Source organism: Streptomyces sp. NPDC025618, from assembly GCF_055558795.1.
This window is the reverse complement of sequence record NZ_JBVHLW010000046.1, coordinates 1-48254: the sequence shown is the minus strand read 5'-3', so window position 1 is coordinate 48254 and position 48254 is coordinate 1. Positions and strand designations below refer to the sequence as shown.

The 48254-nt window shown below is 73.5% G+C and carries 40 protein-coding genes; 28 read left to right on the top strand and 12 right to left on the bottom strand.

The window, feature by feature from the left end; translation table 11 throughout:
* Window positions 1-517 precede the first annotated feature (517 nt).
* The 9 genes from ACZ4A5_RS27390 (at window position 518) to ACZ4A5_RS27350 (ending at window position 8711) form a co-directional block, all read left to right on the top strand.
* Window positions 518-691: a hypothetical protein gene (locus ACZ4A5_RS27390; protein WP_467589764.1), complete on the top strand. Its 174-nt coding sequence runs from the start codon at window positions 518-520 to the stop codon at window positions 689-691.
* A gap of 52 nt (window positions 692-743) precedes the next feature.
* Window positions 744-944: a hypothetical protein gene (locus ACZ4A5_RS27385; protein ID WP_467589761.1), complete on the top strand. Its 201-nt coding sequence runs from the start codon at window positions 744-746 to the stop codon at window positions 942-944.
* Window positions 945-1257: 313 nt separating this feature from the next.
* On the top strand, window positions 1258-2994 hold the full coding sequence (locus ACZ4A5_RS27380; protein WP_467589758.1) for an alpha/beta fold hydrolase: 1737 nt from the start codon (window positions 1258-1260) through the stop codon (window positions 2992-2994).
* Window positions 2991-3575: a hypothetical protein gene (locus ACZ4A5_RS27375; RefSeq protein ID WP_467589755.1), complete on the top strand. Its 585-nt coding sequence runs from the start codon at window positions 2991-2993 to the stop codon at window positions 3573-3575. Before ACZ4A5_RS27380 ends, ACZ4A5_RS27375 begins: the two co-directional genes overlap by 4 nt.
* A 114-nt stretch (window positions 3576-3689) precedes the next feature.
* Window positions 3690-4451, top strand: a complete 762-nt coding sequence (locus ACZ4A5_RS27370; RefSeq protein ID WP_467589752.1) for a class I SAM-dependent DNA methyltransferase — start codon at window positions 3690-3692, stop codon at window positions 4449-4451.
* A 41-nt stretch (window positions 4452-4492) separates the two neighbouring features.
* Entirely contained in the window at window positions 4493-4672 is a 180-nt protein-coding gene (locus tag ACZ4A5_RS27365) for a hypothetical protein (RefSeq protein ID WP_467589749.1), read from the top strand.
* Window positions 4669-6390, top strand: a complete 1722-nt coding sequence (locus tag ACZ4A5_RS27360) for an ABC transporter ATP-binding protein (RefSeq protein WP_467589746.1) — start codon at window positions 4669-4671, stop codon at window positions 6388-6390. Before ACZ4A5_RS27365 ends, ACZ4A5_RS27360 begins: the two co-directional genes overlap by 4 nt.
* Entirely contained in the window at window positions 6387-7844 is a 1458-nt protein-coding gene (locus ACZ4A5_RS27355; protein ID WP_467589743.1) for a phytoene desaturase family protein, read from the top strand. The genes ACZ4A5_RS27360 and ACZ4A5_RS27355 overlap by 4 nt, the downstream gene beginning before the upstream one ends.
* 24 nt (window positions 7845-7868) lie before the next feature.
* Window positions 7869-8711 carry a M23 family metallopeptidase gene (locus ACZ4A5_RS27350; protein WP_467589740.1) on the top strand — a complete coding sequence of 281 codons (843 nt, stop codon included), beginning with the start codon at window positions 7869-7871 and terminating at the stop codon, window positions 8709-8711.
* Here the strand turns inward: ACZ4A5_RS27350 and ACZ4A5_RS27345 are convergent.
* Window positions 8618-9634, bottom strand: a complete 1017-nt coding sequence (locus tag ACZ4A5_RS27345; protein WP_467589737.1) for an ATP-grasp domain-containing protein — start codon at window positions 9632-9634, stop codon at window positions 8618-8620. The two genes, ACZ4A5_RS27350 and ACZ4A5_RS27345, sit on opposite strands and share 94 nt — an antisense overlap.
* A gap of 233 nt (window positions 9635-9867) precedes the next feature.
* Here ACZ4A5_RS27345 and ACZ4A5_RS27340 point away from each other — a divergent pair, with 233 nt between their 5' ends.
* The gene (locus tag ACZ4A5_RS27340; protein WP_467589734.1) at window positions 9868-10659 is read left to right on the top strand and encodes a class I SAM-dependent methyltransferase; all 792 of its coding nucleotides are present in this window, start codon (window positions 9868-9870) and stop codon (window positions 10657-10659) included.
* On the opposite strand, the gene ACZ4A5_RS27335 is transcribed toward ACZ4A5_RS27340, so the two are convergent.
* The 6 genes from ACZ4A5_RS27335 to ACZ4A5_RS27310 all read right to left on the bottom strand — a co-directional run bounded on the left by ACZ4A5_RS27335 (window position 10616) and on the right by ACZ4A5_RS27310 (window position 19991).
* Window positions 10616-12019 (bottom strand): M1 family metallopeptidase, encoded by a 1404-nt coding sequence (locus ACZ4A5_RS27335; protein ID WP_467589732.1) that lies wholly within the window; start codon window positions 12017-12019, stop codon window positions 10616-10618. The two genes, ACZ4A5_RS27340 and ACZ4A5_RS27335, sit on opposite strands and share 44 nt — an antisense overlap.
* A gap of 53 nt (window positions 12020-12072) precedes the next feature.
* Window positions 12073-12858, bottom strand: a complete 786-nt coding sequence (locus ACZ4A5_RS27330; RefSeq protein ID WP_467589729.1) for a maleylpyruvate isomerase family mycothiol-dependent enzyme — start codon at window positions 12856-12858, stop codon at window positions 12073-12075.
* Window positions 12859-12994: 136 nt separating this feature from the next.
* Window positions 12995-13738, bottom strand: coding sequence for a BPL-N domain-containing protein (locus ACZ4A5_RS27325; protein ID WP_467589726.1), 744 nt, complete (start codon window positions 13736-13738; stop codon window positions 12995-12997).
* Between the two features lie 34 nt (window positions 13739-13772).
* Window positions 13773-17756, bottom strand: coding sequence for a Pls/PosA family non-ribosomal peptide synthetase (locus ACZ4A5_RS27320; RefSeq protein WP_467589723.1), 3984 nt, complete (start codon window positions 17754-17756; stop codon window positions 13773-13775).
* A 66-nt stretch (window positions 17757-17822) separates the two neighbouring features.
* Window positions 17823-18758 (bottom strand): alpha/beta hydrolase, encoded by a 936-nt coding sequence (locus ACZ4A5_RS27315; protein WP_467589720.1) that lies wholly within the window; start codon window positions 18756-18758, stop codon window positions 17823-17825.
* A 66-nt stretch (window positions 18759-18824) separates the two neighbouring features.
* The gene (locus tag ACZ4A5_RS27310) at window positions 18825-19991 is read right to left on the bottom strand and encodes an alpha-hydroxy-acid oxidizing protein (protein WP_467589717.1); all 1167 of its coding nucleotides are present in this window, start codon (window positions 19989-19991) and stop codon (window positions 18825-18827) included.
* Window positions 19992-20258: 267 nt separating this feature from the next.
* Between ACZ4A5_RS27310 and ACZ4A5_RS27305 the strand changes: the two genes are divergently transcribed.
* A complete protein-coding gene (locus ACZ4A5_RS27305) occupies window positions 20259-20699 on the top strand; it encodes a VOC family protein (protein ID WP_467589714.1) in 441 nt (146 codons plus the stop codon).
* Window positions 20700-20990: 291 nt separating this feature from the next.
* Entirely contained in the window at window positions 20991-21710 is a 720-nt protein-coding gene (locus ACZ4A5_RS27300; protein WP_467589711.1) for an oxygen-binding di-iron domain-containing protein, read from the top strand.
* Window positions 21711-21727: 17 nt separating this feature from the next.
* Here the strand turns inward: ACZ4A5_RS27300 and ACZ4A5_RS27295 are convergent, their stop codons facing one another.
* Window positions 21728-22987 (bottom strand): wax ester/triacylglycerol synthase domain-containing protein, encoded by a 1260-nt coding sequence (locus tag ACZ4A5_RS27295; protein WP_467589708.1) that lies wholly within the window; start codon window positions 22985-22987, stop codon window positions 21728-21730.
* 161 nt (window positions 22988-23148) lie between these two features.
* Between ACZ4A5_RS27295 and ACZ4A5_RS27290 the strand changes: the two genes are divergently transcribed.
* From ACZ4A5_RS27290 to ACZ4A5_RS27250, 9 genes are all read left to right on the top strand, one after another.
* Entirely contained in the window at window positions 23149-23652 is a 504-nt protein-coding gene (locus ACZ4A5_RS27290) for a (2Fe-2S)-binding protein (RefSeq protein ID WP_467589705.1), read from the top strand.
* On the top strand, window positions 23649-24647 hold the full coding sequence (locus tag ACZ4A5_RS27285) for an FAD binding domain-containing protein (RefSeq protein ID WP_467589702.1): 999 nt from the start codon (window positions 23649-23651) through the stop codon (window positions 24645-24647). The genes ACZ4A5_RS27290 and ACZ4A5_RS27285 overlap by 4 nt, the downstream gene beginning before the upstream one ends.
* The gene (locus tag ACZ4A5_RS27280) at window positions 24644-26812 is read left to right on the top strand and encodes a xanthine dehydrogenase family protein molybdopterin-binding subunit (RefSeq protein ID WP_467589699.1); all 2169 of its coding nucleotides are present in this window, start codon (window positions 24644-24646) and stop codon (window positions 26810-26812) included. Before ACZ4A5_RS27285 ends, ACZ4A5_RS27280 begins: the two co-directional genes overlap by 4 nt.
* Before the next feature lie 324 nt (window positions 26813-27136).
* Entirely contained in the window at window positions 27137-27502 is a 366-nt protein-coding gene (locus ACZ4A5_RS27275; RefSeq protein WP_467589696.1) for a DUF6233 domain-containing protein, read from the top strand.
* 575 nt (window positions 27503-28077) lie between these two features.
* Entirely contained in the window at window positions 28078-29346 is a 1269-nt protein-coding gene (locus tag ACZ4A5_RS27270; RefSeq protein ID WP_467589694.1) for a phenylacetate--CoA ligase family protein, read from the top strand.
* Window positions 29343-30623, top strand: a complete 1281-nt coding sequence (locus tag ACZ4A5_RS27265) for an MFS transporter (protein WP_467589691.1) — start codon at window positions 29343-29345, stop codon at window positions 30621-30623. The genes ACZ4A5_RS27270 and ACZ4A5_RS27265 overlap by 4 nt, the downstream gene beginning before the upstream one ends.
* On the top strand, window positions 30620-31765 hold the full coding sequence (locus ACZ4A5_RS27260) for a GNAT family N-acetyltransferase (protein ID WP_467589688.1): 1146 nt from the start codon (window positions 30620-30622) through the stop codon (window positions 31763-31765). The genes ACZ4A5_RS27265 and ACZ4A5_RS27260 overlap by 4 nt, the downstream gene beginning before the upstream one ends.
* Window positions 31762-32919, top strand: a complete 1158-nt coding sequence (locus tag ACZ4A5_RS27255) for a LuxE/PaaK family acyltransferase (protein ID WP_467589686.1) — start codon at window positions 31762-31764, stop codon at window positions 32917-32919. The genes ACZ4A5_RS27260 and ACZ4A5_RS27255 overlap by 4 nt, the downstream gene beginning before the upstream one ends.
* Window positions 32916-35417 carry an acyl-CoA reductase gene (locus tag ACZ4A5_RS27250; protein ID WP_467589683.1) on the top strand — a complete coding sequence of 834 codons (2502 nt, stop codon included), beginning with the start codon at window positions 32916-32918 and terminating at the stop codon, window positions 35415-35417. Before ACZ4A5_RS27255 ends, ACZ4A5_RS27250 begins: the two co-directional genes overlap by 4 nt.
* A gap of 57 nt (window positions 35418-35474) precedes the next feature.
* On the opposite strand, the gene ACZ4A5_RS27245 is transcribed toward ACZ4A5_RS27250, so the two are convergent.
* A complete protein-coding gene (locus ACZ4A5_RS27245) occupies window positions 35475-36368 on the bottom strand; it encodes a phosphotriesterase family protein (protein WP_467589680.1) in 894 nt (297 codons plus the stop codon).
* A 128-nt stretch (window positions 36369-36496) separates the two neighbouring features.
* Here ACZ4A5_RS27245 and ACZ4A5_RS27240 point away from each other — a divergent pair, with 128 nt between their 5' ends.
* Window positions 36497-37078 carry a CGNR zinc finger domain-containing protein gene (locus ACZ4A5_RS27240; protein WP_467589675.1) on the top strand — a complete coding sequence of 194 codons (582 nt, stop codon included), beginning with the start codon at window positions 36497-36499 and terminating at the stop codon, window positions 37076-37078.
* A 4-nt stretch (window positions 37079-37082) separates the two neighbouring features.
* Here ACZ4A5_RS27240 and ACZ4A5_RS27235 read toward each other — a convergent pair whose 3' ends face one another.
* The gene (locus tag ACZ4A5_RS27235) at window positions 37083-39338 is read right to left on the bottom strand and encodes a family 2 encapsulin nanocompartment cargo protein terpene cyclase (protein WP_467589672.1); all 2256 of its coding nucleotides are present in this window, start codon (window positions 39336-39338) and stop codon (window positions 37083-37085) included.
* A 191-nt stretch (window positions 39339-39529) separates the two neighbouring features.
* Between ACZ4A5_RS27235 and ACZ4A5_RS27230 the strand changes: the two genes are divergently transcribed.
* From ACZ4A5_RS27230 to ACZ4A5_RS27220, 3 genes are all read left to right on the top strand, one after another.
* The gene (locus ACZ4A5_RS27230) at window positions 39530-39874 is read left to right on the top strand and encodes a DUF937 domain-containing protein (RefSeq protein WP_467589669.1); all 345 of its coding nucleotides are present in this window, start codon (window positions 39530-39532) and stop codon (window positions 39872-39874) included.
* Window positions 39875-40047: 173 nt separating this feature from the next.
* On the top strand, window positions 40048-40707 hold the full coding sequence (locus ACZ4A5_RS27225) for a hypothetical protein (RefSeq protein ID WP_467589666.1): 660 nt from the start codon (window positions 40048-40050) through the stop codon (window positions 40705-40707).
* Complete coding sequence (locus tag ACZ4A5_RS27220) at window positions 40704-42002, top strand: ATP-binding protein (protein ID WP_467589663.1); 1299 nt, start codon at window positions 40704-40706, stop codon at window positions 42000-42002. Before ACZ4A5_RS27225 ends, ACZ4A5_RS27220 begins: the two co-directional genes overlap by 4 nt.
* A 15-nt stretch (window positions 42003-42017) precedes the next feature.
* Here ACZ4A5_RS27220 and ACZ4A5_RS27215 read toward each other — a convergent pair whose 3' ends face one another.
* Window positions 42018-43589, bottom strand: coding sequence for an FAD-dependent oxidoreductase (locus tag ACZ4A5_RS27215; protein WP_467589660.1), 1572 nt, complete (start codon window positions 43587-43589; stop codon window positions 42018-42020).
* 49 nt (window positions 43590-43638) lie between these two features.
* Between ACZ4A5_RS27215 and ACZ4A5_RS27210 the strand changes: the two genes are divergently transcribed.
* The 3 genes from ACZ4A5_RS27210 to ACZ4A5_RS27200 all read left to right on the top strand — a co-directional run bounded on the left by ACZ4A5_RS27210 (window position 43639) and on the right by ACZ4A5_RS27200 (window position 46666).
* Window positions 43639-44295, top strand: coding sequence for a TetR/AcrR family transcriptional regulator (locus tag ACZ4A5_RS27210; protein ID WP_467589657.1), 657 nt, complete (start codon window positions 43639-43641; stop codon window positions 44293-44295).
* A gap of 83 nt (window positions 44296-44378) precedes the next feature.
* Window positions 44379-45983, top strand: a complete 1605-nt coding sequence (locus ACZ4A5_RS27205) for an alpha/beta hydrolase (RefSeq protein WP_467589655.1) — start codon at window positions 44379-44381, stop codon at window positions 45981-45983.
* 167 nt (window positions 45984-46150) lie between these two features.
* Window positions 46151-46666 carry a DUF4142 domain-containing protein gene (locus ACZ4A5_RS27200; protein ID WP_467589651.1) on the top strand — a complete coding sequence of 172 codons (516 nt, stop codon included), beginning with the start codon at window positions 46151-46153 and terminating at the stop codon, window positions 46664-46666.
* Between the two features lie 58 nt (window positions 46667-46724).
* Here ACZ4A5_RS27200 and ACZ4A5_RS27195 read toward each other — a convergent pair.
* Window positions 46725-48254: ATP-binding SpoIIE family protein phosphatase (locus ACZ4A5_RS27195; RefSeq protein ID WP_467589646.1), on the bottom strand; the 1530-nt coding region annotated here is incomplete at its 5' end.

The window sequence follows — 48254 nt, the reverse complement described above, 5'->3', positions numbered from 1 at the left end:
TCTGTATAGTCCACACCCCCCCCCCCGCCCCCCCCCCCCCCCCCACCCCCCCCACCCCCCCCCCCCCCCCCCCCCCCCCCCCCCCCCCCCCCCCCCCCCCCCCCCCCCCCCCCCCCCCCCCCCCCCCCCCCCCCCCCGCGATTTCGTGTGCGTGGGCGCATCGGGCGGGCGAGGAAGTGGAGCAGGTCATTCCAGGGGTTGTCGTCCAAGTCGGCCGAAGGTAATGTCCAAGCCAAGAACAGGCAAAGGGGGCTTGATCTGGGCGGAGTCGCGGTCGTTCCGTGAGGTGGGGGTCAATTGAGTCCCGCATTGCTGATCCGTTGGCGGCGTATGCCGTCCGGGTGTCGATGAGCCGCCCGAAGCCGTCTGTTCCGTTCATGCTCGTGCAGCTCCGGCGTATCGAAGTCGGGCAGCGGGGTGAGGTAAAGGTGATTCATCGTTTCGGGCGCCCGCCTGCCGATTTTCGCGTCGGGACGTCGAAAGGAAAGGGAGAACTGTGGCCAGAATCGCGGCCTTCATGAATGAGCAGAAAATGGGCCCCATCACCGAGGGGCTGGTCCTCCGTGACGGCACCCCCGTCATGGCGACGCCGGCGGCCGTGGCCGTGCCGGCCTCCGTCAAGGTCACGGCGGCGGTCGTCGCCTTCACCATCCCGGTCGGCGCCTATGTCGCCGGCCGCGTCGTCAACTGATCCGTCGACAGGGCTCCTGGGCAACGGAGCCCTGGGCAAGGGAGAGCGAAAGATGAGCAGAATCATCGAGAGTGTCCGTACGGCCACCGCGCCGGCCCTCTCCGAGGGTGAGGGTGACAAGGTCACGCGGGTGATGCCGGTGGCCTTCACGCCCGCCGTCCTCGTGGTCACCCCCTATGCCGGCGGCGGTCTCGCGGCCGGTGCCGCCGCGGTCGGCGCCTACGAGGCGGGCCGGGCCGCCGCCAAGGGCTGAGCGGCCGGGTCCGGATATCGGTGCCGGATCCGCGCCGACGCTCGCGGAGTGACCTCCGGGAGCGAGTGAGGCAGGCTGTCGGGCCGCGCCGCAATCGCGGCCCGACAGCCTGCCCATATTAGACCAGCCATTGACGAGTCGAGAGGAAGGCGCTTTTTTGAGGTACTTGAGAAAACTCGCCTCGGCTGTGTTCTCTCCCGTGCCGATATCCCGGAACAGGGCATTGGGGATATCGGAGAGACTGTCGGCCCTCACCACCCTGTCTTCTTCGCTGGAATATCTGCACCAGCACAAACAGCTGGATCCCGGTGGCTTGAACGACTGGGACATCATGAAGAAGTCACCCGAGGCAAAGAACATCGCCGTACGGCGGCTGAGCAATGCCGTGAGCGGCAAGAACGTGACCATCGCCCTGCACACGGCGCGGGCGGCTGTGAGCGTCGGCCTGCTGATGCCCGGCCACGGAAGGTGGCGCGGGGCGGGCAGCCTCTTCCTCGGCGGGACGACGTGCCTCCTGCAGGCCCGGCACCGTTACGGAACGGACGGCTCGGACCAGGTCGCGACACTGGTGCAGGTCGCCACCGGGCTGGCCCGGCTCTCGAGGAGTTCCCGGACCCAGGACGCGCTGCTCTGGTACGTCGCCATGCAGGCGAACCTCTCCTACGCGGCCTCCGGCTGGGTCAAGCTCATGGGCGAGAGGTGGCGGGACGCCTCCGCCCTCCCGGGCGTGATGCGGACCCGCACCTATGGCTCCGAGGGCGTCTACCACCTGACCCAGCGCCACCCCAGGACGTCGAAGTACGTACAGCACGGCGTGCTGGCGATGGAGTGCCTCTTCCCGCTCGTGTACGTCGCCGGGGGCCGGCTGACCCGCCCGTTCCTGGCCGCCGCCGGGAGCTTCCACGTGGCCAACGGCTTCATCATGGGGCTCGGGCGCTTCATGACCGCCTTTCCCTCGCTGCACCCGATGGTCGCCTACACCACCGCTCCGGCCACGCACCCGGCGGTCGCCGGGCGGGACGACCGCGCGGTCAGGGCGGCGGCCGTCCTGCTGGCCGCCGGGGTCGCGGCGGCCGCCGCCGTCGCCGTCCAGCGCCGCGGCGTGGTGCTCGAAGGCTGGCCGGGCTCGCGGAAGGTCGTCACCCGGCACGGCAACGAGCTCATGTACGACGCGGGCGGCCGGGAGGAGTCGGACGCGCCGGTGCTGGTCTTCTGCGCGGGTCTGACCTCGACCTCCGAGCACTTCTCGTGGATCACTGAGCGGTTCGCGCACGACTCGGAGCACGCCGTGGTGTCCTACGCCCGCGCCGGCTACGCCGGCAGCGTCCGCCGCAGCACGGCCCCCTACGCACTGGAGGAGTCGGTCGACGACCTGGAGGACCTGGTGCGGGCCGCCGTGCCCCGGGACCGCAAGGTGGTGCTGGTCGGACACTCCCTGGGTGGCGAGCTGATCCGCCGGGCGGCAGCCCGGCTGGGGGACAAGGTGGCCGGTCTCGTCTATCTCGACCCGGCGCACCCCGCGGAGCTGCAGCGCTCGCAGCGGCAGGACGCGGGTGCCAAGGACCTCCGGGAGACGATCGCGCACGCCTCTCTCCATCTGCGCTTGGGCACCGGCATCCTGATGAGCCGCCCCGACTGGCTGGACCGCCTCCCGAAGGCGTACCGCGACAAGGTGTTCGCGCAGTACACCGACGCCCGGCTCTGGACGGCGGGCAAGCGCGAATGGGAAGCGGTGGAGCGGGAGTTCAGGGCCTTCGAGGGCGACATCGACCCGATCGCGGCCCCCGGGCTGATCATCGCCGCGCAGCAGACCGTGGACCAGGACCCCGAGCAGCTCCTCCTCTACAACGAGCTCTCCAGGGCCCACCGGAACCGCGGCGGGCAAGGCGGGATCAAGGTGGTCGAGGGCTCCGACCACGACTCCCTGCTGACCGACGCCACGCACGCCCACAAGGCGGCGGAGCTGATGGCCCGGTTCCTGGACACTGTGCTCACGGAGGCCGAGGACGAGAAGGCGGGGAAGGCGCGGAAGGAAGGGGCGGGGCAATGACCACGGCCGGATTCCTGAAGTCCACGTTCACCGGAGAGGGCGCGGTGGCCCGCGTCCTGGGAGCGGGCATGCTGGTGGCCACGGTGGCCGCGCAGCACCCGCACCCGGCGTTCGACCGGGTCCGCGCCAAGGACGTCTTCTCGCTCATCCCGAACTGGAAGTTCTTCGCCCCCAATCCGGCGGTGCACGACTTCCACTACGTCTACCGGACCCTCGACCCCAACGGCGTCACCAGCGACTGGCATGAGATCGAGATGATCGAACCCCGTCGTCCGCACCACGCGTTCTGGTTCGCCACCCGCCGCCCGGAGAAGGCGGTGTTCGACATCTGCACCGCGATCCTGCAACAGGCGGTGAAGACCGGCGCCGTGGCGGTGCAGGGCAATTCCTCCTACGAGGTGCTGGTCGCCTTCATCCGGCAGCGGATCCGCCAGGACCGGGGCGAATCCGCGGTCCAGGGCTTCCAGTTCGCCGTCGTGCGCGCGGCGGGGCACGACAGCACCGAGGAGCCGGAAACGCTCTTCAGCTCGCCCTACACCCCGATCGAGGCATCGAACGGGAGCCGCGGGGCGGCCACCTGAGGCCCGGGCACGGGCCGCGCGTCACCACGCGGCGAGCGCGCGGCCCGGCCCCGCACCCCATCGGAGACGGAGCTCCGGCTCCCGCCGCACCCCGGCAAGGAAGTGACCACGCACATGAACACCACGGTTGAAGGCATCGGCTACGGCACCCAGTTCGCCTCCTGGTACGACCGGATCTTCCCCAAGGACGCCGGTGCCCGAGCCGTCGCCGACGCGCTCGCCGCCCTCCACCCCGACCCGGCGGCGGGCACCCTCGAATTCGGCGTCGGCACCGGCCGCATCGCCATCCCGCTCTCCGCCTGCACCGGGCCGGTCACCGGGGTCGACTCCTCGCCCGAGATGCTCGCCCTGCTGGCGAAGGACCCCGGCGCCGAGCACGTCACCGGCGTCCACGGCGACATCCGCGCCTACTCCGACGACCGCCGGTACGGGCTGGTGTACGCCGTGTGCGGAGTGCTCTCCATGCTCCTCACCCGCGAGGAGCAGCAGGAAATGGTCCACCGCGCGGCCGAACTGCTCGCCCCCGGCGGGCGGCTGGTGATCGAGACCGGCAACCGCCCCGCCATCGAGGCACTGCACGAGGGCCGGACGCGGACCACGGTCTTCACCCCCTACCCGGAGCCGGGCACGGGGCTGCAGACCCACTCCACCCTGCCGCCCGGCTCCGACCTGTGGCAGTGCTCCCACGTCTGGTACGAGTCCGACGGCACCACCCGCGTGGGCAACGAACTCTCACGTCCGGCCGTCCCCGACGAGACGGACGCCTACGCCCTCGCCGCCGGGCTCACACCGGAGGGCCGCCACTCCGGCTGGGACCTCTCCCCGTACACGGAGCGGTACCCGATGTTCCTCGCCACCTACGTCAAAGACACGTGAGCGATGCCCGGAAACCGTACAACGCACAAGAAAGGGATCCCGTGGTGAATACATCGCGCGTCGTCTGGTTCTTCGTGGCCTTCGCCTTCGCCGTGCCGGTCATGCTGATGATGTTCCGCGAGGACGGCCACATCACCTCCGGGTCGTGGTCCAAGAGCATCATCTTCGGCGTGTCCATCGCCGTGATCGCGGCGATCGCCGCCGGCAAGGCCAAGCAGTGAACGTATCCGCCCTCGTCCGCCGCCACCGGCTGCTGCTCGGCGCCGGCATCCTGCTCGGCCTCGGCGGAACCGCCGCCACCCTCGTGCAGCCCCTGCTCATCGGCGACCTGATCGAGGCCGTCGCGACGGACAGCTCGATGGCGGGACCGATCGCGTTCATCGCCGCCCTGTTCGTCGCCGACGCGCTGCTGGCCGCCGCCCACTTCTACCTGATCGGCCGGGCCGGGGAGAACATCGTCCTCGACATGCGCACGACCCTCACCGGGCGGCTCCTGCACTCCAGGATGAGGGAGTTCGACCGCCTCGAACACGGTGACGTGTTCACCCGCACGGTCGCGGACACCTCCCTGGCGCGCGTGGCCCTCTCCTCCTCCGTCTCCCAGCTGATCACCTCGGCGTTCACCACCGTCGGCTGCGTCGCCGTGATGGCGTGGATCGACTGGCGGCTGCTGCTCGTCACCGCCGGCTGTCTGGGGGCGGCCTCGGCCGTCGCCCTGGGACTGGCGCGCGCCGTCCGCGCGGCGGCGGTGACCAACCGGGAGGACACCAGCGCCTTCGGGTCCGGCCTGCTGCGCGTCCTCGGCGCGCTGACCACCGTGAAGGCGTCCCGCGCCGAACAGCGCGAGGCCCAGCGCATGGAGGAGCTCGCCGACGCGGCGCGCGTCAGCGGGATCCGGGTGACGCGGCTGTCGGCGATGCTGATGCCCGCCATGAACGTCGGCACCCAGGTGTCGCTCGCCGTGGTGATCGCCTGGGGCATGTCCCGCACCGCGACCGGGGCCCTGCCCATCGAGGACCTCACCGCGTTCATCATGTACCTGTTCTACCTGGTGTCCCCGCTGGTGATGCTGTTCATGTCCCTCGGGGAGCTCCAGCAGGGCCGCGCAGCCATCGACCGGGTCAAGGAGCTCGCCGCCGTCGAGGTGGAGACCTCCGAAGGCTCCCGCCCCGCCCAGGGCGTCGAGGGCGCCCCCGCGATCGAGTTCAAGGACGTCACCTTCGCCTACCCCGGATCCGGCGCCCCCGCCGTGCGCGGAGTGTCCTTCGCGCTGCCGCCCGCGGGAGTCACCGCGATCGTCGGCCCCTCCGGCGCGGGCAAGACCACGCTCTTCCAACTCGTCGAACGCTTCCACACCCCGGACGAGGGCAGCATCCACCTCGCGGGACGCGACACCGCCGCCGTGCCGCTGGACGAACTCCGCTCCCGCATCGGCCTGGTCGAACAGGAGGCCCCGCTGATGCGCGGCACCGTCCGCGAGAACCTCACGTACGCCCGGCCCGACGCCACCGCCGCCGATATCGCGGAAGCCGTCGCGGCCGCGCACCTCACGGACGTCGTCGAGGCCCTGCCGGACGGCCTGGACACCACGCTCGGCGAAGGCGGCACCGGCCTCTCCGGCGGCCAGCGCCAACGCCTCGCCATCGCCCGCGCCCTGCTGACCCGTCCGGACGTCCTGCTGCTGGACGAGGCCACCTCCCACCTCGACTCCGACTCCGAGACGGCGCTGCGCGAGGCCCTCGCCACCATCGGCACCCGGTGCCAGGTCCTCACCATCGCCCACCGCCTCTCCACCACCATCGACGCCGACCGCATCCTCCTCATCGAGGACGGCAGGCTGCGCGCCAGCGGCACCCACGCCGAGCTGATGGACACGGACACCACCTACCGGCGGCTCGCCGGACGCCAGTTGGCACCGGCCGCGGGAGCCGCGTCATGACCGACGCCGCGATCGTGGGCACCGGTCCCAACGGACTGGCCGCCGCGGTGACCCTGGCCAGGGCCGGGCTCGACGTCGTCCTGTACGAGAAGGCCGACACCCCCGGGGGCGGACTGCGCACCGTCGCCCTCTTCGACAGCGAGGTGCGGCACGACATCTGCTCGGCCGTCCACCCGATGGCCGTCGCCTCACCGTTCTTCCGGGCCTTCGACCTGGCCTCGCGCGGCGTGAACCTGCTCCAGCCCGACATCCCCTACGCCCATCCGCTGGCCGCCGGCCACGCGGTGGCGGCCTGGCGCAGCGTCACCCGCACCGGCGCGCACCTGGGCGTGGACGGGCCACGCTGGGAGCGCCTCATGGATCCCCTCGTCGCCCGCTCCCGCTCCGTCGTCGACCTGCTCCTGTCCGACCTGAGGAGCGTGCCGCGCGACCCGGTCGCGGCGGCGCGGCTCGCCTCCCGGGTCCTGACCCACGCCATGCCCCGCAGCCCGTTCGTCACGCCGGAGGCCAGAGCACTGCTGACCGGAGTGGCGGCGCACGCCATCGGCAGGCTCCCCTCGCCGGCGTCGGCCGCGGTCGCCATGCTCCTCGCGCACACGGCCCACAGCACCGGCTGGCCGCTGCCCGAGGGCGGCAGCGACCGGATTGCCGCGGCCCTGACCGACGACATCACCGCGCACGGCGGCGTCCTCCGCACCGGCCACCACGTCCGCGACCTCGCCGAACTCGGCGACGTACCGCTCGTGCTGCTGGACGTCGGGCCCAAGGAGTTCCTCGCCCTGGCCGGGCACCGGCTGCCCGTCCGCTACCGGCGTGCCCTGCGCCGCTACCGCCACGGCCCCGGAGCCGCGAAGGCCGACTTCCTCGTCAGCGGCCCCGTCCCCTGGGCCAACTCGCTCGTGGGCCGGGCCGGTACGGTGCACGTCGGCGGCAGCCACGCCGACATCGCCCGGCAGGAGAGCGCCGTGGCCCGGGGGAGGCCGGGCTCCGCTCCCTTCCTGCTGGTCGTCGACCCGGCCGTCACCGACCCGTCCCGCGCCGTGGGCGGCAGAAGGCCGGTGTGGGCCTACGCGCACGTACCCCATGGCGACACCCGCGACCCCGTCGAACTGATCCGCCGACGCGTCGAGGAGTACGCGCCCGGGTTCACCGACACGATCCTCGCCTCGCACGGCCGCTCGGCGGCCGAGTTCGAGGCGTACAACCCCAACTACGTCGGCGGGGACATCGCCGCCGGTGCGTTGACCGTGCGTCAGTCACTGCTGCGCCCCACGGCGCGCTGGGACCCGTACTCCACGCCCCTGCCCGGTGTGTACCTCTGCTCGGCGGCGACCCCGCCCGGGCCGTCCGTGCACGGCATGTGCGGTCACCTCGCGGCCCTGTCCGCGCTCCGCCACCACGGCGTTCGCGAGGCCCCCGACCTGTCCCCGCGGCCTGTCCGCACCTTCCCCTGACCCGAGTCGACGAGGTACGTACGCATGCTGCTGACCCTGTGGAAGCGCCATGGACTGCTCTTCGGAGCCGGGGCTCTGTGTGTGCTGGTGAACGGGCGGGGCGTGGGGCCGCTGTGGGTCACCGGTGTGGCGCTGCTCGTCGTCGGCGGGGCCATGCGGTGGTCGCTGACGCGCAGGCAGCGCCCCGACCGGGAGCGGCCGCCCGTCCCCGTGCGGGTGCCCGTCGGCGGGCGGTGGGTCGCGCTCAACGGGCCCGGCACCAAGGTGCCCAGCCACAACACCCACAGCCACGCGCAGACCTACGCCGTCGACCTGAAGTACGCGCCCGCCGAGGATGTGGCGGCCGACCCTCCCTTCAGCATGTTCCGGCCGTTCGGCCTGCCGCCCGGTCGCTACCGCACCTTCGGGCGGCCCGTGCTGGCCCCCGCCGACGGGGTGGTCGTCGCCACCGCCGACGGTCGGCGTGACCACCTCTGCCGGATGTCGCTGCCCGGCTTCGGCTATCTCTGCCTGGAGGGTTTCGTACGGGGGCTGGGCCGGACGCGCCACATCTGGGGCAACTATGTGCTGCTGGACCTCGGTGACGGCGTCGTGGCCGGTCTCGCCCATCTGCGGCGCGGCTCGCTGCGGGTGGCGGTGGGCGACCGGGTGGCGGCCGGGCAGGAGCTGGCCGAGTGCGGTAACTCCGGCAACTCCTCCGAACCCCACCTCCACTTCCAGCTCATGGACGGCTCCGACGTGCAGACCGCACACGGCCTGCCGTTCGCGTGGGACTACCGCGACGACGCGGGGTCGGAGCACACCGGGGTGCCCGAGGACGCGACGTTCTTCGAAGCGGCCGGGACCGGGGCGGACACCCGGGGCTGACCCCCTCGCCCCTCCAGGTGCCGGGCGACGCACGCCGTGATCGCGGGGACCACCCCCGTCATCGCCGGGCGCCAGGCCGGGACGGAGTTGACCTCGCAGATCGTGTAGGAGCCGGTGCCGGTGAAGAGGAGGTCCACCCCCGCGACGGCCAGGCCGACGGTCCTGGCGGCCTGGACCGCCAGCGCCTCGGCCTCGGGGTAGCGGCCGTGGCAGAGCGCGGCGGAACCGCCCCGCGCCAGGTTCGAGGCGAGCCCGCCGTCGTGGGACGTGCGGATCTCCGCGGCGACCGCCTCGCCGTCCACGACGACCACGCGCAGGTCACGGCCGTGGGAGGAGGCCACGTACTCCTGGAAGAGGTAGGGCGTCTCCTGCGCGAGGTTCCCCGCCACATCGCGCAGCAGCCGGGCGTCCGGGGCGAGGAACACCCCGTTCCCGCCCATTCCGCTGACGGACTTCACCACGCACGGTGTGCCGGGGCCGCCGTCGCGGACGACCGCGGAGAGCGGAGCGGTGGCGTACGAGAGGGAATCGGGCACCGGCAGGCCGGCCAGGGCCAGCTCCTGGAGCTGCCAGAACTTGTTGTGGCAGACGAGCTGGGAGTCCAGCGGATTGAGGAGCGTCGCCCCCATCCGCTCCAGGTGCCGCATCAGGGTCATCTCGCGGTCGTGGCGCTGGGACCCGGGCACCTGCCGCACGCAGACCACCTTCGGCGCGGGCACCTCCAGACCGCCCAGGGTGCGCAGGAAGAGCCGCCCCTCGCGCACGCCGAAGAGCAGCTCGTCGGTGTGCCAGACGGCGAACCGGGAACCGTGGATCCGCCCGAGCGCCGTGGCCAGTTCCTGGGTCGAGCGTCTCAGGGGCGCCGGGTGCTCCCGCACCAGCATCCAGACATCCGCGGGTGTCCGGATCACCGACTGCGCCATCTGCCCGCCCTCGTTCCGTTGTCGCCAAACCCTGCAAGAACCCATCCCCGGTGCCCTCACCCGGAACACCGGGCCCAGGCCGGCCGGGCGAGCCGTCCCACGGTGCCGGACGAGCGGCCGAAAGCGGGCCGTCGGGCGGCGGTGGGGCTTCTCGGCCGCCGCGCCCCCGACTACGGTTCCCCGCGCCCGGCCGCCGAAGGGCGGTGACCCCGGACCCAGGGATGGAGGCGCGCATGACCGACGGCACGCTCTACGAGAATATCGGCCCGGGATACGCCCGGACCCGCCGCCCCGACCCGCGCGTCGCCGCACGTGTCCGACGCGCCCTGCGCGGCGTCCGTACGCTGCTCAACGTGGGGGCGGGAACGGGTAATTACGAGCCCGACGACCGCGCCGTCGTCGCGGTCGAGCCCGCCGCCGCGATGCTGGCCCAGCGGCCGCCCACCGCCGCACCGGCCGTCCGGGCCGTGGTGGAGGCGCTGCCCTTCGGCGACACCGCCTTCGACGCGGCGCTCGCCACCTTCACCGTGCACCTGTGGCACGACCTGGCCGCGGGCCTCGCCGAACTGCGCAGAGTGGCCCGGCGCCAGGTCATCCTCATGACCGAACCGGAGATCGGCCGCGGGTTCTGGCTGACCCGCTACTTCCCCGAGTCGCTCACGCTGCCCAGCGAGGCCCACGCGCCCGCGGTCGCGGACATCGCCGAGCACCTGGACGTCCAGGCCGTCGAAGCCGTACCGGTGCCCGCCGACTGCACCGACGGATTCGTCGGGGCCTTCTGGAACCGGCCGGAGGCGTTCCTCGACCCCGCCGTCCGTGCCGGGATGTCCATCCTCGCCCAGCTCTCGCCCGAGGCCGCCGCGCGCGGGGCGCGGCGGCTGCGGAGCGACCTGGCGAGCGGCGAGTGGGACGCCCGCTACGGACACCTGCGCACGCTGGGGACGTACGACTACGGCTACCGCCTCGTCGTGGCCGGCGAGCTCACGGACGGGCGGGCTTCCCCGGCCCGTACAGCCAGTTGGTGAGGGCGGGCCCCGGGTCCCTGGGGGAGAGCGCGCGAGCGAGGGCGACGAACTGCTCCGTCGTGCCGTGCCCGTCGCGGTGCCGCGCCGCCCACGCGCGCAGCAGGCGGAAGAACGCGCGGTCGCCGACGGCGGTGCGCACCGCGTGCAGCGCCATCGCCCCGCGGTCGTAGACCGGTGCGTCGAAGAGGTGCGTGAAGTCACCCGGGGCGGCGGGCGGGAAGGCCCATAGGGGATCGCTCACCGGCTTGGCGTAGTCGGTGTCGAACGCCTGCTGGGCACTGGGGCCGCCGTGCTGCTCGGCCCACAGCCACTCCGCGTACGTGGCGAAGCCCTCGTTCAGCCAGATGTCCGGCCACCGGGCCAGACTGACGGAGTCACCGAACCACTGGTGCGCCGTCTCGTGCACCAGCGTGACGATCGCGGGCGCGTGCGCGTACAGCGGTCTGGTCTGCGTCTCCAGGGCGGTGTACGGGATCTGCGGCGCGTGGTCGACGATCGCCCCGGCGGCGCCGAAGGGGTAGGGGCCGAAGAGCCCGCTCTCCCAGTCGATGATCTCCGGCAGCCGCTTCAGCGCGGGGGCCGAGGCGGCTGCCTCGCGGGGGTCCACCGCGGTGAAGACGGGAAGCCCGGAGGCGGTGCGGTAGCTCTCGGTGCGGAACTTCCCGACCGTGGCCGTCGCGAGGTAACCCGCCATCGGCTCGGGGCTGTGCCAGCGGAAGGTGGTGCGGCCCTGGTGGGTGCGGCGGCCGGTGAGCGTGCCGTTGGCGACGGCCGTGTAGCCCTCGGGCACGGTGATGGCGAAGTCGAAGGCGGCCTTGTCCAGCGGGTGGTTGTTCAGCGGGAACCAGGTGCGGCTGCCCTGCGGTTCCCCGGCCACGAACGCGCCGTCGTCGGTGACGTTCCAGCCGTCGTACGGATCCCCGGGAATGTTGACGGCCTCCGGTTTTCCGTCGTACGTCACCGTGACCTGGAAGAGCCGGCCGCGGCGCAGCGGGGTGCGCGGCGTGATGACCAGCTCCTGGCCGTCGCGTCGGAACGCTGCGGGGGCCGAGCCGACCCGCACGGACCGCACGGTGAGGCCGGAGAGGTCGAGGTCGAAGCGGGAGAGGTGCTGGGTGGCGCGCGCGGTGACGACCGCCCGCCCGTCGAGGTGGGTGTCGGCCGGGGTGTAGGCGAGGGTGAGGCCGTAGTGCAGGACGTGGTAACCGCCGTTGCCGTCCAGCGGGAAGAAGGGGTCGCCGAGGCCGGGGGCCCCGGCCGTCGGCGGACCCGGCGGTGGTGCGGCCGGGGCGGCCGCGGTCGTGCCGGTCAGGGCGACCACGGTGCAGAGGGATACGAGAGTGCCACGGAAAGCGTTCAAGGAGCTTCCTTCCGGTCGTCGGCGCCGACGTGACACTTCCCGTACTCGTGCCTTCAGAAAGCGGAGTTGGCGGACCAGCGTGCCAAGAGGGCCTCGTCGCCGACCACTTCGAAGGCGTCGGAGGTCCGGCCGAGCCGGCCGTACATGAGGAGCAGCAGGTCCGCGGCGGTGCCCCGTACGGTGACGTCGGCGCGCGTGCCGGCCGTGGCGTCCGGTTCGAGCCCGAAGCCGTCGGGGCGCAGGCGGATCAGCCAGTCGCCGTCGGTGTCCGTGCACGAGAAGCGCAGGGTCTCGCCGTCGCCCCGCAGCTCGGCCACCCTGGGGGCGAAGAAGGCCGCGTAGGGGAGGTTGACGAGGAACTCGTCGACGCCGTCGGCCGCGAGGCCGGGGTCGATCACGGACGGGAGACCGGCGGCCGCCTCCGCGTCCGTGCGGTGCACCAGCGTCTCGCACAGCATCCGCCGGATCCAGAACCGCGCGTGGGGATCGGCTCCCCACACCCACATGGGCGCGTCCGGGTCGACGGTCGCGAACGCGCTCGCGGCCTCGGCGGCGCTCGCCGTGAGCCAGTCGGCGTAGCCGCTCTCCTCGGCCGGGAGGCGCAGCTCCAGGTCCCGGCTCGCGGGGCGCTCCTGGACGCGCCCGCGCAGGAGGGCGGCGAACCAGCGCTGCACGCTGCCGGTGTGCTTGACGAGGTCGGCGAGCGTCCAGCCGGGGCAGCCGGGTACGGGTGCGCTCAGGTCCGCGCCCTTGACGACGGCCACCATCCGGGCGGTCTCCGCCGCGACGGCCTCGCGGTGGGCGGCGGGGGACGGTGCCCGGCCCGACTGATTCGACATGTCCATTTTTGCCGCGCTTTCGTGAGCCTTCCGGCCCGGCGGTCCGACGGGCCGGGCTCTGCGCGCAGACTGCCACACGGCCCCGGTGCCCGCGCGCCCGGGACCTGATGTCGTCGCGCGGCGGCCGCCCGCGCCGTCAGCTCCCCAGCACCGCGCCCGCGAGGTCGAGGCCGAGGTCGTGGCCGTGGTGGACCGGGAGGCCGACGTCGGTGAACCAGTCGGCGGTGGCCTCCGGGTGCGGCCCCACGACCCCGACGCGGCCCGCGCCGAAGGGCGTGACGAGGGCCGCGACCGTGCCGTTCGTATAGGTGGCCAGGACGGTGGCGGGCGCGCCCGCGTCGAGGAGGAACCGCGGGCCGTCCTGGAAGAACAGGGTGCGCCGCAGGCCGCGCCAGTCCACGTCGACCAGGGTGTTGCTCTCGTCGTGGACGGTGGCACCCGGTGAGCCGATGTACTGGTCGGTGTCGCCGGGCAGCAGGCCGAACCCCGGCGTCGCCCCGGCCAGATAGCCGCCGAGGCAGAAGCCCAGATAGCGGCCGCCGCCGTGGACATAGCCGCGGATCGCCTCACGCTGCCGTCTGAGGTGCCGGTACGCGTGCGACAGCGTGCCGCCGCCCGGCTGGGCGTACACCCGGGCCTGGGCCAGTGCTTCGGCCGTCAGCGGTACGGCCTCGCGCGGGCCGGTGTAGCGGATGTCGAGGTCCCACGGCCCGGCGGCCAGCAGCCCGGCCACCGCTTCCGGGCAGCCGGGCAGGGTGGCCGGGCCGCGGTAGACGAGCGCCAGCGGGCGCTGCCCGGCGGCCCGGACGGGGAGGTCGGCGGGGGCGCTCCCGCTGCCGAACGCCCGGCGGAGGGAATCGAGGATGCCGTTGGGTGCCATGAGTACTGCCTCACCGCCCGTGCCGGAAGGGCGCTCACCGGTGGCGGGGCGCGAGCGCGCGCTCGCGACCGGCGTCCCGGCGGGTCATGCCCTGGGCCGGGATACCGCGCCAGCTGGTGCCCGGTGTGAGGTGCTCGCCCTTCATGAGCAGCGACAGCGCGTCGAGCCAGACGCCCTCGCCGACCACGCCGTCGTAGAGCACGATCGCCCGGGTGCCGATGCTGGTGCCCGCCTGGAGGGTGACCGTCGACATCTTCATGACACGGTCTTCGAACAGGTGTGTCTGCAACGATACGCCCGTGCCCACCGCGGCGTCGTCGCCGATGTCCACCAGGTCGAACTCGGTGAGATAGGTGGTGCTGATCCAGGTGCGCCGCCCGATGCGGGCGCCGAACCAGCGCAGCACCGGCGGCAGGAACGGGGTCCCGGTCAGGGCCGCCACCCCGGCCGGTACGGCGGCCGCCTCGAAGAGGCCGGTGACGAACTCCGTACGCCGTACGAACCAGCTCCACAGCGGCTCGACGCGCGGCCGGTAGACCCCGGCGACCAGGCGCTTGACCACCGCGCAGTACGCGATCACGCCGAGGCCCGCGCTCATCAGCAGGACGGGCGCCACCAGCAAGGGGAGCACGAGGCCCGGCAGGCGGACCACATCGGCGAGTGCCAGCACATACAGATACAGGCTCGTGCCCAGCACCGACGCGGGCATGGTGGCGCGGAAGAACTCGATGCCCAGCCGCTGGAGCACCGCCTTGCGCGTCGGCGCGAACGTCAGCTCCTCGGGGAAGGAACCGCTGCTCTGGCGCACCGGCAGATGGATGGCCGGCGACCCCAGCCACGAGGTGCCCTCGGGCACCTCGTCCCGCGGTGGCACCGTGCCCACACCCACCAGGGAGCCCGGCCCCGTCCGGGTGCCGGCCGGTACGAAGGCGGCATTGCCGATGAACGCCCGCCGGCCCACCTCGGTGGGCCCGAACGAGACACGCCCGGCCGCGAAGGAGGCGGCGCCGACGCTGGCCATGTCGGCGACGAAGCTGCCGTCGCCGAGGGTGAGCAGGTCGGGGTCGAGGTGCGCGGCGGTGGAGACCTCGGCGCCCCGGCCGATCCGCGCGCCGAGGACGCGCAGCCACGGCACGGTGTAGAGCGTGGCGTAGAGGGAGTTGGTGAACGTCAGGCTGAACTCCAGGAGCTTGTCCGCCAGCCACTTGCGCACGCCGAGCGCGGACCGCAGCGGGCGCACCCCGGCCGGCACGGCGGGCAGCACCAGGCGCTTGCCGACGGCGACCGCGCAGCACACCGTCAGCACGTACACCGGGCCGGACAGCACCGAGGCGAGCAGGGCCGCCCAGGTGTCCCAGGCGAGCAGCGCCCACCACACCAGCACCAGACTCGGCACGGTCATGGCGAGCACGGCGGCCTCCAGGGCCGCGAGGCCGAGCAGCGCGGCGGCGAGGTGGCGCGGGCGCCACCGGCCGCCGTCGCCGTCGGCGCGCAGCATGGCCTCCACCTCGGGGGCGAGCGCGTCCGTGGGGCCCGGCGGCGACCCGGCCCAGCGGCCCCCGGGGGGAATCGCCTCGCCCTGGCCGATCACCGACTGCTCGCCGAGCCCCGACCCCGCCCCCATGCGGGCGCCGGGTTCGAGCACCGCGTTGGCGCCCACGTAGCACCGCGGGCCGATCTCGATCGGGGCGACGGTCACCCAGCCGTCCGCCACCCGCCACGGGTGCAGGGTGGCGCCGTAACCGATCGCGGAGTCACCGCCGATGCGCAGCAGCGTGGGCAGCGACACGGCGTTGGTGGCGATCGTGGTGCGGGGCCCGACGCGCGCGCCGAGCAGGCGCAGGTACGCGGCCATCATGGGCGAACCGCTCAGCACCGGCAGCGGGCTGAGGCCCATCACCAGGCCCAGCGTCCACAGACGGAGGTACGTCCTGCCCCACAGCCGGTAGCGGCCCGGCCGGATGCCCGCCGCCAGCGGGCGCGCGAGCGCGGCCGGGACGATCCAGCGCAGGAAGAAGTATCCGATCAGCACGGCGGCCGCGGCGTGCAGCGAGGTGCGCAGGGTGAGTTCGCCGTCGCCGTGGTCGAGCACCCAGGCCAGCGGCAGCGTCAAGGAGAGCAGCACCAGATAGATCGCCCCCGCCTGGGCGGCCCCCGCCACCGCGATCCGGCGGCCGCTGTGGCGGATGGGCTCGGGACGGGACGGGCCGGTGGGCGGGACGGTGGCCGACGGCGCGCCCAGCACGGCCGCGAGGCCGCGCACGGTCGGGTGGCCGTAGAGGTCGCGCAGCGCCGGGGCCCCGGTGCCCCGGTCGCGCAGCAGTGACACGACGCGGGCCGCGAGGAGGGAGTGGCCGCCGAGGTCGGTGAAGAAGTCCGCCTCCGCCGAGACCGACGCGGCGTCGATGCCGAACGCCTCCGCCCAGGCGTCCCGTACCCGCTCCTCCAACTCGCCTCGCGGCGCCACCACTTCGCCGCCGCCCAGCAGGCGGCGGCCGGTCGGCGGGGGCAGCCGCCGCCGGTCCACCTTGCCGCTGGGCATGGCGGGCAGCTCGCTGAGGACGTCCAGGAAGGACGGCACCATGTAGGCGGGCAGCCTGCGCCGCGCGTGCTCGTGCAGCCGGGCGAGGAGTACCTCGTCCGGCTCCGTGCCGTCCGCCGACCGCACCACGTAGGCGGAGAGTTCGCCCGCCCCGCCCTCTGAGCCGGGCGAGGGCAGCAGGGTGGCGGCCGCCTCGGCCACGCCGGGCTCCTCCAGCAGCACGTTGTCGATCTCGCCCAGATCGACCCGGTGTCCCCGGACCTTCACCTCGGCGTCGGCCCGGCCCAGATACTCGAACTGCCCGTCCGGGGTCCTGCGTCCGAGGTCGCCCGTGCGGTAGAGCCTGCCGCCCGCCGGGGCCAGCGGATGCTCGATGAACCGGTCGGCGGTCAGCTCCGGCCGCCCGACATAGCCACGGGCGACGCCGGGGCCGCCGACGCAGATCTCCCCGACCGCGCCGTCGGGCACGGGCCGGCGCTCCTCGTCGAGCAGCACCACCACACAGGTCGGCAGCGGCCTGCCGATGGTCACGGGCCGGCCCGGCAGCAGCTCCCCGACGGTCGCGGTGACCGTGGCCTCGGTCGGGCCGTAGGTGTTGAGGATGCGGCGCCCCGGCCTGCTCCACCGCTCGACGAGCCGGGCCGGGCACGCCTCGCCGCCGACCATGACGGCGCGCAGGAGCGGCAGGTCCCGGGGGATCGTCGCCAGCAGCGTCGGCACGCAGTACAGGACCGTGATCCCGCGCTCCTCCAGCCAGTCGGCGAGCTCGGCGCCGAGCTGCCCGGGACCGGTCGGGCCCGCGACGAGCGTGGCGCCGACCGCCCACGTCGGCCAGATCTCCTCGATGGAGAAGTCGAAGGAGACCGTCATGCCCTGGTGGACCCGGTCCTCGGGCCGCACGTCGTACAGCCCGGGGACGACGCGGAGGAAGTTGCAGATGCTCGACTGGGCGATCCGCACCCCCTTGGGCCTGCCGCTCGACCCGGAGGTGTACATGATGTACGCCAGCGGATCGTCCTCCTCCCGGCCGGGCGGCGGCCGGGTGTGGGGCGCCGCCGCGAGCTTTGCCCCGCACGAGCCGAGGTCGACGGCGCGTCGGGTCAGTTCTCCGGCGGCCCGCTCGGCACCGGGGGCGGTCAGCACCAGGTCGACGTCGGCGTCCTCCGTGATGTAGGCGACGCGGGCCGGTGGCGACGCCGGGTCGACCGGCACGAACGTCGCACCCGCCTTGCCCACCGCCAGCAAGGACGCGTACGTCTCCACCGACCGCGGCACCAGGATCGCGACCCGCGACCCCGGGCCGACGCCGAGGCCGCGGAGGTGATGCGCGAGCTGGTTGGCGCGGGCGTCCAATTCGCCGTAGGTCAGCCTGTGCCGCCCGCACTCCAGCGCCGTGGCCGACGGCGAGCGGTCGCACGCGGCCTCGAACACGCGGTGCAGCCGTGCGGCGCCCGCGGCCGGCCTGTACGTGGCCATGCCTCCATGGCATCGCCGATCACACGTGATCGCATCCCTGGGCCGGAGAGTGCGGCCCAGGACCGCTCACCTGAGCAGGCCGGCGAGGCGGGCGAACAGCTCACCCGCCGCGGCGTCGGCACCGGGGGAGAGGGGACAGAGGTTCAGGAAGCCGTGGACCAGCCCCTCGTAGTTCCGCGCGAACACCTCCACCCCGGCGTCGCGCAGCGCCTGCGCGTAGGCCAGACCCTCGTCGCGCAGCGGGTCGTACTGCGCGGTCGCGACGATCGCGGGCGCGAGACCCGCGAGGCTCTCGGCACGCAGCGGGGAGACCTGGGCGCAGCTCCGTACGGCCGGGTCGTCGCCCGCGTAGAGGTGCTGGATGTCGGCGATGTTCTCGGTGGTGAGCATGAACCCGGCCGCGTTCTCGGAGCGGGAGGCGTACTCCCCGTCGAAGTCGGTCGCCGGGTAGGCGAGCAACTGCGCCGCGAGCGGGCGGCCTTCGTCGCGGAACGTCTGCGCGATCACGGCACAGAGGTTGGCGCCCGCGCTGTCCCCGGCCAGGGCGAGGCGGTCGCGCCGCGCGCCGTACTCCGCGATGTGGCCGGCGACGTGCCGCGCCACGGCCAGGCAGTCCTCGTACGGCGCGGGGAAGGGGTGTTCGGGGGCCCGGCGGTAGTGGACGGCGACCACCACGGCGCCGACATCGTGGCACAGACGGCGCGCGACCAGGTCGTGGCTGTCGAGGTCGCCGGTGATCCAGCCGCCGCCGTGGCAGAAGACCACGGTGGGGGCCGGGCCGTCACCCGTCGGCCGGTAGATCCGCACGGGCACGCCCCACGCGGGGCCGGGCACCGTGGTGTCCCGCACGGAACCGACCTCGACCGGCCGGGCGGGCGCCGCCGCGGCCGCCAGCTGCCGCTCCGCCTCCCGCAGCTCCCGCGGGTCGGTCGTGCGGATGCGCATCGAGAGGATGGAGTCGACTCCGTCGAGGAGGGCGGCGATGGCCGGGTCGAGAGGCATGGGGGATACCTTTCCCGGACGGAGCGGATCCGATGTCCCCTGTGGGCGTGCCGGGGCACGAGCGCGTCAGCCGACGCGCCGGAGCGCCTCGGGAGTGAGGTCCGCCAGGGTGGGATAGCCGTCGACGGCCATGAGCAGATCGGCCTCGGCCAGGACCGACCGCAGGACGTGGACGATGCCGTCGGTGCCGCCGAGCGCGAGGCCGTAGGCGTACGGGCGGCCGATGCCGACGGCGGTGGCGCCCAGGGCGAGCGCCTTGACGACGTCCGCTCCGCCACGGACGCCGGAGTCGAAGAGGACAGGCAGACCGTCGGCTGCCTCGACGACGCCGGGCAGGGCGTCGAGAGAGGGCAGCCCTCCGTCGGCCTGGCGGCCGCCGTGGTTGGAGCAGTAGACGCCGTCGACGCCGCCGTCCCGGGCGCGGCGCACGTCCTCGGGGTGGCACAGGCCCTTCACGATCAGCGGCAGCGTGGTGAGCGAGCGCAGCCAGGGCAGGTCGTCCCAGGTGAGGGGGTTGCCGAAGAGCTCGCTCCAGCGCAGGGCCGCGGCCCGCGGGTCCTCCTCCGGCGTACGCTCCAGGCCGGCCCGGAAGACGGGGTCGGAGGTGTAGTTGGCCAGGCAGTGGCCGCGCAGCTGCGGGAGGTTGCCGGTGCTCAGGTCGCGCGGGCGCCAGCCGGTCAGCCAGGCGTCCAGGGTGACCACGATCGCCTTGAAGCCCGCCCTCTCGGCGCGCCGCACCAGGCTTTCGGCGAGCTCCCGGTCGGTGGGGGCGTACAGCTGGAAGAGCGCCGGCGTCCGCCCCGACTCGGCCGCGACCGCTTCCAGCGGGTCGACGGAGAAGGTCGAGGCGACCATCGGCACGCCGGTACGGGCGGCCGCCCGCGCCGCCGCGAGGTCGCCGTGCCCGTCCTGGGCGCACAGCCCGATGACGCCTATCGGCGCCATGAACAGGGGCGAGGGCAGTTCCATGCCGAACACGTCGACCGAGAGGTCGCGTCGCGCGGCCCCCACGAACATCCTGGGGTACAGCCCCCACCGGTCGAAGGCGGCCACGTTCGCCCGCTGGGTGCGCTCCTCGCCCGCGCCCCCGGCGACGTAGTCGCGCACGGAGTCCGGCAGCACCGCCAGCGCTCTGGACTCCAACTCGTCGTACTTCACGGGGAACCGCGGCCGGACGCCACGCAGCCCGTCGAAGTAGATCTCGTTCTGGTAGGAACCGAACGGCCGGCCCATGAATCAGTCCTTCCTCTGGCGCTCCTGGTCGTGACCACCCTGCAAGGCGGTGCGGCCGTCCGGCAACGGCGCCTGCCTGCCGCGCGGCCACCCGATCCGCGCCCGGCAGGTGCGGCGCCGGGTGTCCGGAGGCACCACGGCTTTCCGTACGCCCGGCGGCCAGAAACGCGCCTTCGGCGTTCCTGTGAGGGGCGCGCGGAAGCAGGCCGGGGCGAATCCGGGCGGGCAATCCCGGGAGTCCGGCGGCGCTCCTGCTAGCTTCCGCCCATGGAACAGCGCGTCAGTCTGATCACCTTGGGCGTTGCCGACCTCGGGCGGTCCCGGGCCTTCTACGAAAAGCTGGGCTGGCGGGGACAGGAGACCGAGGAGACCGTCTTCTTCCAGGCGGGCGGTCTCGGGCTGGTCCTGTGGAGCCGCGACAAGCTCGCACGGGACTGCGGCCTCGACGACGGCCGCGGGACCGGCTTCGGTGGCATCGTCCTGGCCCACAACGTGCGGAGCCCCCAGGAGGTCGACGCTCTCCTCGCGGCAGCGCGGGGGGCCGGGGCCACGGTCACCAAACCGGCGGAGACGACGCTCTACGGCGGCTACGCGGGGTGCTTCGCGGACTCCGACGGCCACCTGTGGGAGATCGCCCACAACCCGGGATTCCCGCTGGCCGAGAACGGGTCGCTGACGATTCCGGACTTCGGTCCGGCCGGGGCCTGAGCACTCCGCGGTCGCCCCGCCGGGGCCGTGAACTGATGGCGCAACAGGACCGAGGTCCCGGGTTTCCGGCGACGGCGCCAGATCCACGTGACCAGCCACGTCCTCGTCCCCGCCGAACACCCGGACCCGCGCCGCGTCATCGTCACCACGGTCGCCTGACCGGGCGGGCCGCCTGGGCCGTCGGGGGGAACCGCGCGCCCGGCCCCGGAGCGGCCCGCCGCGAAGTGCCTCCCCGCCCGCCCGGTGAAGGTAGAGAGGGGGAAGCGGCCGGAGCGGAGAGGACGACGTCTGATGGAGACCACGGTCACGGAGATCGCCCCCGACATCTACCGGCTGTCCACCTACATCGGCGAAGCGGACTTCCTGTTCAACCAGTTTCTCGTCGACGCCGAGGAACCCCTGCTCTTCCACTGCGGACTGCGCGCGCTGTTCCCCCTCGTCAGCGACGCCGTCGCCAGGGTCACGCCGGTGGCTGGCCTGCGCTGGATCACCTTCGGCCATGTCGAGGCGGACGAGTGCGGCTCCATGAACTCCTGGCTGGGCGCGGCGCCGCGCGCCCAGGTCGCCCACGGCGCCATGGGCTGCGTCGTGTCCGTCAACGACCTGGCCGACCGGCCGCCGCGCCCCCTCGACCACGGCGAGGTCCTCGACCTCGGCGGCAAGCGCGTACGCCGCCTGGAGACCCCGCATGTCCCGCATGGCTGGGACGCCGGGCTGATGTACGAGGAGACGACCGGCACGCTCCTGTGCGGGGATCTCTTCACCAGGATCGGCGACGCCCCCGCCCTGACCGAGGGGGAGATCGTCGGGCCCGCCCTCGCGGCGGAGGACGCCTTCGGCGCCTCCTGCCTCACCGCCACCACCGCGCCGACGATGCGCGAGCTCGCCGCCCTGGAACCGGCCACCCTCGGCCTCATGCACGGCCCGTCCTACACGGGGGACTGCGGCCAGGCCCTGCGCGATCTGGCCGCGGCGTACGAGGAACGCTTCACACGCTCCGTCGAGCGCTGACCCCCGCGCCTCCCAAGTCACCCCTCCACCGCCCGCCGCCACCGCAGGTGGAGCGTGTCCAGGCCGGGCAGGGCGCGGTCCGTCATGAAGCACACCGTCGAGATCCCCCGATAGGTGAGCATCAGCGAGCCGAGCGGGCTCGCCTCCGGGAGGCAGCCCACGGGCAGTACGCGGGTCACCGGGTCCCCGCCGAGCTGGAGGTCGTGCCGGACCAGCAGCCCCGACACCCCCACCGCGGCACGGCCCGGGCGGCCGGCGGTCCGCAGCAGCCGGGGCAGGGCCCACGCGGGAACGTACGACAGGGACACGGCACGGCGCAGCGCCTCGCGGTGGCGCGGGCACCTCAGTGGGGCCGTGGCCCGGATCGCGCCGTCCAGCCGCTCCGCCAACGGGACGTCCCCGCCCGGCAGCGCGAGCGGGATCATCACCACCTTGTTGCCGGGGGCGGCGGCCTCCCCGGGGCGGCGGAGGTTCGCCGGCATGATCATCGGCAGTTCCGCGGAGCGGCGCGCCGGCGGCCAGTGATCGCCCGCCCAGTCCTGCACCGCGTGCGCCAGCGTGGCGAGATAGGCGTCGTTGACGGAGCCGCCCCGGGCGTGGCCGACCTCCCGTAACCGCTCGACGGGCACCTGCGCCCAACGGAAGGTCCGCCGGGCGGACAGCGGATGCCGGGCGGAGGCCCAGATGCCGGATCTGCCGCCCGCGCGCGCCGTCGTGGCCACGGCGCGGAAGCAGTCCCGCAGGGTCACCGGCGGGGCGGGGGAGAGGCAGGGCACCACCGCCGACGACTGGCTCTCCGGGATGGCCCGCGCGGTGAACAGCGTCTCCAGGGTGTGCAGTATCCCCGCGCCGTCCTGCATGGCGTGGTGGACGAGATAGAGCAGCGCGTACCGCCCCGGCTCGTGGCCGCGCAGCAGATCGACGCGCCAGTGCGGCGCACCCTCGGGCAACGGGACGCGGATGAGCCGCTGGACCTCCCGGTCCAGGTGCTCACCGCCGGGCGGCAGCACGTGCTCCACGACATGGACGGCCGGATCGACGAACGGCGCCCGCGTCCATCCGCTGCCCGTGCCGGTGAGGAAGTGCGTCAGAGCGGGCAGGGCGGGCAGCCGCTCGGCGACGTGGTCACGCAGCCGTCCGACGGGCGGGGCGGTGCCGGTGAGATGGAGCAGGGCCCCGATGCGGAGCTGGGCGTCCGGATGGTGCACAGGGAAGCTCCACATCGCGCGGTCGATGAGGGCGGGCGGATGCGTGTGGCCGTGCGTGCCAAGGGACATGGCCGGACTTCTTCCCCGTCCCGCCCCCCGCCGAACCGGAGGTTCCGCTCCGGCCGCCCTGACCCGGATCCTCCCCGCACGTCCCTAGCCGCGACCCGCCGTCCGTGAAAGCCTGATGCGCCCGAGACGACCCAACTCGCCTCACCCGACCGGGAGATGACATGGCCTCCACGGAGGACGGACGTCCCGCCACCCCTCCACTCCGATTAAGCGTCAACGGAGCGCGGCACGACCTGCCCGCCGACCCCCGCACGACACTCCTCGACCTCCTGCGCGACCACCTGGATCTGACCGGCGCCAAACCCGGCTGCGACCACGGCACATGCGGTGCCTGCACCGTGCACCTCGACGGACGGCCCGTGCTGTCCTGCCTGATCCTGGCCGTCACCGCGGCTGGCCACGACGTCGTCACCATCGAAGGGCTCGCCGGCGCGGCCGACGACGCCGACGGCCTGCACCCTGTGCAGCGCGCCTTCATCGACCACGACGCCCTCCAGTGCGGCTACTGCACCCCCGGCCAGATCATGTCGGCCGACGCCTGCGTGCGCGAAGGCCACGCGCGCTCCGCCGCCGGGATACGCGAGTTCATGAGCGGCAACCTCTGCCGCTGCGCCGCCTACCCCAACATCGTCGCCGCGGTCGCCGCGGTCGCCGAGGAGAGGTGACCGTGCGTCCCTTCGCCTACCGCCGCGCCGGATCCCTCGACGAGGCGGTGCGGGCCGCCCGTGAACCCGCCACCGCCGTCCTCGCCGGTGGCACCACCCTCGTCGACCTGATGCGCCTCGACGTCATGCGGCCCCGCCACCTCGTCGACATCGGCGGCCTCACCGAGCTCCGCGCCATCGACACCCGCGGCCCCGTACTCCGCTTCGGCGCGCTCGCCAGGATGGCGGACGTCGCCGAGGACCCGGACCTGGCCCGGCACCACCCCCTGCTCACGGAGAGCCTGCGCCAGGCCGCCTCGCAGCAGCTGCGCAATGTGGCGACCGTCGGCGGGAACATCCTCCAGCGCACCCGGTGCGCCTATTTCCGCGACGGCGTCTCACCCTGCAACAAGCGCGCGCCGGGCTCCGGTTGCTCCGCTCTCACCGGAGTGAACCGCGAACACGCCGTCCTGGGCGGCTCGGACACCTGCGTCGCCGTCTACCCCGGCGACTGGGGCACCGCACTCGCCGCCCTCGACACCGAGATCGAGCTGATCTCCTCCGAAGGCCCCCGGACCCTGCCCTTCGCGCACCTCCACCGGCCCTACGACGACCGCCCGGACCGGGAGACCGTGCTGCGCCCCGGCGAGATCGTCACCGCGATCACCGTGCGCGCCACCCCGGCGGGCCGCCGCTCCGCCTTCCTCAAGGTGCGGGACCGGGCGAGCTACGCCTTCGCCGTCGCCTCGGCCGCCGTCGCCCTGGAGCTGACCGGCGGCACCGTGACGGACGCGCGGATCGCGGTCGGCGGCGTCGCCACCCGCCCCTGGCGCAGCCGGGAGGCGGAGGCCGAGCTGACCGGCCGCCCGCTGACCGGGGAGGCCGCCCGCCGCGCCGGACGGGCCGCCTTCGCCGGTGCGCGCGGCCTCGGCGGCAACACCGTCAAACTGCGCCTCGGCCCGCGCGTCGTGGCCGAAGCCCTCATGATCGCGAGCCGGAAGGAGCAGCACCGGTGACGGACATCGTGGGCGCCCCCGTGGCGCGCGCGGACGCGCTCGCCAAGGTCACCGGCACCGCGCGCTACGCGGCCGACGTCCCCGTGCCGGGCACGGCCCACGCGGCGCTGGTCACCAGCACCGTCGCGCGCGGCCGGATCACCGCCCTCGACACGGCCGCCGCCGAGGCGGTCCCCGGCGTATGGCTGGTGCTCACCCACCGCAGCCCCGAGGCCGAGCTGCCGCCCGGCCGGTTCGTCGGCACCGGCGGGCTGCTCCAGTCGAGCGTCAATCCGCTGGCCTCCGACGAGATCCACCACATGGGCCAGATCGTCGCCCTCGTGGTCGCCGACTCGGCCCGGACGGCGGAGGAGGCCGCGCACCTCGTCACGGCGGAGTACGAGCCCTGGCCCGCCCACGCCACGCTGGCGGAGGAGGCGGACGGCGCCCTGCTCTTCGAGGGCGCGTCGATCGAGGTCGGGGACACCGGGCGGGCCCTGGCCGCGGCGCCGGTCGTCGTGGAGGCGGAATACACCACGCCCGCGATGCACCACCACCCCATCGAGCTGTACGCCACCACCGCCGCCTGGCGAAGCGGCGTGCTGACGGCGCACGTGCCCACCCAGGCGGTCCAGGGCACCCGGTCGGTCCTGGCCGAGATGTTCGGGCTGCCGACGGGGAGCGTGCGGGTGCTCAGCGCGTACGTCGGCGGGGGCTTCGGCGGCAAGGCGACGGTGCTCTGGCACACGGTCCTCGTCGCGGCCGCGGCCCGCGCCCTGGGCCGGCCGGTGAAGCTCGTGGTGCCGCGGGAGCGGATGTCCACGGTCGGTTCCTTCCGCCCGCAGACCCGCCACCGGGTGCGGCTCGGCGCCGGGCCCGACGGGCGGCTGCTCGGCTACGAACACCACACCTGGGGGCAGAACTCCCGGTCCGACGTCCTGCCCCTGCCCGGCGCGGAGGCCACCGTCCGGCTCTACGCCTCCCCGAACATCAGCACCCGCGAGTACGTCGTGCCCACGGACGTCAACACCCCGGGTTTCATGCGGGCGCCCGCGGAATACCCCGCCGCCTTCGCGCTGGAGAGCGCGATGGACGAACTCGCCGAAGCGCTCGGTATGGACCCCCTCGAACTGCGGACGCGCAACGAACCCGGGCGGGACCCCGTCACCGGACTGCCCTTCAGCAGCCGCTCCATGACGGCGTGCCGGCGGCGCGGCGCCGAGCTGTTCGGCTGGTCCCGGCGGGACCCCAGGCCCGGCGCGATGCGCGACCGCGACGGGCAGCTGATCGGCTGGGGGTGCGCGTCCTCCCTCTACCCCGTCCTGCGCGCCCCTTCCCGCGCCCGCGTGCGGCTCACCGCCGACGGCCGCGCCGAGGTCCAGGCCGCCACCCACGACATCGGCACCGGCGCCGCCACCGTGCTCGCCCAGATCGCCGCACAGGAACTGGGCCTGCCCGTCGACGCGGTGACCGTCCGGCTGGGCGACAGCGACCTGCCCGCCGCGCCCCTGTCCGGCGGTTCGATGACCACCGCGTCGGCGGGCTCCGCCGTGCGGGCGGCGGCGCGGGCCGCCCGTGAGCGGCTGCCGGCGGCGGGCGCGCTCGCGGACCTCCCCGGCGGGGTCCTGGAGGCCGACGCCTCGTGGGTGCCGCCGGAGCTCGGCGCCGAAGCGGTGCGCCGGGGCCTGGCCGGTGGCTTGGTGCAGGCCCCCGCGGTCGGCGCCACGCATGTGATGTTCAGCCACGGCGCCCAGTTCGTGGAGGTCCTCGTCGACCCGGCGACGCGGCGCGTACGGCTCGGGCGGATGGTGGGCGTCTTCGCCTGCGGGCGGGTCATCAACCCCCGTACGGCCGGGAACCAGTTGGCGGGCGGCATGATCTGGGGAGCGGGCCACGCCCTGCTGGAGGAGACCCAGGTGGACCGGAACCTCGCCCGCTTCACCAACACCGACCTCGGCGGCTACCACATCGCCTGCAACGCCGACATCGGTGAGGTGACCGTGGAGACCGTCGACGAGACGGACGACGTGGTCAACCCCCTGGGCGCGAAGGGCCTGGGCGAGCTCGGCATCGTCGGCACGGCGGCGGCGGTGGCCAACGCGGTACGGCACGCGACGGGAGTACGGGTGCGCGACCTCCCCGTACTCCTGGACGACGTCCTGCCGCCGTCGGACGAACGGGACTGACACGCGTCGGCGCCCGCCGCCCGCGCCCGCCGCCGGCGGCCGGGCGGCGCCCGGCGGACCGGAAGGGTGAACCGGCGACCGGCACATGGCCCCGTTCGGGGGAACCGCCGTGCTTACGGGAACCGGGTATGTGCCCCCTTCGGGCGTGAACTCCCGGGCGTCCACGGGGCGGTGACACGTTTCGGCCACGGTCCGGAAGTCGCTCACGTGGCCTTACGGCGACCGCCGCCCCCGGGGAACGGCTCCGCGCCGCAGACCACTCGCATATGCCGCCTTCCGGCAACCCACCCGCCCCGTACTCCGCCACTGCTAGCGTCGCGCGGCATGGAGCAGCTCTTCAGCCACGACGAACTCGCCCTTATCACGGCGGCCGCAGACGAAGCGGGAATGCCCCCGCGGGAGTGGGTCCGCTGCGCGGTCCTCCAGCACCTCACGGAGGATCCGTACGAGGAGGTGCACGCCGCCTCCCGCACGCCCTACCGGCCGGACCTGGAGCACGCCCTCTGGCCGGTCACCTCCCACACCCGGTCCGGCAGGACCATGCACGAAGTCCATCACGCCGGCTGCTGGGTGCCCAAGGGCGGTGAGGAGACCCTCACGACGGCCGAGGCGCGTGACGAGCTCCTCGCGAGCAAGGCCCGCCCGTGCGACGCCTGCCTGCCGGAACGGTTCCTTACTCCCGTGCCGTAGCCGCCGGACGGGCCCGGATGCCGGCGGGTGCGGATTTCCGTAAGGGATCCGTCAGGGCGGGGCTGAATCGCCGTTCTGCCTCAGAGGCAATTCCGTGGGCCCCGGCGAGGATTCGCCGGCGGGCGGGCAACGCCGCCCGGTGAATTGTTCGTTGATATTCGATGCGGGCCGACGCAACGCTATGCAAAGACCGGGCGTCCTGCCAGTGACGGTTCACACAGTGCCGTATGGGATACGTCAACTCGCGGGCCGGCGCCGGAGCGGGGGACGGACCGGGATATGGCTCACCATATCGGTCGTTTGCCGCGCGCGGGCGAATCATGCCATCCAGCCGTATGTGTGGCCATCACGGACACCACCGTTTCCGGCCAATCCCGACGTCCGGGGCGTCGCCGATTTTGCGGTACGTTCTGCCGTGTTCCATTATTGTGAGCGTGCGTCAGTTGTGATGCGCAAGCGACGCGAGTATGTGGGGGACATATCTCGTTCAGCTTTCAATAGGTGGCGGCGGTGCACTGCTTCCCGCCCCGCCGGGGAACACTCCTCTTTCTTTCTCGTCACTAGGCAAAGGCCGCATGCCCGTCCATCAGCTTCCGGACCTCATACGTCACGCCCGTGAAAACTCCCCGTTCTATGCGAATCTCTACGCTTCCCTGGCGCCGGACGTGGATTGCCTCACGGCTCTTCCCGTCGTGGACCAGGGAGAATTCTGGGCAGCCAACACACTCCACGACAATCGCGTGCTCACCGCGCCGCTCACCGAGGCGGCCGTCTACAAGACGGGCGGCACCACCGGCGCACCCAAGTTCTCCTGCTACACCCGGGAGGAATGGCGGGAGTTCGTCACCGCGTTCGGCGCGGGGCTCGTCGACGCGGGGCTGAAGCCCGGTCACCGCGTGGCGGATCTCTTCTACGCCGGTGAGCTGTACGCCAGCTTCCTCTTCATCCTCGACTCCCTCGCCCACGCGCCCGTGGAGAACGTGCGCCTGCCCATCGGCGGCGCCGCACCGCTGGAGTCGACGGTCCCCACCCTCCGCGACTTCGCCGCGCAGGTCGTCGCGGGCACCCCGACCACGCTCTGCCGCCTGGCCGAGCACCTGGTCGCCCAGGGCGAGCAGCTGCCCGCCGTGGAGCTGCTGTTCTTCGGCGGCGAGGCGCTCTTCGACGACCAGCGCCGCCTGCTGGCCGCCGCCTTCCCCAATGCCGAAGCGCGCTCCCTCGGTTACGCCAGCGTCGACGCCGGGCTGCTCGGCTGCCCCGTACCCGGCCCCGACGCGCGCGTCCACCGCGCCTTCACCCCGCACTCCGTCGTCGAGATCCTCGACGAGACGACCGGGGAGCCGATCACCGAGCCGGGCCGCCCCGGACGCGTCGTCGTGACCAGCCTCTTCCGCGGCCTCATGCCGATCATCCGCTACCCCGCCGGTGACCGCGCGGAGTGGACGGAGACCGAGGGGCACTTCCGTATCCTCGGCCGCGCCGAGGAAGGCGTGCGCGTCGGACCGGTGTCGCTGTACTCGCAGGACGCGCAGGACGCCGTCACCGAGGCCGACACCGAGGGCCGCATCGTCGGCATGCAGCTCGTGGTGCGCCGCTGGGACGGCCGCGACGGCCTCGTCCTGCGCCTGGCCACGGCCCCCGGTGACGAGGACCCGGCCGGTCTGGACGTCCTCGCCAAGGAGGTCGTCGAGGGGCTGTGCACGGCACGCCCGCTCTACCCCGACAGCCTGCGCGCCGGATTCGTCCACCCGATGGAGGTGGAGTGGGTCCGCAACCGCGACCTCGTGGTCAACTCCCGCTCCGGCAAGCTCATCCGCGTCATCGACGAGAGGCCGACCGCATGACCGCCCCGACAGTGGAGCGGACCGGCAGACTCCCGCTCGTCCTGCGCAACCGCGCCTTCGGCGCCGTCTGGCTCGGCCAGGTGCTGACCCAGGCCGCCGTCCGGATGTTCCAGGTCGGCGTCTCCTGGTGGCTCGTCGCCTACGCCGTCAGCGGCGGCAACGGACTCGCGTCCGGGCTGTTCATGGCCGTCAGCACCCTGCCCGCCGTGGCCCTTGCCCCGGTCGTCGCCCGCGCCATCGCGCGCGTCGCCCACCGCACGCTGCTGCGAACCGCCGCGGCCACCGCGGGTGTTGTCGCGACGGCGCTGGCCGCCTGGGCCTACGCGAGCGACCTGCCGCTCGCGGCCGCGTACGCCGCGACCCTCGCCCTGGCCACCTGCCAGGCGTTCTTCGACCCCTGCCTGACCACCTCCGTGCCCGAACTCGTCGACGACGAGGACATCGAGGCGGCCACCGGCTTCGAGCTGTCCACCCAGTCGCTGGCGAGCCTCGGCGGGGCGCTGCTCGGCGCCCTGATCGTCGACCGCGCCGGAGTGGCCGGACTCGCCGTCGGCTGCGCGGCCGCCTATGTGACGGCCGCCGTCCTCATCGCGACCGTGCGCTTCCGCGGCGCGGCCGCCGGCACCGAGGAGGCCGCGGGCGGCGAGGAGCGCCGGACGCTGCGCCAGGTGCTGTCCGGCCTGCCCTTCGTCCGCAGGATCCTCATCAGCTTCACCGCCGCCAACCTCTTCACCACCGCCGTCTTCGTCGTCATCCCGCTCTACACCAAGGGCGTGCTCCACGGCGGAGGCGGCACCGTCGCCCTGCTGGAGGCGTCGCTCGGGGCGGGCACGCTGATCGGCTCGTTCACCGGTGCCCGGGTGCCGGGCCGTCCCACCGTCGTCGGCTCGCTGTGCCTGGCCGCGATGGCCCTGGCCCTCGGCCTGCCCGGCATCGTCGGCGAACGGCCCGTCATCGCGGGCTGCCTGGCCGTGGCCGGCTGGTGCGTCGGCGTGATCGGCGTCCGCTTCGTGGCGCTCTTCCAGCGCCTCGTCCCCGCGGCCGACAAGCCCGCCTTCTTCGCCGTGATGCAGGCCGTGCTCGGCGCGACCTTCCCCGTGGCCTCCCTGCTCTTCGGCGCGCTCGGCGACCAGCTGTCCCCGCAGACGCTCTGCCTGATCCAGGCGGCCGGACTGGTGCCCGCCGCCTGCGCGCTGGCCCTGCTGCGCGAGAGCGCCCCCGCCCCGGAGGCCGCGCCCGCGGCGGCCGAGCCGGAAGCCGTGGGAGCGGCCCGGTGAGCGTCACCATCGAGCAGGCCACGCCCGCCGACATAGCCGAGCTCCGCCAGCTCTACTACGCCGTCTACGGGCCGCACTACCCCACCGCCCTGGGCACCGACCCCGCCGTGATGTCCCGGCTCATCGCGGACCCGTACACCCTCTGGCTCGTGGCCCGCCGCGCCGGAACCGGGGGCGTCGTGGGGTCGGCGGCCATCCACAGCGAACCCGGCAGCCGCCTCGGCCGCCTCGAAGGGCTTGCCGTCCACCCCGACCAGCGCGGCTCGGGCCTCGCCGGGGCGCTCACCGACGAGCTGTGCTCCCGGATGCTCGGCACCGGCCGCCTCGACTCGGTCTACGCCACGGTCCGCACCGTCAGCGCCGGACCCCAGCGCGTCGTCTCGCGCAACGGCTTCCGGCCGATGGGTATCCTGCCCAACGCGGTCGACCTCGACTGCCGGGAGAGCCTCGCGCTCTACGCGCGTCACTCTCCCGGTGTGCTGGACCGGCGGATCCCCGTCGACGAGGTGCCCGCGCCCCTGCTGCCGCTCCTGCGCAACGTCGAGCGCAGCCTCGGCATCAGCTACGCGGGCACCCGGGCCACCGCGCCGCTGCCCGCCCCGGCCAGGACGTCGGACGTACGGCTGGAGATGATCGAGGCACCGGGCTTCGTCCGCCGCCGCTTCCACGACCGGTTCCCCGACGCCGCCCAGTGGTTCTACCCCCTGCACACCCCGAATGTGCTGCTGGTGCCCGACGACGGCGACTTCGAGGTCTACGCCTATCTGAACCGCACCGGCAAATACTGCGCCCTGGTCGCGGGCCACCCCGACCCGGCGGCCGCCGCAGGTCACCTCGAGCCGATCACCCGGGCGCTCACCCGCGCCGGCGCGGGCTATGTCGAGGCCCTGGTGCCGCTCGCCCACCACGGCGCGCTGTCGGCGTTCCTGGCCCAGGGCTTCCTCCCGAGCGCCCTCTACCCCGCGATGCGCCCCGAGGGCGACGGCTTCCACGACTACGTCGTGCTGACCCGGACCACCGAACACATCGACTTCCGCGGCGTCGTCGTCGACGAACCCCTCCAGCCCTACCTGGACTTCTACGTCTCGGCCTGGGCGTCGACCTATCTGCCCGCCGTGACCGCACCCGAGGTTGTCTCATGAGCCCCGTGAACCCCCATCTCGCCCCGATCGACGTCCCCGACCCGCGGTCTCTGCCCCGGGTCCAGGAACTGTGCGACCTGGCCGACCCCTACGCGACCGGCCCCGCCGAGGACGCGCTCTTCACGGCCGCCATGGCCGAGATCAACGCCTGGCACACCGACCGGTCCCCGTTCTTCCGGAAGCTGTACGAGGCCACGGCGGACACCGGGCCGTACCGCGCGCCGCTGGTGCACGCCAACTTCTTCAAGCGCCACGAGGTCCTGTCCATCCCCCGAGGCGACGTGGACCTGCACCTGACCTCCTCCGGCACCACCGGCCAGAAGTCCCAGATGTTCTTCGACCGGTGGACGATCCGCTCCGCCCAGCGCATGGTCGCCCGCATCTTCGACCGCAACGGCTGGATCACCCCCGAGCAGGACGTCAACTACCTCCTCTACAGCTACGAACCCGCCCGCGACCTGAAGCTGGGCACCTCCTTCACCGACAACTACCTCTGCGACTTCGCGCCCGCCCGCCAGGTCGAGTACGCCCTGCGCAACACCGGCAACGGCCACGAGTTCGACCCCTTCGGCTGCGTCGCCGCCCTGCGCCGCTTCGCGGAGGAGGACGCGCCCGTACGCATCCTCGGCTTCCCTGCCTTCCTCTGGTTCACCCTGGAGCGGATGCGTGCCATGGGCCTGCCGCCCCTGACGCTCCCCGAGGGCTCCCTGGTGATCCTCGGCGGCGGCTGGAAGGGCCACGCGGACCAGCGGATCGGCAAGGACGAGCTCTACAGCCGCGTCACCGGGCAACTGGGCATCCCCTCCGAGCGGATCCGCGACACCTTCGGCTCCGTCGAGCACTGCATCCCCTACATCGAGTGCGACCACCACAACCTGCACGCACCTGTCTGGTCCCGGATCGCCGCGCGCTCCACCCGCACCCTCGACGCGCTGCCCTACGGCGAGCCCGGCTATCTGCACCTCGTCTCGCCGTACATCACCTCCGTGCCGGCCCAGAGCGTCCTCATGGGCGACCTCGCCTCCGTCCGGCCCGGCAGCGAGTGCGGCTGCGAGCTCGCCACCGACTGGTTCACCGTCCACGGCCGGGCCGGGGTGAGCCGCAACCGCAGCTGTGCCGTCGCCGCCGCCGAACTGATGAAGGGAATGTCATGACCGACACCATGAACCACCACTACTGGCAGGGCGCCTTCATCGGTGACGACGAGGCCGAGCGCCGGCTGGCCACGCTGCCCGCCGCCGTCGAGGCCGCGCTCGCCGCGCCGCTCGACACCGAGACGGTCCTCGCGGCCTGCGACCGGCTGGCCACGGCCCTGGCCGACCCGGCCCACCCCGTCTCCGTACGCCTCGCCGAGCACCTCCCCGCGGACGAGGACGGCGACCTCCTCGCCGAACTCGCCGCCTTCCTCGGCCGCGACGCCCTCACCCGCAAGCTCCGCCGCGAACTCGGCTCCACCGCACCCCAGCGGCTGGGCCGCCCCGACGCGAAGGAGACCGTCTACGAAGCCTGGGCGCCCGTCGGCCTCGTCGCCCACATCGCCCCCGGCAACGCCGCGAGCGTCGCCCCGCTCAGCCTCGTCGAGGGCCTCCTCGCCGGCAACGTCAACATCCTCAAGACCAGCGGCGGCGACACCCTCCTCGCCCAGCACCTGCTCGCCGAGCTCGCCGCGCTCGACCCGACCGGCGCCCTCGCCGACCGCGTCATCGTGCTGCGCTTCTCCTCCTCCCGGCAGGACTGGCTGCGCCTGATGTGCGCGCCCGCCGACGCCGTCGCCGTCTGGGGCGGCGAGGCCGCGGTCGAGGGCGTGGCCGCCCATGTGCCGCCCGGCTGCCGCCTGGTGGAGTGGGGCCACAAGATCTCCTTCGCCTACCTCACCCGCGACGCGTGGCAGGACCCGGCCACCCTCGCCGCGGTGGCCGCCGACGTCTGCGTCTTCGAGCAGCAGGCGTGCTCCAGCCCCCAGGTCGTCTACCTCGACACCGAGGACGCCGACGAGGTCTTCGCCTTCGCCGACCGCTTCGCCGAGGCCCTGGCCGCCGTGCCCGCCCCCGCCGGCGAGGCGCTCGACGCGGCCGAGGAGGCCGAGCTCACCACCACGGAGCTGATCGCCCGCCTGGAGGAACACCTCGGTCTCACCCGCGTGCTGACCGCCCCCGACGGCACCTGGCGCGTCCTGGCCGACACCCGCCCCGTCCTCACCGCTTCCCCGCTGCACCGCAGCGTGTGGATCAAGCCGCTGCCCCGCAAGCAGATCATCCCCACGCTGCGCCCCATGCGCCGCTACCTCCAGACCGCCGGCATCGCGGGCAGCCGTACGGACATCGCGGAACTGTCCGGCACGGTCCTGGCCGCGGGCGCCACCCGCGTCACGCCCGTCGGCGCCATGACGGCCGGCTACTCCGGCGAACCCCACGACGGCGTCTACGCCCTCCAGCGCTACAGCCGCCGCGTCGCCGTCCAGGCCGACGAGCGCTTCGCCACCACCGCCTGCCTCGACGACCTCGCCCGGCCCGTCGTCCTCCCGCCGCCCACCGGGCCCCTGCGGGACAAGGCCGACGTCCAGGAGCTCAACCAGCACGTCGACCCGCGCGACGCCGAGCTGTACTTCCGCAGCGGCGGCAGCACCGGCACCCCCGCGCTGTCCCTCTTCAGCTACGACGACTACGACACCCAGATGCACGCCGCCGCCCGCGGCCTGCTCGCCGCGGGCTACGACCCGGCCCGCGACCGCACCGCCAACCTCTTCTACTGCGGCGGGATGTACGGCAGCTTCATCAGCTTCTTCTCCATCCTGGAGCGGCTGGGCGGCGTCCAGCTGCCCATGGCCGCGGGCACCGACCACCGGGCGACCGCCGAGACGCTCATCGCCCACCGGGCGGACACCCTCTTCGGCATGCCCTCCTACCTGTGGCAGCTGCTCCACGAAGAGGCGGACCTGCTGCGCTCGTACGGCGGCATCCGCAAGATCTTCTACGGCGGTGAGCACTTCACCGCGGAACAGCGCCGCACCCTCACCGAGACCTTCGGCATCGAGGTCATCCACTCCATCACCTACGGCAGCACCGACCTGGGCCCGCTCGGCTATCAGTGCACCGAGAGCGGCGGCAGCGTCCACCACCTGCACGCCGACCTGCACACCCTGGAGGTCCTCGACGTCGACGACGACCGCCCGGTGGAGCCGGGGGAGACCGGCCGGCTGGTCTTCACCACCCACGCCCGGCGCGGCCAGAACCTCGGCCGCTACGTCATCGGCGACCTCGGCCGCACCCTCCCGGGCCGCTGCCCCTGCGGCAGCCACGCCCCGAGATTCGAGCTGCTCGGGCGGCTCGGCGACGTGATGCGCGTGGCGACGTACTTCCTCAACTACCGCCGGTTCGTGGCCATCGCGGAGCAGCGCCTGCGCTACAGCGGCGAGCTCCAGATCGTGCTGGCCAACGGCGGCCCCCGGGAAGCGCTCACCGTCCGCATGGAGCGCGCGGGCGACGTACCCGCGCAGGCGGCACGCGACGCCTTCCTCGCCGACTACCCCGAGCTCCGCTCGGCCGTGGACGAGCGGCTGCTCGAGCTCACGGTGGAGACGGTCGACGGCGCCGACCTCGACCGCACCCCGATGAGCGGCAAGCTGCGGGCGGTCGTGGACACCCGGCAGTAAGCGGTGCGCGGGAAAGGGGGGCGGCGCGCCTGCGCCGCCCCCCTTTCCCGTGCGGGCTCAGCCGAGCCAGTCGGCCGCGAAGGCGCGCGCCGGATTGCCGACGAAGACGCGGGTGACGAAGTCCTCGCCCAGCTCCTCCGCCAGCGCGGGCCGCAGCGTGCGCAGGAGATACGGCATGCCCGGACCGCCGCGGGCGGCCGCGGTCGTGGTGTCCCCGCCGAGCAGGACCCGGTCGGCGTGCCCAGCCTCCGCGAGGGCGGTGAGCGCGTCGAAGAGCCGCCAGTCCGTGGCGTGATGGGCGCGCGACGGCCCGTCGAACGCCAGGAACGCACCGGCCCGCGCCGCCCGGAGGTGCGTGCGCGTGTCGGGGCAGCGCCCCAGGTGGCCGAGCACGACGCTGCCGGGCGGCACCTCGAACTCGCCGCAGAGCAGGTCCAGTACGTCCATGGCGCCGGTGCCGAGTTCCAGATGCACCGCGATCGGGGCGCCGGTGGCGTGGTGGGCCTGTGCCGCGGCGGCCATGGTCAGCCGGGCGTGGGTGTCGAGCCCGTGGAAGCCGCCGGCCACCTTGATCAGCCCCGCGCGCACCGGCCCGGTCGTCAGATCGGCGACGAACGTCTCCGCGAGCCGGTCGCCGAGCCGCTCCAGCACGCCCGGCTCGTAGTGCGCGGCCTGGTGCAGCCCCGTCGCGGCGACGATGCGCACCCCCGTCTCCCGGGCCAGGCCGGGGAGTTCGGCGCGCCGCCGCCCCATCCCGCGAGGCGTCCACTGCACGACCGTGCCGCCGCCCAGCTCGCGGAACGCCCGCAGCTCGGCGGCCGCCGCGTCCCGGTCGTCCAGCTCCTGGCCGGGCAACCGCGGGCTGCGCAGGAAGAGGTGGTCATGGGCGTCGCACACCCCGAGCTCCCCGGCGGGGAGGTCGCCCAGCACGGTGCGGACGGCGGCGGTCATGCGGCGCTCACCCGGCCGGATCGTGACGCGTGCAGCTCCATGTCGTTTCCTCCCGCTCGCCGTTCCCGGTGCGTAACGCTTCACCCGTTACAAGATCACTGTAACGGGTGAAGCGTTACGATGCACGGGTGAACGATGACGAACGGCAGGCCCTCCGCTTCGACTGCGGTGCCACCTGGCTCAATCTGCTCGCGACCCGCGGCCGCTGCTTCGGCGCGGACCCCGTCGAGCGCATCGCCACGCCCGAGCGGCTGGGGGAGTGGCTCGACCGCAGCGAACTGGCACCGGCGCGGCGGCCTTCCATGGCCGATGTGCGGGAGGCGCAGGCGCTGCGGGAGACGCTGCGGGCGCTCGCCCTCGCGGTGGTCGCCGACGAGCCACCGCCGGCCGGAGCGGTCGGCGGGCTGACCCGCTTCCTCGACGCCACGCCCGATCCCGTGCGTCTGGTGACGGGGGAGCGGCTGACGAGGGAGCCGCCGCCGACGGTGGTGGCGGCGCTGGGGCGGGTGGCGCGCCAGGCGGTGGACCAGTTGACGGGGCCGGGCCGGGAGGTGCTTGCGGTCTGCCCCGAGTCGGACTGCCGCGGTGTCTTCGCGAACCTCACCGGCCGTCGCCGCTGGTGCCCTTCGCCCGCGTGCGCCAGCCGCGGCAGGGTCCGGGCGCACCGCGAACGCCGCCGGACGGGCCCGGGCGGCCCGTCCGGCGGCTGAGGGTTCAGCCGACCCCCACCGGCGGGGCCAGCCGCGCCGCGGAGGTGCCCAGCCCGCTCGGCGCGAACCGCGGCGCGGGCGCCGCCGGCCTCGCGCGGTGGCGCAGCAGGTCCTCCTCCGCGTAGCGGGAGCACCCCTGGTGCCAGTTCAGGATCCCCGACATCCAGTTCTTGAGCTCGTCCACGTATCCGTTCAGTGCCGCGCGGGCTTCCTGATCCAGGCCGAAGTCATCGAAGAGCGCGGGCAGTTGGACGGCGACGATGTGCTGGAACTCGCGCATCCGGGACACCAGCAGGTCGGCGACGATGCCGAGTGCCTCGGTGATCCCGCAGTCGAAGAAGTTCTGCACCACGAGGACGGCGTTGTGCACCTCGCCCTCGAACTCGATCTCCTTCTGGTAGGAGAAGATGTCGTTCATCAGACAGGCGTAGTCGGCGGCCGCGGACTCCAGGGCCCTGACGGGCCGGGTGTCGTAGATCTCCGGTGGTACGGAGTCGCCGTGGCCGATCCGGCAGAGGCTCATCGTGAGGTCCGAGCCGAAGGTCTTGCGCCGCATCTCGATGTAGTCGACGGGCTCGGGGACGCGGTTCTGCTTGTGGTTGGCGAGCTCCCACAGCCAGCTCTCCAGCATGCCCGTGACGCCCGCCCGGAACGTCCGGCGGTCCTCGGGCCCCATCGGGCCCGCCGTGCGCCGCCACAGGTCGGCCAGGCCCCGCTCCAGCGGGGTCAGCGGCGCGGGCATCGCGGCGAGGTCCGACGGCATGAGCGCAAGGAGCCGTTCGTGACACGCCTTCGCCGCCGTCATGTCCGGGGTGCGCCCGAACGCCACCGGGTAGTAGTCGTCCGCGTATGTGCCCCAGGTGAGCCAGTCCGAGGCCAGGTCCAGCTCGTCGGGCGTCGCGTCGGGGTGGATGCCCGCCGCGCACAGGGGCAGGTCGATGTCCTTGAGCCGGGCCTCGTCCCAGACCTCGGACCCGGGCAGTCCGGGCACGGGCTCCAGGATCCCCATGCGGTGGCTCCACTCGACGTTGTGCCGCCGGGCGCCCTCCAGGTGGGGGCTCAGCCGGAGCGCGTACGGCATGGCGAAGTCGGGGTGCGGCAGCGGGCCGACTTTCTGGAAGGGGGTGTGCGTGAAGCTCCTGATCCGCGCCGGTGCCGACGCGACGAGGGACGACACCAGCCGGGCCGCCGAGGTGCCCAGTCCCGAGGGCCCGGCCGGCAGCCCGGCCGCGGCCGCGAGGGCCGAGCGCTCCGAAGCGCCGGTCTCCGCCGCGGCGTTCATATAGCGGCTGGAGCGCATGTGCCACTCGTGCCCGCCGGACTGCCAGTCCTGGAGCCCCTTCACGTACGCGAAGACGTCGGCCCATGCCTTGGGCCCGAGGCCGTGCTCCAGGAGCAGGGGCCCGACCTCGGTGAGCGCGGTGTGCTCGAACTGCTGGAGCCGGGAGGTGAGCAGGTCGTTGACGGCGTCGGCGGCCTCCTGGGTACCGCAGCCCAGGAACTTCTCCAGGACCAGGATCGCGTTGGCCAGCTCGCCCTCGTCCTGGGTCTCGCGCTGGTACGAGAAGATGTCGTTGCGCAGGTGCACGCCGTCGGAGAACGTGTCCTTGAGGACGCGCATCGGCCGGGACGCCGCGATGGCGGCAGGGACCTCGGCGCCCGCCGCGTGCTCCACGAGGTTCGCCGACCAGGGGGCGCCCCCCACCTTGCGGCGCATCTCGATGTATTCGACGGGGTTGGCCACCCGGCCCTCGTCGATGTTGGCGAGCTCCCACAGCGACTCCTCCAGGAGGTGCCGGGTGCTCTCCCTGAAGCGCCGCCGCCAGTCTTCCGACATCGTCGGGACCGTGCGCGCCCAGAGGTCGGCGAGCCCCGCCTCGACCTGGTTGGCGGGCGCCTCGGTGGCGTCCTGAGGGCGCAGGGGCATGAAGGCCGGCAGGCGGTCGAGATACGCCTTCGCGCCGGTCAGATCGCGGGTGCGCTTGAAGATGTCGAGGAAGTGGTCGTCGAAGAAGAACACCCAGACGTACCAGTCGGTGATCAGGTCGAGCTCCGGACCCGAGGCGTCGGGGTGGGTGTACGCGCACAGCAGCGCGTAGTCATGGGAGTCGAAGTCCGACTCGTCCCAGATTCCGGAGCCCTCGATCATCCGCATCTCGCGGGCCCACGCCTTGGAATGGACGCGGGCCCCCTCCAGACGAGGGTTGAGGCGCGCCGGATACGGCATGTAGAAGGACGGGAGTTCGAAGGGCTGTGACATGGTCGACCACGCTAGTTCGCGGGTACGTGCCGGATAGTTCGGGAAGTCATATTTCCGCCCGATCCGGTGAATGCCGCCGGTGGTCCGCTTAAGGATCTTGTGTCTGGTGAGCCCCCGCGGTCTGGTCTCCCGGGGTGACCGTTCCGCGATCTTGCGTACGGGACCGGGCGCCCGCACGTAAGGTCGTGAGCATGGGCGATGACTCGTTGCAGAAGGACGTACTCCAGGAGCTCGGCGACGACCGGATCGAGGAGCTCGCGGGCGAGCTCGGCACGGACACCGAAGCGGCCAGGCGGGTCGTGGAGGCCACGGTCGCCGAGCTGCCCGACGAGCTGACCGCGGCGCCCGCCGGGGTGCAGGGCCTGGCCGGGCTCGGCGGCGGGGGCCTGATGTCCGGTGTCCTCGCCAAGCTCAGCGGGCCGGTGGCGAACGCCGTGGCCAAGAAGACGGGGCTGCCGCCCGCGACGGTCGCCCGCGCGCTGGAACTGCTGCTTCCCGTGGTGCTGACGACGATCGCCAAGCGCCGCAACCGCTGACCGGAGCAGCGGGGGCGGACCGGGTCCGTCCGCCCCCGGGCCGCCTCGCGCGGCACTCGCATAACATCGTGGTGTCCGCAGCCGCACGCCCCACGACCATGGACCCAGCAGTGACCGGAGCCGCCCGCCCCCGACGCACGCGCCTCAGGCGATCCCTGCGGGCGCTCGCGCTCATGGCACTGGCGGCCGTGGCGACGGGGTGCCAGGTCGCGGGGGAGCCGCTCGCCGCCGGTACGACGGCGCCCGTCGCGGCCCCCGCCCAGCTCTGGCCCGACCGCACCCCGGCCCCCACCCCGACGGGTGAGCAGCACGAGGATGTCACCGCCACGCGCGTCCCGGGCATCCCTGCCGTACCCTCCGGCGACATCCGCGAGGTGGACCCCTACGCCGTGGTCAAGGCCGAGGTCGCCGCCCACCGGCACGACGTCACCGGCGCCGACGGGCTGGACGAGGAGACCGCCGCCAGGATCGGGTCCTGCTCCGAGGCGGCGCGGAACTGTCCCATCCGCACCCCCGTCCACCGGGACCTCACGGGCGACGGGCGCGACGACCTGATCGTCGGCATCGAGATGAGCGACCACCTTCTGGGACTGCGCTGCTACACCCTCGACAAGGGCGGGCTCACCCGCGTGATGTCCACCGTCGTGCGGCCGTCGTCCATCGAGGTGGCCGGCCGGGACGTGATCGTCTGGGAGCCGTCCGACACCCCGCACTACGCCGTGCGCTCGGTCTACTCCTGGGACTCGCACCGGCATTACATGGAGCTGAAGAGCGACGAGATCCGCCGCGTCGAGGCCACCACCGCGCCGCGCCCCACGGAGTCCCGGCGATGACGACCCGGCTCCGCGCGCCACGGCTGCCCAGGATCGCCCGCTTCGGCTCGCTGTACGGGAAGTTCACGCTCTTCCTCGCCGTCATGTGCTGTGTCGTCGCCGCGGTCCTCGGCACCCTGGTGCACGTCATCGTCACCCGGCAGACCGTGCACCAGGCCCGCGTCGAGGCGCTCCAGCGGCTCGACTCCGCCGCCCGTGCCTATGCCGTCGGCGACCCCGTGCACCACCAGGCATCCCTGAACCCGCCCGAACTTCCGCCCGGGCTGCGGGATCTGGCGCTGCACGGCCGGCGCGGCACCGCCCTCGGCGACGACCACGGCGTCGCCACGATGTGGGCCGCCACCCCCGCGGCCGGCGGGGTCCTCGCCAGCCGGCTCGACTACCGCCACAGCGCCGCCACCATCGAGGGCCTCGACCGGGCCATCATCGGCTCCTCGACGCTGGCGATCGGCGGGACCCTGCTCGTCGGCGTCTTCGCCGTCTCCCGGGTCACCCGCCGGCTGCACCGCACCGCCGATGTGGCGCGCCGCATCAGCGCGGGCGACCTCGACGCCCGGGTGGCCGACCCGCGCACCACCGACCCCTCCAAGCCGCAGGACGAGGTGGCCGCCGTCTCCGCGGCGCTCGACGCGATGGCGGGCACCCTCCAGGGGCGGCTCCAGAGCGAACAGCGGTTCACCGCCGACGTGGCCCACGAGCTGCGGACCCCGCTCGCCGGCCTCCAGGCCTCGGCCGACCTGCTGCCGCCGGGGCGCCCCACCGAGCTCGTGCGCGACCGCGTGCAGGCGCTGCGCCGGCTCACCGAGGACCTGCTGGAGATCTCCCGGCTGGACTCGCTCACCGAACAGGCCGACTTCGGCGAGCACCGCGTGGGGCGGCTGGCCACGCGGGCCGTACGGGCCTCCGGCCTCGACGCCGAGGTGCGCGTGGTGCGCGACGCCTGCGTGGTGACCGACCGGCGCCGCCTCGAACGCGTCCTCAGCAATCTGCTCGCCAACGCGCACCGGCACGGCCGCCCGCCCGTCATCCTCACCGTCGACGGCCCCGCGATCACCGTCCGCGACCACGGCGAGGGCTACCCCGGCTATCTCCTGGAGCACGGCCCGCAGCGGTTCCGCACGGAGCCGACCGGCTCCGGCGGCAAGGGGCACGGCCTGGGGCTGACCATCGCGGTCGGCCAGGCGAGGATCATCGAGGCGCGGCTGACGTTCGCGAACGCGGCGGACGGCGGCGCCGTGACGGTCCTGACCCTGCCCGAGTGCGACGACGACCACGAGGCCGCGCCGGAACCGTGACCGGCACCCCTCGCCTCAGGTGCCGGACGGGCCTGAAGCGGCGGACGCGAGGCGCGTCTCCTCCGCGTGTGCCCGAGGGAGGAACCACCGCGCCAGGGCGGCGTCGAGGGCGTCGAGTTCCCCCGCCGCGCCGGACGCCGCCCACGCGACGATCCCGTCCGGCCGCACCAGCAGCCCGCCGAGCTCCGACGAGGAACGCGCCGTGACCACGGGGACGCGGTCCGTGGCCCTGGCGCGTACCGCCTTCGACCCCGCGAGATCCAGCAGGACGCCCCGCCCGTCGTGCAGATGGTCCGCCAGCCGGGTGCCGTCGGCGAGTTCGAGGTCCGGCGCGCTGCGCCCGACCAGCGGGTGGTCGCCGGGGACGGCGTAGCGCTGCCACACCCCGGAGATCTTCTTGACGAAGTACGTGGTGGCGTCGGCGGTGCCGGTCAGCTCGGTGACGACGTCGCGCAGGGCGCTCGCGTGCGACTCCGGCCGCATCAGCGCGACCTGGGCCCGCGTCCACTGGAGCACCCAGGCCCCGATGGGGTGCCGCTCCGTGGTGTAGGTGTCGAGCAGCCCCTCGGGCGCCCGCCCCTGGACGGTGGCGGCCAGCTTCCAGCCGAGGTTCACCGCGTCGCCGATGCCGAGGTTGAGCCCCTGGCCGCCGAAGGGGGAGTGGACGTGCGCGGCGTCGCCCGCGAGCAGGACGCGGCCCTTGCGGTAGTCGCTCACCTGGCGGGCGTTGTCGGTGAAGCGGGTGGCGGAGTGCACGCGGGTGACGGTGACGTCGTCCACCCCGGACACGGCCCGCAGGCTCCTCTGCAGTTCCTCGGCGGTGACGGGCGCGTCGCGGTCCGCCGGGGGCCCGTCGAACTCGACGGTGAGGATGCGGCCGGGGAACGGGCCGTGCGCGTACGTCCCGCCGGGTGTCCAGTTCCAGCCGGTCCCCAGCCGCTCGGCGCCCTCCATCTCGACGATCGCCTGATGGCCGGTGATCCCGGGATCCGTGCCGGGGAAGTCGAACCCGGCGAGCTTGCGGACCGTGCTGCGGCCGCCGTCGCAGCCCACGAGCCAGCCCGCGCGCACCGTTTCAGCGCCGAGGCGCACCGTCACGTGGTCACCGGCCGCGTCGAGCCCGGTGAGCTCCGCACCGCGGCGCACCTCGACGCCGAGTCCGGCCGCGTGCCGGTCGAGCAGCCGCTCCAGGGCTTCCTGAGGGACGAGGCCGACCTCGCCCGCCGGTCCCGCCGCGGCGAGGTCGGGGTCGGTCTCGTCCAGGAGGTCCGCGCTCAGCATGATGCCCGCGAAGTGCCCGGCGAACCTCGGCGCCCGCGCGGGCGGCCCGTCCCCGGCGGTCACCCGCTGCCGGGCGAAGGAGGTGATGCCGGCCATGCTCCTCTCCTGGATCTCCCTCAGCGCGGGCAGCAGCCCGCGCCGGTAGAAGGCTTCGGCGGTCGGCGAGTTGATCGCTCCCGCCTTGATCGTCGTGTCCACTTCGGTGAGCCGCTCGACGACGAGCACGTCCACCCCCGCGAGCCGCAGCTCGCACGCCAGCATCAGCCCCACGGGGCCGGCTCCTGCCACCACCACGTCGTAGTCCATGAACGAAAACTGTAGTCGCTAAAAATTTTTGGTGGGTACTATTTTTTCCATGAGCGAGGACTTCACGGCCGAGGACGGGCGGCGCCGGGAACCCGGCCTGCGCGAACGCAAGAAGCTCCGGACCCGGCAGCGGATCTCCGACGTCGCCACCGCGCTGATCACCGAGCGCGGCTTCGACAACGTGACCGTCGCCGAGGTCGCCAAGGCGGCCGAGGTCTCCACGATGACGGTCTTCAACTACTTCCCGCGCAAGGAAGACCTCTTCCTGGACCGCATCCCGGAAGCCGTCGAGCTCTTCACCCGCGCCGTCCGTGACCGGCGCGCGGACGAGACGCCGGTCGGCGCCGTGCACCGGCTGCTGTGCGAACTCCTCGACCGGCGCCACCCGCTGGCGAGCATCGGTGACCGTTACCCGGCGTTCTGGCGGATCGTGCTGGACTCGCCCGCCCTGCGCGCCCGCGCCCGCGAAGGCGTCGAGGAACTGGAGAACGCGCTCACCGAGGCCGTCGCCACGACGACCGGCGCCGCGCCCGGCGACCCCCGCCCACGCCTCGTCGCCACCCTCATCGTCGCCGCCTACCGCACGGGGTACGTCACCGCCGCCGCGCGCCTGCTCGCGGGCGAGCGCGCGGACGACATCATCGACAGTCAGCGGGATTACCTGAACGGCGCGTTCGCGGCCCTGGAGCGGGCGCTCGACGGCTGACCCGTACGGCGGCACGCCGACGATGTCACCCGGACGCCCCTTCCGGAAAGCCGGTCGTCAGCCCGCGAAATAGCGTCCCTGACATGACGTCCGTACGCCGTCCCCCGCGCTCGACCCGCCTGGCGCGCGCCGCCAGGGCGGCCGCACCCCTCGCGGCCGCCGTCCTGCTCGCCCCCGGACTCGCGGGCTGCACCACCACCTCCGGCCACGCGGCGGGGGAGCCGGACCTCTCGGCCTACTACGAGCAGAAGATCACCTGGCAGGCGTGCTCGCGGGAGACGGACAAGGCGGTCAAGGAGGAGACCGCGAAGGCGGACGCCTCGGCCGAGTGCGGCCGGCTCAAGGTCCCGTACACCTACGCCGACCCCGGCAAGGGGGAGCTGAGTCTCGCGCTGATGCGCTACCGCACCAAGAACCAGGACGAGCGCGCCGGCTCGCTCGTCCTGAACTTCGGCGGCCCCGGCGAATCGGGGCTCAGACAGCTCAAGGAGTACGGCCCCGACGGCTTCAGCAAGGCCGGCACCCGCTACGACCTCGTCACCTTCGACCCCCGCGGCGTCGGCGCCAGCTCCCCCGTGCTGTGCGGCGGCGGGAGCGGCACGGCCGAGGCCGGCCCCCCGCCCGGCCCGGACCTCTCGGGCCCCGGCGGGATGGCCGACTTCATCGCCGCGCAGGAGAAGGCGCTTCAGCGCTGCAAACGGACGGCGGGCGACATCATCCCGTACGTCGGCACCGTCAACACGGCCCGGGACGTGGACGTGCTCCGCGCCTCGCTCGGCGAGGAGAAGCTCAACTACCTCGGCTTCTCCTACGGCACCAAGCTGGGAGCCGTCTACGCCCACCACTTCCCCTCGAAGGTCGGGCGCATGGTCATGGACGGCGTCGACGAGCCCGCCGCCGACCTCAAGGACTCCACCCTCGCCCAGACGGCCGCCTACCAGCGGGCGCTGCGCCACGCCGTGGAGATGTGCACCAGCCGGGGCGAGGAGGACTGCGCGCTCGGCTCCGACACCGACAAGGCCATGGCCAACGTCGCCAGGGCCTTCGACGACCTCGACGACCAGCCGATCGACTGGCCGGGCGGCCGGAAGCTCGACCGGGAAGGCGCCATCGAGGAGACCATGGGCCTGCTGCGCTCCCGGGAGAGCCTGCCCGAGACCCCCAACCTGCTGGCCGCCATCATCTACCACGTCCACCCGGGCGAGGCCGCGGCACTGGGCCGGGCGGCGGCCGACGGTGCGGGCGGCAAGCGGGAGAACGGCGTCCACGACAAGGTGGAGGAGGCCATGACCGCGATCAACTGCGCCGACACCTCGGGCCGTTACAGCGCCCGGCAGGTCGTCGCCGCCTACGACGAGTTCGTCCGGGCCTCGCCCGTCTTCGGCCCCTTCATGGCCGCGGGCATGGCCACCTGCACCGGCTGGCCGCAGGCCGGGGACGACGCCTCGCACGACGTACGCGCCGTCGGCGCCCCCAAGATCCTCATGCACACCACCGAATACGACCCCGCCACCCCCGTCCAGTGGCTGCCCAGGATGGCGGCCGCGGTCGGCTCCGCCGTGACCATGACCGACCCCGGCGGCGGCCACAGCGTCTACGGCACCCAGGACGCCACGTGCGTCAACGAGCGCATCGACGCCTTCCTGCTCGACGGCACCCTGCCGCCGGACCGCTCCGCCTGCTCCTGACGCGGCGCTGCTCCATTGGGACGGACTGCGAACGCCCCGCGGGTGGCGTGGCCGCGGCCCGGGGCAGTCATCAACTCCGAAGGGGCGTCGGTCCGTACGCCCCGGCCAGAACCCGGCCCGCGGTGCCGAGGGGCGCCGTGGGCACATGAGGAACGGAGCAGCTAACGATGCGTATGCGACACCGGGCCGGAACCGCGGTAGTGGCCCTCGCCCTGGCGGCGGCATCGGCGGGGACGGCCCTCGCCACGGAGTGCGAGCACGACGACGCCTTCCTGACGGCGGCTCACCAGGGCAACATGGCCGAGATCGCCGCCGGCAAGGACGCCGCACGGCACGCCGTCATGCGGTGTACCAAGGAGACCGGGGAGGTGCTCGTCAGCGACCACACCCGCATGGACGAGTCGCTCCGGGCGCTCGCGAAACGGCTGAAGGTCACCCTGCCGAAGGCCGTCACGGCCGCACAGGAACAGCAGATGACGGACCTCAGGAAACGGGCGGGCACCCGCGACTACGACAAGATGTGGCTGAAGGCCCAGGAGACCGGCCACGTCATGGTGCTCAAGCTCATCGACGACGAGGTCAAGTCGGGTAAGGACGACGAGGTGCGGGGAGCCGCCCGCGCGGCCCGGCCGTTCGTCGCCCACCACCTCGACCTGGTGCGCGACTGCATGCGCGTGCGCTGACCCGCCGCGCGCCGTCCCGGGTACGGGCCCTGTCCTCGCCCGTACCCGGGACGCCGGTTCAGGCGGCGGCCAGCGGCTGCTCGGCCCAGATCGTCTTGCCGTCCGCGGTGAACCGCGTGCCCCAGCGCTCCGTGAGCTGCGCGACCAGCAGCAGGCCCCGGCCGCCCTCGTCGAAGACCCGGGCCCGGCGCATGCGCGGCGAGGTGCTGCTGGCGTCGGAGACCTCGCAGATCAGCGACGACACGTCACGGATGAGCCGCAGCCGGATCGGCGCGTGCGCGTGCCGGATGGCATTCGTCACCAGCTCGCTGACGACCAGTTCGGTCGTGAAGCCCAGCTCCTCCAGCCCCCACGCCGTCAATTGCTCGGACGCGTGCTTGCGGGCATCGGCGACGGTGGCCCGGTCCGCGGGCAGGCTCCAGGCGCGCACGTGGTCGGCGTCCAGTGCCCGCGTACGGGCCAGCAGCAGCGCGACATCATCGGCGGGCCGCGCCGTCCGGTCCGGCAGCAGCGCCGCCAGCACGTCGTCACAGATCCGCTCCAGGGACGCGGGCGGATCCGTCAGGACCTCGCGGAGCCTGACGGTCCCGGGACCGGTCCCGGGGTCGCGCCCCTCGACGAGACCGTCGGTGTAGAGCGCGAGGAGGCTGCCCTCCGGCAGCTCCGTCTCGAACGCCTCGAAGGGCAGCCCGCCCAGCCCGAGCGGCGGACCGCTGGGGACGTGCGCGGAGCGCGCCGTGCCGTCGGGCAGCACGATCACGGGCGCCTGATGCCCCGCCCGCGCCATGGCACAGCGCCGCGACACCGGGTCGTAGACCACATACAGACACGTGGCGCCCGTCTCCCGCACGGCGGTCGCCGGCTTCGGCCCCTGGCCCTGCGCCAGTTGGATGACGAGGTCGTCGAGGTGGGTGAGGAGCTCGTCCGGCGGCAGATCGAGGTCGGCGAGCGTACGGACCGCCGCGCGCAGCCGGCCCATCACGGCGGACGCCTGGAGGCCACGGCCGATGACGTCCCCCACCACCAGCGCCACCCGGGCACCGGACAGCGGGATGACGTCGAACCAGTCGCCCCCGATGCCCGCCTGGGCGTCGGCCGGCAGATACCGCGAGGTGACCTCCACCGCCCCCTGGTCCGGCAGCCGGCTCGGCAGCAGGCTGCGCTGGAGGGTGAGCGCGGCGTTGCGCTCCTGGGCGTACCGCCGGGCGTTGTCGACACACGCGCCCGCCCGCGCCGCGATCTCCGCGGCGAGCAGCAGGTCGTCGGCGTCATAGGTGCCGTCGCCGCGCACGAAGACGGCCACGCCCAGCGTGGTGCCGCGCGCGCTCAGGGGGACGGCGAGGACGCAGCCGACGCCCCGCTCGCGGACGGTGGCGGGCACGGCGGAGGTGTCCGACAGCCACGCCTGGATCCCCGGGTCGTCGCCGCTGTGCAGGGACGGCTTGCCGGAGGCGAGCGCGCGGGCCGCCGGGGAGCCGGGGCGCGCCTGACCCGGGCCCGGGTCCGCGCCCGGGCCGTCGTCGGAGGCGGTACGGGCGGGGGGGGGGGGGGGGAAGGAGGGGGGCTGAGACGCCGCCATCCCTCCGCC

Excerpts from the sequence above, each read along its gene's own strand:
- ACZ4A5_RS27265 (WP_467589691.1), top strand. The coding sequence starts at position 29,343 with ATGACCGCCCCGACAGTGGAGCGGACCGGCAGACTCCCGCTCGTCCTG.
- ACZ4A5_RS27250 (WP_467589683.1), top strand. The coding sequence starts at position 32,916 with ATGACCGACACCATGAACCACCACTACTGGCAGGGCGCCTTCATCGGT.
- ACZ4A5_RS27210 (WP_467589657.1), top strand. The coding sequence starts at position 43,639 with ATGAGCGAGGACTTCACGGCCGAGGACGGGCGGCGCCGGGAACCCGGC.
- ACZ4A5_RS27305 (WP_467589714.1), top strand. The coding sequence starts at position 20,259 with ATGGAACAGCGCGTCAGTCTGATCACCTTGGGCGTTGCCGACCTCGGG.
- ACZ4A5_RS27215 (WP_467589660.1), bottom strand. The coding sequence starts at position 43,589 with ATGGACTACGACGTGGTGGTGGCAGGAGCCGGCCCCGTGGGGCTGATG.
- ACZ4A5_RS27200 (WP_467589651.1), top strand. The coding sequence starts at position 46,151 with ATGCGTATGCGACACCGGGCCGGAACCGCGGTAGTGGCCCTCGCCCTG.
- ACZ4A5_RS27245 (WP_467589680.1), bottom strand. The coding sequence starts at position 36,368 with ATGACCGCCGCCGTCCGCACCGTGCTGGGCGACCTCCCCGCCGGGGAG.
- ACZ4A5_RS27310 (WP_467589717.1), bottom strand. The coding sequence starts at position 19,991 with ATGGGCCGGCCGTTCGGTTCCTACCAGAACGAGATCTACTTCGACGGG.
- ACZ4A5_RS27385 (WP_467589761.1), top strand. The coding sequence starts at position 744 with ATGAGCAGAATCATCGAGAGTGTCCGTACGGCCACCGCGCCGGCCCTC.
- ACZ4A5_RS27350 (WP_467589740.1), top strand. The coding sequence starts at position 7,869 with ATGCTGCTGACCCTGTGGAAGCGCCATGGACTGCTCTTCGGAGCCGGG.
- ACZ4A5_RS27315 (WP_467589720.1), bottom strand. The coding sequence starts at position 18,758 with ATGCCTCTCGACCCGGCCATCGCCGCCCTCCTCGACGGAGTCGACTCC.
- ACZ4A5_RS27370 (WP_467589752.1), top strand. The coding sequence starts at position 3,690 with ATGAACACCACGGTTGAAGGCATCGGCTACGGCACCCAGTTCGCCTCC.
- ACZ4A5_RS27340 (WP_467589734.1), top strand. The coding sequence starts at position 9,868 with ATGACCGACGGCACGCTCTACGAGAATATCGGCCCGGGATACGCCCGG.
- ACZ4A5_RS27390 (WP_467589764.1), top strand. The coding sequence starts at position 518 with ATGAATGAGCAGAAAATGGGCCCCATCACCGAGGGGCTGGTCCTCCGT.
- ACZ4A5_RS27345 (WP_467589737.1), bottom strand. The coding sequence starts at position 9,634 with ATGGCGCAGTCGGTGATCCGGACACCCGCGGATGTCTGGATGCTGGTG.
- ACZ4A5_RS27205 (WP_467589655.1), top strand. The coding sequence starts at position 44,379 with ATGACGTCCGTACGCCGTCCCCCGCGCTCGACCCGCCTGGCGCGCGCC.
- ACZ4A5_RS27235 (WP_467589672.1), bottom strand. The coding sequence starts at position 39,338 with ATGTCACAGCCCTTCGAACTCCCGTCCTTCTACATGCCGTATCCGGCG.
- ACZ4A5_RS27220 (WP_467589663.1), top strand. The coding sequence starts at position 40,704 with ATGACGACCCGGCTCCGCGCGCCACGGCTGCCCAGGATCGCCCGCTTC.
- ACZ4A5_RS27295 (WP_467589708.1), bottom strand. The coding sequence starts at position 22,987 with ATGTCCCTTGGCACGCACGGCCACACGCATCCGCCCGCCCTCATCGAC.
- ACZ4A5_RS27270 (WP_467589694.1), top strand. The coding sequence starts at position 28,078 with ATGCCCGTCCATCAGCTTCCGGACCTCATACGTCACGCCCGTGAAAAC.
- ACZ4A5_RS27325 (WP_467589726.1), bottom strand. The coding sequence starts at position 13,738 with ATGGCACCCAACGGCATCCTCGATTCCCTCCGCCGGGCGTTCGGCAGC.
- ACZ4A5_RS27230 (WP_467589669.1), top strand. The coding sequence starts at position 39,530 with ATGGGCGATGACTCGTTGCAGAAGGACGTACTCCAGGAGCTCGGCGAC.
- ACZ4A5_RS27330 (WP_467589729.1), bottom strand. The coding sequence starts at position 12,858 with ATGTCGAATCAGTCGGGCCGGGCACCGTCCCCCGCCGCCCACCGCGAG.
- ACZ4A5_RS27320 (WP_467589723.1), bottom strand. The coding sequence starts at position 17,756 with ATGGCCACGTACAGGCCGGCCGCGGGCGCCGCACGGCTGCACCGCGTG.
- ACZ4A5_RS27375 (WP_467589755.1), top strand. The coding sequence starts at position 2,991 with ATGACCACGGCCGGATTCCTGAAGTCCACGTTCACCGGAGAGGGCGCG.
- ACZ4A5_RS27255 (WP_467589686.1), top strand. The coding sequence starts at position 31,762 with ATGAGCCCCGTGAACCCCCATCTCGCCCCGATCGACGTCCCCGACCCG.
- ACZ4A5_RS27300 (WP_467589711.1), top strand. The coding sequence starts at position 20,991 with ATGGAGACCACGGTCACGGAGATCGCCCCCGACATCTACCGGCTGTCC.
- ACZ4A5_RS27290 (WP_467589705.1), top strand. The coding sequence starts at position 23,149 with ATGGCCTCCACGGAGGACGGACGTCCCGCCACCCCTCCACTCCGATTA.
- ACZ4A5_RS27355 (WP_467589743.1), top strand. The coding sequence starts at position 6,387 with ATGACCGACGCCGCGATCGTGGGCACCGGTCCCAACGGACTGGCCGCC.
- ACZ4A5_RS27275 (WP_467589696.1), top strand. The coding sequence starts at position 27,137 with ATGGAGCAGCTCTTCAGCCACGACGAACTCGCCCTTATCACGGCGGCC.
- ACZ4A5_RS27225 (WP_467589666.1), top strand. The coding sequence starts at position 40,048 with ATGGCACTGGCGGCCGTGGCGACGGGGTGCCAGGTCGCGGGGGAGCCG.